At 39.7% G+C, this 57,671-nt stretch carries 57 protein-coding genes and 2 other annotated features (2 of these 59 only partly in view); of the genes, 53 read left to right on the top strand and 4 right to left on the bottom strand.

The genetic code is table 11. The features are described 5' to 3' along the window. From lon to NON16_RS01410, 5 genes are all read left to right on the top strand, one after another. Positions 1-413: the end of an endopeptidase La gene (gene lon, locus NON16_RS01430; RefSeq protein WP_257346381.1), read on the top strand. It extends 1,912 nt beyond the left edge of the window; only the last 413 of its 2,325 coding nucleotides appear in the window; the start codon falls outside the window, past its left edge; it ends in the stop codon at positions 411-413. Then, a complete protein-coding gene (gene yihA / locus NON16_RS01425) occupies positions 410-991 on the top strand; it encodes a ribosome biogenesis GTP-binding protein YihA/YsxC (protein WP_257346378.1) in 582 nt (193 codons plus the stop codon). Before lon ends, yihA begins: the two co-directional genes overlap by 4 nt. 146 nt (positions 992-1,137) lie before the next feature. Continuing rightward, positions 1,138-1,944, top strand: coding sequence for a transporter substrate-binding domain-containing protein (locus NON16_RS01420; protein WP_257346375.1), 807 nt, complete (start codon positions 1,138-1,140; stop codon positions 1,942-1,944). A gap of 157 nt (positions 1,945-2,101) precedes the next feature. Next, positions 2,102-2,764, top strand: coding sequence for an amino acid ABC transporter permease (locus NON16_RS01415; protein ID WP_257346373.1), 663 nt, complete (start codon positions 2,102-2,104; stop codon positions 2,762-2,764). Positions 2,765-2,779: 15 nt separating this feature from the next. Beyond that, on the top strand, positions 2,780-3,520 hold the full coding sequence (locus tag NON16_RS01410) for an amino acid ABC transporter ATP-binding protein (RefSeq protein ID WP_308216564.1): 741 nt from the start codon (positions 2,780-2,782) through the stop codon (positions 3,518-3,520). A 309-nt stretch (positions 3,521-3,829) separates the two neighbouring features. Here the strand turns inward: NON16_RS01410 and NON16_RS01405 are convergent, their stop codons facing one another. Next, on the bottom strand, positions 3,830-4,294 hold the full coding sequence (locus NON16_RS01405; protein ID WP_257346370.1) for a LiaI-LiaF-like domain-containing protein: 465 nt from the start codon (positions 4,292-4,294) through the stop codon (positions 3,830-3,832). Positions 4,295-4,559: 265 nt separating this feature from the next. Here NON16_RS01405 and hemA point away from each other — a divergent pair, with 265 nt between their 5' ends. From hemA to NON16_RS01255, 30 genes are all read left to right on the top strand, one after another. Next, on the top strand, positions 4,560-5,930 hold the full coding sequence (gene hemA, locus NON16_RS01400) for a glutamyl-tRNA reductase (RefSeq protein ID WP_257346367.1): 1,371 nt from the start codon (positions 4,560-4,562) through the stop codon (positions 5,928-5,930). A gap of 27 nt (positions 5,931-5,957) precedes the next feature. Beyond that, complete coding sequence (locus tag NON16_RS01395; RefSeq protein WP_257346365.1) at positions 5,958-6,788, top strand: cytochrome C assembly family protein; 831 nt, start codon at positions 5,958-5,960, stop codon at positions 6,786-6,788. 59 nt (positions 6,789-6,847) lie between these two features. Beyond that, complete coding sequence (gene hemC, locus NON16_RS01390; protein ID WP_257346362.1) at positions 6,848-7,786, top strand: hydroxymethylbilane synthase; 939 nt, start codon at positions 6,848-6,850, stop codon at positions 7,784-7,786. After that, positions 7,783-8,577: a uroporphyrinogen-III synthase gene (locus NON16_RS01385; RefSeq protein ID WP_257346360.1), complete on the top strand. Its 795-nt coding sequence runs from the start codon at positions 7,783-7,785 to the stop codon at positions 8,575-8,577. The genes hemC and NON16_RS01385 overlap by 4 nt, the downstream gene beginning before the upstream one ends. Continuing rightward, complete coding sequence (hemB, locus tag NON16_RS01380) at positions 8,574-9,557, top strand: porphobilinogen synthase (protein ID WP_257346357.1); 984 nt, start codon at positions 8,574-8,576, stop codon at positions 9,555-9,557. Before NON16_RS01385 ends, hemB begins: the two co-directional genes overlap by 4 nt. A gap of 12 nt (positions 9,558-9,569) precedes the next feature. Beyond that, the gene (hemL, locus tag NON16_RS01375) at positions 9,570-10,871 is read left to right on the top strand and encodes a glutamate-1-semialdehyde 2,1-aminomutase (protein WP_257346354.1); all 1,302 of its coding nucleotides are present in this window, start codon (positions 9,570-9,572) and stop codon (positions 10,869-10,871) included. 166 nt (positions 10,872-11,037) lie between these two features. Beyond that, entirely contained in the window at positions 11,038-12,147 is a 1,110-nt protein-coding gene (spoVID, locus tag NON16_RS01370) for a stage VI sporulation protein D (protein ID WP_257346352.1), read from the top strand. 12 nt (positions 12,148-12,159) lie between these two features. Continuing rightward, a complete protein-coding gene (locus NON16_RS01365; protein WP_257346349.1) occupies positions 12,160-13,074 on the top strand; it encodes a hypothetical protein in 915 nt (304 codons plus the stop codon). Continuing rightward, positions 13,071-14,072 (top strand): spore coat protein YsxE, encoded by a 1,002-nt coding sequence (gene ysxE / locus NON16_RS01360; protein WP_257346346.1) that lies wholly within the window; start codon positions 13,071-13,073, stop codon positions 14,070-14,072. The genes NON16_RS01365 and ysxE overlap by 4 nt, the downstream gene beginning before the upstream one ends. A 563-nt stretch (positions 14,073-14,635) precedes the next feature. Beyond that, positions 14,636-14,869 (top strand) — a binding site (T-box leader). A 124-nt stretch (positions 14,870-14,993) separates the two neighbouring features. Continuing rightward, on the top strand, positions 14,994-17,639 hold the full coding sequence (locus NON16_RS01355) for a valine--tRNA ligase (RefSeq protein WP_257346343.1): 2,646 nt from the start codon (positions 14,994-14,996) through the stop codon (positions 17,637-17,639). A gap of 78 nt (positions 17,640-17,717) precedes the next feature. Beyond that, the gene (locus NON16_RS01350) at positions 17,718-19,010 is read left to right on the top strand and encodes a bifunctional folylpolyglutamate synthase/dihydrofolate synthase (RefSeq protein WP_257346341.1); all 1,293 of its coding nucleotides are present in this window, start codon (positions 17,718-17,720) and stop codon (positions 19,008-19,010) included. Positions 19,011-19,132: 122 nt separating this feature from the next. Further along, positions 19,133-20,827 (top strand): sensor domain-containing diguanylate cyclase, encoded by a 1,695-nt coding sequence (locus NON16_RS01345; protein ID WP_257346339.1) that lies wholly within the window; start codon positions 19,133-19,135, stop codon positions 20,825-20,827. A gap of 62 nt (positions 20,828-20,889) precedes the next feature. Then, positions 20,890-21,621: a prepilin peptidase gene (locus NON16_RS01340; protein WP_257346337.1), complete on the top strand. Its 732-nt coding sequence runs from the start codon at positions 20,890-20,892 to the stop codon at positions 21,619-21,621. 268 nt (positions 21,622-21,889) lie between these two features. Next, entirely contained in the window at positions 21,890-22,948 is a 1,059-nt protein-coding gene (locus NON16_RS01335; protein ID WP_257346334.1) for an SPOR domain-containing protein, read from the top strand. 360 nt (positions 22,949-23,308) lie between these two features. Then, entirely contained in the window at positions 23,309-23,896 is a 588-nt protein-coding gene (locus tag NON16_RS01330; protein ID WP_257346331.1) for a Maf family protein, read from the top strand. A 25-nt stretch (positions 23,897-23,921) separates the two neighbouring features. After that, complete coding sequence (gene radC / locus NON16_RS01325) at positions 23,922-24,605, top strand: RadC family protein (RefSeq protein WP_257346639.1); 684 nt, start codon at positions 23,922-23,924, stop codon at positions 24,603-24,605. 74 nt (positions 24,606-24,679) lie between these two features. Next, positions 24,680-25,720, top strand: coding sequence for a rod shape-determining protein (locus tag NON16_RS01320; protein ID WP_257346328.1), 1,041 nt, complete (start codon positions 24,680-24,682; stop codon positions 25,718-25,720). Between the two features lie 12 nt (positions 25,721-25,732). Continuing rightward, on the top strand, positions 25,733-26,623 hold the full coding sequence (mreC, locus tag NON16_RS01315; protein WP_257346325.1) for a rod shape-determining protein MreC: 891 nt from the start codon (positions 25,733-25,735) through the stop codon (positions 26,621-26,623). Continuing rightward, a complete protein-coding gene (gene mreD, locus NON16_RS01310) occupies positions 26,620-27,138 on the top strand; it encodes a rod shape-determining protein MreD (RefSeq protein WP_257346323.1) in 519 nt (172 codons plus the stop codon). The genes mreC and mreD overlap by 4 nt, the downstream gene beginning before the upstream one ends. A gap of 222 nt (positions 27,139-27,360) precedes the next feature. After that, positions 27,361-28,053: a septum site-determining protein MinC gene (gene minC, locus NON16_RS01305; RefSeq protein WP_257346320.1), complete on the top strand. Its 693-nt coding sequence runs from the start codon at positions 27,361-27,363 to the stop codon at positions 28,051-28,053. Between the two features lie 17 nt (positions 28,054-28,070). Then, complete coding sequence (gene minD, locus NON16_RS01300) at positions 28,071-28,865, top strand: septum site-determining protein MinD (RefSeq protein ID WP_257346317.1); 795 nt, start codon at positions 28,071-28,073, stop codon at positions 28,863-28,865. A gap of 333 nt (positions 28,866-29,198) precedes the next feature. Continuing rightward, on the top strand, positions 29,199-29,942 hold the full coding sequence (locus NON16_RS01295; RefSeq protein WP_257346315.1) for a peptidoglycan DD-metalloendopeptidase family protein: 744 nt from the start codon (positions 29,199-29,201) through the stop codon (positions 29,940-29,942). Further along, positions 29,939-30,793, top strand: a complete 855-nt coding sequence (locus NON16_RS01290; protein WP_257346312.1) for a M50 family metallopeptidase — start codon at positions 29,939-29,941, stop codon at positions 30,791-30,793. Before NON16_RS01295 ends, NON16_RS01290 begins: the two co-directional genes overlap by 4 nt. Positions 30,794-30,833: 40 nt before the next feature. Beyond that, positions 30,834-32,312, top strand: coding sequence for an Rne/Rng family ribonuclease (locus NON16_RS01285; RefSeq protein WP_257346309.1), 1,479 nt, complete (start codon positions 30,834-30,836; stop codon positions 32,310-32,312). Between the two features lie 48 nt (positions 32,313-32,360). Further along, positions 32,361-32,474, top strand: a sequence feature (ribosomal protein L21 leader region). A 12-nt stretch (positions 32,475-32,486) separates the two neighbouring features. After that, the gene (gene rplU / locus NON16_RS01280) at positions 32,487-32,795 is read left to right on the top strand and encodes a 50S ribosomal protein L21 (RefSeq protein ID WP_257346306.1); all 309 of its coding nucleotides are present in this window, start codon (positions 32,487-32,489) and stop codon (positions 32,793-32,795) included. Positions 32,796-32,797: 2 nt separating this feature from the next. Next, on the top strand, positions 32,798-33,127 hold the full coding sequence (locus NON16_RS01275; RefSeq protein WP_257346304.1) for a ribosomal-processing cysteine protease Prp: 330 nt from the start codon (positions 32,798-32,800) through the stop codon (positions 33,125-33,127). Positions 33,128-33,140: 13 nt separating this feature from the next. Continuing rightward, positions 33,141-33,431 (top strand): 50S ribosomal protein L27, encoded by a 291-nt coding sequence (rpmA, locus tag NON16_RS01270; RefSeq protein ID WP_257346301.1) that lies wholly within the window; start codon positions 33,141-33,143, stop codon positions 33,429-33,431. Between the two features lie 182 nt (positions 33,432-33,613). After that, positions 33,614-34,153 (top strand): sporulation initiation phosphotransferase B, encoded by a 540-nt coding sequence (locus NON16_RS01265; RefSeq protein WP_257346298.1) that lies wholly within the window; start codon positions 33,614-33,616, stop codon positions 34,151-34,153. 18 nt (positions 34,154-34,171) lie between these two features. Beyond that, a complete protein-coding gene (obgE, locus tag NON16_RS01260; protein WP_257346295.1) occupies positions 34,172-35,458 on the top strand; it encodes a GTPase ObgE in 1,287 nt (428 codons plus the stop codon). Between the two features lie 43 nt (positions 35,459-35,501). Next, on the top strand, positions 35,502-35,954 hold the full coding sequence (locus NON16_RS01255) for an ACT domain-containing protein (protein ID WP_257346292.1): 453 nt from the start codon (positions 35,502-35,504) through the stop codon (positions 35,952-35,954). Positions 35,955-36,002: 48 nt separating this feature from the next. Here the strand turns inward: NON16_RS01255 and NON16_RS01250 are convergent, their stop codons facing one another. Next, the gene (locus NON16_RS01250; protein WP_257346289.1) at positions 36,003-36,542 is read right to left on the bottom strand and encodes a transcription repressor NadR; all 540 of its coding nucleotides are present in this window, start codon (positions 36,540-36,542) and stop codon (positions 36,003-36,005) included. Between the two features lie 253 nt (positions 36,543-36,795). Between NON16_RS01250 and safA the strand changes: the two genes are divergently transcribed. The 10 genes from safA to yajC all read left to right on the top strand — a co-directional run bounded on the left by safA (position 36,796) and on the right by yajC (position 45,513). Further along, complete coding sequence (gene safA, locus NON16_RS01245; protein WP_257346286.1) at positions 36,796-38,580, top strand: SafA/ExsA family spore coat assembly protein; 1,785 nt, start codon at positions 36,796-36,798, stop codon at positions 38,578-38,580. A gap of 77 nt (positions 38,581-38,657) precedes the next feature. Then, on the top strand, positions 38,658-39,275 hold the full coding sequence (locus NON16_RS01240) for a YhcN/YlaJ family sporulation lipoprotein (RefSeq protein ID WP_257346284.1): 618 nt from the start codon (positions 38,658-38,660) through the stop codon (positions 39,273-39,275). Positions 39,276-39,574: 299 nt separating this feature from the next. After that, entirely contained in the window at positions 39,575-40,330 is a 756-nt protein-coding gene (locus tag NON16_RS01235; RefSeq protein ID WP_257346282.1) for a YebC/PmpR family DNA-binding transcriptional regulator, read from the top strand. Between the two features lie 85 nt (positions 40,331-40,415). Continuing rightward, the gene (locus tag NON16_RS01230) at positions 40,416-40,976 is read left to right on the top strand and encodes an intercompartmental signaling factor BofC (RefSeq protein ID WP_257346280.1); all 561 of its coding nucleotides are present in this window, start codon (positions 40,416-40,418) and stop codon (positions 40,974-40,976) included. A gap of 163 nt (positions 40,977-41,139) precedes the next feature. After that, the gene (gene ruvA / locus NON16_RS01225; protein ID WP_257346278.1) at positions 41,140-41,745 is read left to right on the top strand and encodes a Holliday junction branch migration protein RuvA; all 606 of its coding nucleotides are present in this window, start codon (positions 41,140-41,142) and stop codon (positions 41,743-41,745) included. Positions 41,746-41,761: 16 nt separating this feature from the next. Next, the gene (ruvB, locus tag NON16_RS01220) at positions 41,762-42,763 is read left to right on the top strand and encodes a Holliday junction branch migration DNA helicase RuvB (RefSeq protein WP_257346276.1); all 1,002 of its coding nucleotides are present in this window, start codon (positions 41,762-41,764) and stop codon (positions 42,761-42,763) included. A gap of 5 nt (positions 42,764-42,768) precedes the next feature. After that, complete coding sequence (locus NON16_RS01215; protein ID WP_257346637.1) at positions 42,769-42,960, top strand: DUF2905 domain-containing protein; 192 nt, start codon at positions 42,769-42,771, stop codon at positions 42,958-42,960. A gap of 37 nt (positions 42,961-42,997) precedes the next feature. After that, positions 42,998-44,047 (top strand): tRNA preQ1(34) S-adenosylmethionine ribosyltransferase-isomerase QueA, encoded by a 1,050-nt coding sequence (gene queA, locus NON16_RS01210; RefSeq protein WP_257346274.1) that lies wholly within the window; start codon positions 42,998-43,000, stop codon positions 44,045-44,047. Further along, the gene (gene tgt / locus NON16_RS01205) at positions 44,044-45,183 is read left to right on the top strand and encodes a tRNA guanosine(34) transglycosylase Tgt (RefSeq protein WP_257346272.1); all 1,140 of its coding nucleotides are present in this window, start codon (positions 44,044-44,046) and stop codon (positions 45,181-45,183) included. The genes queA and tgt overlap by 4 nt, the downstream gene beginning before the upstream one ends. Before the next feature lie 60 nt (positions 45,184-45,243). After that, positions 45,244-45,513, top strand: a complete 270-nt coding sequence (yajC, locus tag NON16_RS01200) for a preprotein translocase subunit YajC (protein ID WP_257346270.1) — start codon at positions 45,244-45,246, stop codon at positions 45,511-45,513. Between the two features lie 61 nt (positions 45,514-45,574). On the opposite strand, the gene NON16_RS01195 is transcribed toward yajC, so the two are convergent. Next, on the bottom strand, positions 45,575-45,952 hold the full coding sequence (locus tag NON16_RS01195; RefSeq protein WP_257346268.1) for a TIGR04086 family membrane protein: 378 nt from the start codon (positions 45,950-45,952) through the stop codon (positions 45,575-45,577). Between the two features lie 131 nt (positions 45,953-46,083). Here NON16_RS01195 and NON16_RS01190 point away from each other — a divergent pair, with 131 nt between their 5' ends. Both NON16_RS01190 and NON16_RS01185 read left to right on the top strand, forming a co-directional pair. Further along, positions 46,084-47,373 (top strand): ArsB/NhaD family transporter, encoded by a 1,290-nt coding sequence (locus NON16_RS01190; RefSeq protein WP_257346266.1) that lies wholly within the window; start codon positions 46,084-46,086, stop codon positions 47,371-47,373. Positions 47,374-47,446: 73 nt separating this feature from the next. Next, positions 47,447-48,115, top strand: a complete 669-nt coding sequence (locus NON16_RS01185) for a DUF421 domain-containing protein (RefSeq protein WP_257346263.1) — start codon at positions 47,447-47,449, stop codon at positions 48,113-48,115. A gap of 40 nt (positions 48,116-48,155) precedes the next feature. Here NON16_RS01185 and spoVB read toward each other — a convergent pair whose 3' ends face one another. Beyond that, positions 48,156-49,703 (bottom strand): stage V sporulation protein B, encoded by a 1,548-nt coding sequence (gene spoVB, locus NON16_RS01180; RefSeq protein ID WP_257346260.1) that lies wholly within the window; start codon positions 49,701-49,703, stop codon positions 48,156-48,158. Positions 49,704-49,854: 151 nt separating this feature from the next. Between spoVB and NON16_RS01175 the strand changes: the two genes are divergently transcribed. The 6 genes from NON16_RS01175 to NON16_RS01150 form a co-directional block, all read left to right on the top strand. Next, a complete protein-coding gene (locus tag NON16_RS01175; protein ID WP_257346258.1) occupies positions 49,855-50,142 on the top strand; it encodes a post-transcriptional regulator in 288 nt (95 codons plus the stop codon). 77 nt (positions 50,143-50,219) lie between these two features. Further along, a complete protein-coding gene (gene secDF / locus NON16_RS01170) occupies positions 50,220-52,475 on the top strand; it encodes a protein translocase subunit SecDF (protein WP_257346257.1) in 2,256 nt (751 codons plus the stop codon). 222 nt (positions 52,476-52,697) lie between these two features. After that, the gene (locus NON16_RS01165; RefSeq protein ID WP_257346256.1) at positions 52,698-53,063 is read left to right on the top strand and encodes a LapA family protein; all 366 of its coding nucleotides are present in this window, start codon (positions 52,698-52,700) and stop codon (positions 53,061-53,063) included. Between the two features lie 61 nt (positions 53,064-53,124). Further along, complete coding sequence (gene recJ / locus NON16_RS01160; RefSeq protein ID WP_257346254.1) at positions 53,125-55,491, top strand: single-stranded-DNA-specific exonuclease RecJ; 2,367 nt, start codon at positions 53,125-53,127, stop codon at positions 55,489-55,491. 1 nt (position 55,492) lies between these two features. After that, the gene (locus NON16_RS01155; RefSeq protein ID WP_257346253.1) at positions 55,493-56,005 is read left to right on the top strand and encodes an adenine phosphoribosyltransferase; all 513 of its coding nucleotides are present in this window, start codon (positions 55,493-55,495) and stop codon (positions 56,003-56,005) included. A 494-nt stretch (positions 56,006-56,499) separates the two neighbouring features. Beyond that, positions 56,500-57,671 carry the 5' portion of a RelA/SpoT family protein gene (locus NON16_RS01150; RefSeq protein ID WP_372508714.1) on the top strand. Its footprint extends 1,003 nt past the window's final position, so 1,172 of the gene's 2,175 nt are visible here — the first part of the coding sequence; it begins with the start codon at positions 56,500-56,502; its stop codon lies beyond the right edge, outside the window.

The following is a 57,671-nucleotide window of genomic DNA, read 5'->3' as shown; positions in this document are numbered from 1 at the left end:
CTGCATTTAGTTATATCCGGTCCAGGGCGGAAGAATTAAACATTGACCCAGAATTTTTGGAGAAAAATGATATTCATATCCATGTACCTGAAGGTGCTACACCAAAAGATGGACCATCAGCTGGTATTACGATGGCAACAGCATTAATCTCTGCCTTAACGCACCGCCCTGTGAGGAAAGAAGTAGGGATGACCGGTGAAATCACTCTTCGAGGGCGTGTATTGCCAATAGGTGGACTTAAGGAAAAAACATTAAGTGCGCACCGTGCAGGCCTTAAGAAGATTATTATTCCTAAAGAAAACGTATCCGATCTAGATGATATCCCAGAAAGTGTAAAGAGTGATTTAACCTTTATCCCAGTCTCACATCTGGATGAAGTATTAAAGGAAGCATTGATAGGTGAAGATGTATGAAAATCCAAACAGCAGAACTTATCATTAGTGCGGTAAAGCCAGAACAATATCCGGGAGACATTAAGCCTGAAGTTGCACTGGCAGGTCGTTCAAACGTCGGAAAATCCTCTTTTATTAACAAAATGATAAATAGAAAGAGCCTTGCTCGCACATCATCAAAACCGGGGAAAACACAGACGCTTAACTTCTATCTTTTAAATGAACAGATGTTCTTTGTGGATGTGCCTGGATACGGCTTTGCTAAAGTGTCTAAAAAGGAAAGAGATGCCTGGGGACGTATGATCGAAACGTATATAATGGAACGGGACCAGCTAAAAGCTGTCATTTTGCTCATTGATGTACGCCATGCACCAACAAAAGAGGATCAGTTAATGTATGATTGGCTGACTCATTTTGAAATCCCAGTTATCGTCGTTGCAACGAAAGCTGATAAAGTGCCAAGAGGAAAACATCAGAAACATGTAAAGATAATCAGGGAAACCCTTAACATTGACAAAGAAAGCCCCATACTTCTTTTTTCTGCGGAAACCTCCTTTGGAAAAGAGAAAGTATGGTCAACAATTGAGAGCTTAACTTAAAACCTATTCCGGACTATTTTCCTAATTATCGAATTACGAACCTCCTTGTTTTAAATAACAGGGAGGTTTTTTGTTGTTGATATCGAAACTAATAAGTAGGAGCATTATCCTAAACAATATCAAACATAAGGAGAGGGTCAAAAGAGATGAAGAAACTTAGCTTATGGATGACAATGCTGTTGGCATTCTCACTATTGCTTGCAGCTTGTGGAGGGTCAGAGGACGATGAGAACGCTGGTGGTGACAGCGAAAAAGAGTACAATCTTGTTGATGATGGAAAATTCACGTTTGCTTCTTCAGGGGAATTCAAACCGTTTAGCTACCCGGATCCTGAAGATCCAACTAAAATGGTCGGTTATGACATTGCTGTAGGTAATGCAATTGCAAAAGAGCTCGGACTCGAGCCAGCACCAGAAAAATATAAGTTTGCAAGTATTGTTGCAGGTGTCAAAGGTGGTCGTTTCGACGCAGCGGTAGCAAGTCATACGATTACAGATAAACGTTTAGAGGAAGTTGACTTTACTGAACCATATTATTATTCAGGACCACAAATTTTCGTTCGTCCGGATAGTGAAATTGAAACGGCAGAGGATTTGAAAGGTAAACAGGTTGCCGTTTCTAAAGGCTCTACTTATGCAAGAATGGCAAAAGAATACACTAATAATATAAAAACGTTTGACAGTGATGTAGTTGCATTACAAGCATTAAGTGAAGGGAAAAATGATGCAGTCATCACGGATTTTGTAACAGGTGCATTAGCCATTGAGAGTGGGTTTGATCTTGTTGCTAAAGAACGACTTGGAGAAAGTGAACAAGCGATTGCAATTTCAAAAGATAATCCGGAACTACTCAAAGCGGTAAATAAAGCCTTGAAGAAGCTTAAAGAAGACGGTACATTAGCCAAACTCAGCAAGAAATGGATTGGAGAAGACATTACAACATCAGAGAAGTAAGAACATAATATGTGAGCAAACAAAAAAAGTTAGGGGCTGACTCATTCGGGTTAGGGCACATTCTGATCAATACATCATTTCGATGTTGTACTGAGATTGGATGGTCTAACACCTTGCTTTTGGGTCAGCCCAATTTATTCAAGAGGAGTTGAGACGTTTGCCTGGATTTAGCCATGTTATTAATAAATTCATTCAGTATTTTGATGTATTCATAGAGGCTATGTTTTTAACCCTAAAATTAACAGCAGCCTCCCTACTCATCGCCATTGTAATTGGACTGTTCTTTGCACTATTAAAAATATCCCGCAGTAAACCGCTATCTTTGATTGCTGATGCTTACATTGGAATTGTCCGTGGAACGCCATTAATTGTGCAGATCTTTATTTTCTATTTCGGCCTTACTGAAATTGTAAATATATCTGGATTTTGGGCGGCTACGTGGGGTCTTGCTTTTCATAATGGGGCCTACATAGCAGAGATTTTCCGTGGATCAATACAGTCGGTGGACAAAGGGCAATCAGAAGCAGGTCGTTCCCTTGGAATGACGAGAACATTAACAATGAGAAGGATCATCCTCCCTCAAGCCTTTCGTCGAGCGCTTCCCCCACTAGGGAACCAATTTATTATTGGGTTGAAGGATTCATCACTAGCAGCGTTTATTGGAATGCCAGAATTGTTTAATATAGCAACTACTCTAGGTTCTGCTAATTTTGATATTATGACTTACCTCTTGATTGTAGGGGTCTACTATTTAGTACTCGTATTGTTGTTAACAGTGCTCGTGAACATGATTGAGAAGAGAATGTCGGTGAGTGACTAAGGGGAGTGAACAGTCTTGAGTGAAAAGCGTGAAATGATTAAAACTGAAATGCTCAATAAGAGTTTTGGAGATTTACATGTATTGAAAGATATCGACATGAAGGTTTTAGAAAACGATGTAGTTGTACTGATTGGTGCCAGTGGCTCAGGAAAAAGTACATTGCTGCGTTGTTTGAACTTCCTCGAAATTAAAAGCAGTGGAAAAGTTATACTTGAGGACGAAGAAATTGACCCTAAAAAGGAAGATTTGAACAAAGTGCGTCAAAGAGTGGGAATGGTGTTCCAGCACTTTAACTTGTTTCCACACAAAACGGTATTAGGAAATGTAGTCGAAGCTCCGATGATGGTGAAGGGGGTAAAAAAAGCGCAAGCCATAAAAGAAGGTAAGGAACTCTTAGCTAAGGTGGGTCTTGCGGATAAGGCAAATGTGTATCCATCCAAGCTATCTGGAGGGCAAAAACAGCGGGTTGCGATCGCACGTGCACTTGCAATGAAGCCTGATATTATGCTTTTCGATGAACCAACATCTGCACTGGACCCCGAGCTTGTCGGAGAAGTATTATCTACGATGAAGGAATTGGCTAAGGAAGGGATGACGATGGTTGTCGTCACACATGAAATGGGGTTTGCGAGAGAGGTTGCTGATTGGGTAGTTTACATGCATGACGGCAGGATCGTTGAACGTGGACATCCACAGGACCTTTTTGATAATCCTCAAGAAAAGCGCACACAAGATTTCTTAGGCTCTATACTGTAGAAATCAAGAAATTTACAAGAGCCTGATTTTCTCCTTTAATGGAGAAAACCAGGCTCTTTTTTGTAAGTAAGAAAGTATAAAGTTTTGCTGCATAGATGCAATGTCTAGCTTCAGCGCCCAGGTGTTCGAGGTCGCTTCAATTCTTCCACAAACACAAAAAGCGTGTTATGTTGCAGAATCTCCAGCGCTTGCACTCGCAAGCATAAGCGCAACTTAGGCAATCGCCTTCGCTATGCTTGGCGCTGACCTAGTTTTCTTTATCGTACCTGAACAGGGCGCTTCCGCTTTTCTTTAAAATCTAAGAAGTAATTAATTTCGTTTCATAACCATATAAATCCCTAGTATGAATAATACGGCGGGCCAAAACTTTTCAGAGTAAATTAGTATTTCTCCCATAATTCCGATAGATCCAGTAGAAAAGAGTGCGAATATCGAGAGAAGTGTTAGAATTCCGCCTACCCATAGTCCTCTTTGTTTTGATTTCTTATATTGTGCGAGGAATGCAATACCGATGATTAGTGTATAAACGGCCCACTTTTCCGGCCAAAATGTCAGTTGGGTCCGAGCGTAAAAGTGCAAAGCCAGTCCACAGATAACAATCCCTGAAAATAATGCTTGTGGATCGCTTCCTTGAACGAGAAAGGCTACCCCTATTATTAATAATAATGCTGGTAAAAGCTCAATCTCACCAATAAATGGAACCGTCCACTGCTTAGATAAAAAATAAACCCCTAAACCGATTAGAAGTACACCCGGAAATTTCACTTGTTTCATTTGTTCCTCCTTATCGAACAATCGTGTTTAGTGTTGAAGTTTTGCGAAATTATGAGAAATTTGATACATTAAGGTTGGTATTGAAATGTATTTGAATACCTATACTAAATTTTGGATATTCGGGAATGCTTAGAGTAATAGCTAATCCATATCTTATCATGACTTTCATATACTGTTCACATTTTTTTGATCCTAGTTATATAATGCGTGTTATAATACTAGTGGATTTTACGATATACATACCGATTAAAGGGGGTGACGAACGATGCATATCATAAAAGTTGGACTCAACCATAAAACTGCCCCAGTAGAAATTCGAGAAAAGGTATCTTTTCAACCTGAAGAATTGGAAGCGGCTCTTATAAAGCTTCGACAAACGAAAAGTATACTTGAGTGTGTGATCGTATCAACGTGTAACCGTACAGAAATTTATGCAGTTGCTGATCAATTACACACTGGACGATATTATATAAAAGCATTTTTAGCCGAGTGGTTTTCATTAGAGAAAGATTTATTAACACCATACCTTACTATACAAGAACGAGAAGATGCTGTTGAACATTTATTTAAAGTAGCTTGTGGTCTAGATTCGATGATTTTAGGAGAAACCCAAATACTAGGGCAAGTACGCTCTAGCTTCTTCAAGGCTCAGCAAATGACGACGACTGGCACGGTGTTTAATGAACTTTTTAAAAAGGCGATCACTTTGGCCAAGCGTTCTCACTCTGAAACTGATATTGGCGAAAATGCGGTATCCGTTAGTTATGCTGCGGTTGAACTTGCCAAGAAAATCTTTGGAGGACTAAAGGGGAAACGGGTATTAATCCTTGGAGCAGGCAAGATGGGAGAGCTCACTGCTCGACACCTTCACAGTAATGGTGTCGAAAACATTACTGTATTGAATCGTACGTTCACGAAGGCTCAAGAACTTGCCGATCGTTTTGGTGGACAAGCAGGTTCTATGGACGATTTGAATCAATCTTTACAAAAAGCCGATATCGTTATTAGTTCTACCGGCTCTAACGATTATGTAATGACAAAGTCTTCCGTTGCACCCGTTTTAAGAAAAAGAAATGGTAAACCATTGTTTATGGTAGATATCGCTGTTCCGCGCGATTTATCGCCGGATTTACAGGATCTCGAGAGTGTGTTTTTATATGATATTGATGATTTAGAAGGGATTGTTGAAGCAAACTTGGCGGAGCGTGAGAAAGAAGCTGTCAAAATACGCGTCCTTATTGAAGAAGAACTTCTTGATTTCTTAAACTGGGTGAACACACTTGGCGTTGTTCCGTTAATAACAGCACTTCGCCAAAAAGCACTCTCCATACAATCTGAAACGATGACGAGCATTGAACGTAAGATGCCTGAGCTATCGGACCGAGAACGTAAGATGTTGAGTAAGCATACGAAGAGTATCGTTAATCAATTGTTACGTGACCCGATTACTCGTGTTAAAGAGCTTGCAGCGGAACCAAATGCAGAGAAGAATCTCGATCTTTTCATCCAACTATTCGGAATTAATGAAGAAGTAGAAAGAGTATTAGATGCAGAACGCCGAGTCAAATCTGCTCAAACAGATGAAATTGCTAAGGAAGAGACATATACACCGGATACATCACCGGTCACAACCTAGCTTTACTCCCGAGAGAGGAGTTGCAATGTGGGTAGTATTAGATGGATATATGATTTAACAGTAATTTTATACGCACTCAGTGTGCTTGGATATTTTATCGACTTTTTACAAAACAACCGGAAGGCAAACCGTATCGCCTTCTGGTTGCTTTCTATTGTCTGGGTTTTACAGTTGTTTGTTTTATTCATAAGAGTTTTTGAAAACAATCGTTTTCCGATCTTAACACCTACGGAGGGGTTATTTTTTTATTCATGGATTCTCGTAACCCTCTCACTGCTAATTAATTGGTTTTTTCGAGTGGACTTTTTTGTCTTTTTTACAAATATTATCGGATTCATACTCATGACGGTTAGTTGGTTTTCCCCAAATGATCAAGTTCCATCAGGTATATCAGACCAATTGATTAATGAGCTTGCCATTATCCACATCACAATGGCTTTCAGCGCATACGGTGCGTTTACGCTCTCAAGCATTCTTTCGATTATGTATCTTGTTCAATACAACATGCTTAAGCAAAAGAAAGTAGGTAAGTTGCTGTGGAGGTTCGATAGTTTAACTAAGCTAGAATCTCTGCCATTCCTTCTAAATATGATCGGGGTACCTATGATCCTATTAAGTCTTATTTTAGGGCTGATTTATGGATATAACATCGGACTTTACCCAGCGATATGGTGGGATGCAAAAGTAATCAGTTCATTTCTAGTTATAATTGTGTACAGTTGCTATTTATATTTAAAAGTAGCAAAAGGGGCGCACGGAAGACAGCTTGCATACTGGAATATTGCTGGTTTATTGGTTATTCTGATTAACTATTTTCTAGCGGCTACACTTACGGAGTTTCACCTTTGGTATCAGTAATGGGAGTATTAACGAAAAGATAAGTTTAAAACAAAGAAGGACGTTTGGAGGCATATTTTATGCGAAAAGTGATAATTGGATCCCGTAGAAGCAAGCTAGCACTGACACAAACACGCTGGGTCATTGATCAGCTTAAAAAGTCCGGTGCACCATTTGATTTTGAAATTAAGGAAATCGTTACGAAAGGAGATCGCATTCTGGATGTGACCCTTTCTAAAGTCGGTGGAAAAGGTCTATTTGTCAAAGAGATTGAACAAGCCATGCTGGATAAAGAAATTGATTTTGCGGTACATAGTATGAAGGATATGCCTTCAATACTGCCAGATGACCTTGAGCTAGCTTGTACACCGGAACGTGAAGATTATAGAGATGCGCTAATTTCAAAAGGACATCAGAATTTTGCTGAGTTACCGTCAGGGGCTATTGTTGGTACCAGTAGCCTGCGTCGTGGCGCACAGCTTCTAGCTCATCGAAAAGACATTACAATAAAGCCGATTCGCGGAAATATAGATACACGTCTCTCGAAATTGGAAAATGAGGAATTTGATGCAATTATCCTTGCAGCAGCGGGGTTAAAGCGTATGGGATGGTCAGAAAGTGTGGTTACCCAATACTTAGAACAAGATCTTTGTATACCAGCTGTCGGCCAAGGTTCATTAGCCATAGAATGCAGAGAAAATGATGAAGAGTTAAAATTGTGGCTTGATAAAATTAATTGCGAGGAAACGTTTGAAACAGTTCGTGCTGAACGAGCATTTTTACGAACCCTTGAAGGTGGCTGTCAGGTTCCGATTGGTGCACTTGCAGAACGTGATGAAACGTCTCGTGACATTAGGTTAACTGGTTTTGTAGGAATGCCGGATGGCACAACTATTCTTAAGGATACATTGCAAGGTAAAGATTCTGAACAAATGGGCATAAAGTTAGCTAACATTTTAAAGGATCGCGGAGCGAAGGAGATTCTTGACCGTGTAAAAGAGGAGTTGGATCAGTCATGAGCTTTTCGGAAAAGCCGCTTTTAGGTCAAACGGTACTTGTTACAAGATCTGAAACTCAGGCTCTTCCTTTCATACAAGCAATCGAAACTCGTGGCGGCACAGCAGTTTCAACTCCATTATTAACGTTCCGAATGCCTTCAAAAATACGAGGAATTAAGCGGGCATTGAACCAGCTAGATGAATATGAATGGATTATGTTTACGAGTCAAAATGCGGTTGAATTTTTTCTAATAATACTCGAACGGTTAAGATACCAAGTTGAGGATATCAAAAAGCACAAAATTGCCGCAATCGGAAAGAAGACGGAAAGCCTTCTGCACCAATATGGATTGCCTGTCCACTTTTCACCTACTGAATATGTAGCTGAGCGGTTTGTCGAAGAGTTTAGTGTTGTTTTACAAGAAGGGGAAAGAGTATTATTCCCTCATGGTAATCTCGCTCGTGACACCATTCGATCTGGTCTCATCGAAGATAATAAACAGATTGACTCCTTTGTTATCTATGAAACTGTGCCTGATGCAACCCATAAGAGTAAGATAATCAATTTACTTAAAAATGATCGAATTAACATTATCACATTTTCAAGCTCTTCAACCGTTCACTTTTTCTTTGAGCTTGTGGGAACCAAGCTACTAGAAAGTTCAAGTGTCCAATTTGCTTGTATCGGGCCCATTACAGCTCGTACACTCGAAACATATGGTTTTCAAGCACACATGATTGCAAATGAATACACGATTGATGGTCTGGTTGATGCAATTGTGAAGAAGAAACTGGAGGAGGAAATAAAATGAGCAGTGAATTTCAAAGACATCGCAGATTGAGAAAAACAGACAGTATGCGTGCAATGCTTAGAGAGACGTTCTTAAGAAAAGAAGATTTAATCTATCCACTTTTTATTGTAGAGGGAACAGGTGTGAAGCAAGAAGTAAGCTCTATGCCAGGAGTATTTCATTACTCTCTTGATCTTCTTAAAGCTGAAATGGATGAAATTGTTGGACTCGGTCTCCAGTCTGTAATTGTATTTGGTGTTCCTGCACATAAGGATGATAAAGGCACATCGGCATACGAGAAGGATGGTGTGGTTCAACAAGGGATCTCATTTATTAAGAAACATTATCCGCAATTAACTATCATTGCTGATACATGCCTTTGCCAATATACTGATCATGGTCATTGCGGAGTCATTCAGGATGGCAATGTATTGAATGATGAATCGTTGGAGCTACTGGCCAAAACGGCCGTTTCACAAGCGAGGGCTGGAGCAGATATCATCGCCCCTTCAAATATGATGGACGGATTTGTGGCAGCAATTCGCGGTGGACTTGACGAAGCTGGTTTTGTGGACACGCCGATTATGTCCTATGCAGTGAAGTACGCTTCCGCATTTTATGGTCCATTTCGTGATGCGGCACAAAGCACACCACAGTTCGGTGATCGAAAAACGTATCAAATGGATCCTTCGAACCGCTTAGAAGCCATTCGTGAAGCACAATCAGACTACGAGGAAGGTGCTGATTTTCTCATGGTAAAGCCAGCACTTGCCTACCTAGATATTCTGAGAGAATTAAAGGATCGTTTCCCATTGCCACTTGTCGCTTATAATGTTAGTGGTGAGTATTCAATGATTAAAGCTGCAAGTCAAAACGGCTGGATTGATGAAAAAGCGGTCGTGCTTGAAAAGTTAATTGGTATGAAACGAGCGGGTGCTGATTTGATTATCACATACTTTTCAAAGGATGCAGCAAAATGGATTGACGAAGACAAACAATAGGAAGGTGATTCGATGTCAGAGCGAATATTTAAAAAATCCAAAGAAGCGTTTAATGAAGCTATTCCGCTAATGCCTGGTGGTGTTAACAGCCCGGTTAGAGCTTTTAAATCGGTCGATATGGATCCGATATATATGAAGAGGGGAAAAGGCTCGAAAATTTATGATCTCGATGATAATGAGTATATCGACTATGTGCTTAGTTGGGGTCCACTTATCCTCGGACATGCGGATGATCAGGTTATTGAGTCGCTAAAGAAAACAGTAGAATTTGGGACAAGCTTTGGTGCACCACATGAGATGGAGACTAAGCTTGCTAAACTCGTAATCGAACGTGTTCCTTCTATTGACGTAGTTCGAATGGTCAATTCCGGGACAGAAGCAACGATGAGTGCACTTCGTTTAGCAAGGGGCTATACGGGTAGAAACAAAATTATTAAGTTCGAAGGCTGCTATCACGGACATAGTGATTCCCTTTTGATAAAAGCTGGATCAGGCGTAGCAACGCTTGGATTACCTGATAGTCCAGGAGTTCCTGAATCGGTTGCCCAAAACACAATCACGGTTCCTTATAATGACCGAGAGAGTGTTCAATATGCATTTGAACAGTATGGGGATGACATTGCTGGATTAATAGTTGAACCCGTGGCAGGAAATATGGGCGTCGTTCCTCCTCAGCCTGGTTTTCTAGAATTTTTACGTGAAATTACTGAGGACCATGGGACAATACTTATTTTTGATGAGGTTATGACAGGCTTTCGTGTCGGATACAATTGTGCACAAGGATATTTTGGAGTTACTCCAGATTTGACTTGTCTAGGAAAAGTCATTGGTGGCGGATTACCTGTCGGTGCTTACGGTGGAAAAAAAGAGATTATGAAACAAGTTGCACCAAGCGGACCGATTTATCAAGCAGGCACACTTTCTGGAAACCCATTAGCGATGGTTGCTGGGTATGAAACATTACGACAGCTAACCGAGAAATCCTATGAAGAGTTTGTAAAAAAGGCGTCTCGTCTCGAAGAAGGACTTTCTGAAGCTGCAAGGAGAAACCAAATTCCGCACCACATTAATCGTGCCGGATCGATGGTTGGATTTTTCTTTACGGATCAACAAGTACTGAATTTTGAATGTGCTAGCTCATCAAATCTAAAAGCCTTTACAACCTATTTTAAAGCCATGGTTCAACAAGGTATTTCTGTACCACCTTCCCAGTTTGAAGGATTGTTCTTATCAACAAAACACTCAGATGAAGATATTGAAAAGACGATTGAAGCAAGTGATCGAGCGTTAAAAGAAGTTGCGAAAATTTTATAGCGCCACAAATCGTTTTATTTGGGCTGACTTAAGAGGTTCGGTAATGAACTTTTTAAGTCAGCCCCTTTCTTTTAGAGGTACTACAGTTCTTTTTAGGTATAATTTTGGTGTTGAGACATACATCTGTATTGTACAGGAATAAACGCAATGAGAGGGGGACCCTGCATTGACAGAACGTGAACAGTCAAGCTTGAATTTTTCAATAGAGGAGTCTGTATGGTTAAAGAAAGGACAGGAGGTAGATGAACTCTTTTCGGTGACACTCAACCCTGATGTGTCGGTTGAGGAACGGGGTGATCAAGTTTGCATAACAGGGAACTTATACCTGACTGGTGAATTCCGTGCTGTTGCGAGTTTAAATGAAGATCAATCAGATGGACCTGATAATCAATTGACATACCGATCATTTTCAGAGCTTTCCAATGAAACAGAGGATGCCCAATTAGAACACCTTTTCCCAGTAGACATTACGATTCCTAAAGATCGCGTCCCAAATATGGATGATCTATATGTTACTGTAGACAACTTTGATTATGAACTGCCAACACCCACATGTATAGAGGTGTCAGCTTCTGTTTCGATCTCTGGAATTTATGAAAGTCAACCATCTGAAGCCAGTCCGGTCGATGATTACCAGAATATGCAGGAGGATGATTCTAGCTTTTCAGAAGAAGTGAATAATCCGTTTCCGATATTAGAATTCGAGTCGCGACGGGGGCCGGACTTTTTTGCTGATAACAACGAAAATGAAGAACCGAAAGTGGAAAACCGCCAGCCTTCAGTAGAGTTTGTAAGCCGGTCCGAACCATCTTATTCGTATGATTCATCAAAAAAATACTCTAGGAATGATTCTGAAGAACAATCAGTAAACGAATTCTATGAGCAGGAGCATGAAGAAGCTGAATATAATGGTGAGGAATACAATTACGAGATGAATAATGAAGAGGAATATGATTATTATGATTACGATGAAGATCGGGAATCAGACGTTTATGAAGAGCAGGAAGAGCAAGAAGCAATTGATTTGGTGGAAGAAGATTCCAGTCATAAGCCACCACGTGAAGAAAATGCCCTTTATTTAACAAAGATGCTTACGAGGGAAGAGGAAGCATTGACCAAATTAAAGATGTGTATCATTCAAGAAGGAGATTCCTTAGATAAGATTGCAGGGAAGTATGACGTTGCTACTAGCCAGTTAATGCGAATGAATCGGTTGGAGAGTGAAGAAATAGAAGAAGGACAAATCCTATACATCCCAGTCTCAGCTTCACGTTAGGTTGGTGGGGCTATGAGCATGGATGTTATTGAGCTCATTGGAAAGCATTATACGGTTGCACCAATAAGATGGAAACAATCCAATGAATTATTGGAATCAGATTGTGGGGTTAAGCAAGTTCGTTTTTGGACGGATGAAGGACTGATGAACTGGCATCATGCCTGGAGAAATCATATTGAAACGGACTTCGTATTGACAGATCGCATGCACCGTACAAGTGATGGTGCATGGTTTGTTCCTATTGATGATGGATTTCTTACACTTCATGATTATCATTCTGAACCTTTTCCAAAACGTAATAACGAACATATATGGGGAAGGTTTATTGGTGAACTGCTTGAATTCGGGTTGGAGCGGTCACAATTTCAAGGGGGGAAGCGTGAATCTTCTACACTAACTATTTTGGATGATGTGACTGATCTAAGACATTTGGGTTCTACCCTTTCTGTTGTCCGAAATAGCTTACCGGAAGCAAAACGTCGTCTTAAAAAGGTTACAGAAGTTTATGAGCGATTACACCATATACCAAAGCCATTATTAGAACCTTCATTGTTAACGACTCAGGGGAAGAGGGTTCACGGGTCCTTGTTTTGGCAGGGAGGAAATTCTGCTCCTGAAAGTGGATTACAGGGTGTGGGACGTTTTTTGGCAGATTGGTATAGTGCGACCGATACGAAATCAATTCATACATTACTGGATCAGATTCATGAACGGTTTAACTTAATGGGGGGCTATGATCAGCTTATAATTGCAGAGCTGATTGCTCCAAGAGAAGTACAACGGTGTGTAAAACGGCTGGAAAGTTCTGAATTGGATCAATCAGAACATATCCTTGATCGCTTTGAACAAGAATGGGAAATGAACCGGAAACTTGTAGAAGATGTTTGTACCTGGAGTGAGCATCTTGCAAAGAAGGTGGTTAGATGAATGCGGCATCTGTCGACGGAGTAATTTTATATTATTATGATCTTTTTCCTGAAAAGATAGAGTCGTATGGCCAAGTTCAAAAAATCACTACCAGCCGGGGTTCATACGCGTTAAAAGAAGCAAAAATGGATCAGGAACAAATGACTTGGTTTTTACATTGCATGGAGAGGCTTGGGGAGATTGGGTATAATCGGGTTGTGCCGATTGTACCGACCAAATATGGAGATCCTTATGTATTCAATGGATATCATTTTTACTACTTAACAAAATGGTTGGAGAATGATGCTCGAACAAGTTTTCAGTATGAGGATTTTATGATAGATGAGCTTGGTAAAATACATTCTAACACTGTAAAAGCGCAATCATTTTCAGAAGAAGTTGTCAAAGACTCGTATGGTGCTCTTGTCCGTCGTTTTGAAGAAAGGCAGCTCGAGATGGAGCGATTTACTGAAATGTCCGAGCGTCAAACCTACATCTCACCTTTCGAGCTTCGTTACCTGTCCCAATTCCACAGATTAATGAGGATGGCGGAGGATGCGAAGCAACACGTGGTTGGATGGTATCAAGGCTGTGAAGAGGAAAAGCGGTATCGAAGTGTTTTGTGTCATGGTAGGCCATTCCGTGGACACATTGTTCTCGATCAACTTGGAGAAGGAAACTTTATTAATTTCGAGAAAACGATTCTTGACACGCCTGTCCGTGACTTAGCGTATTTCTATAGGGCCGCCGCACATTATCCAGAATGGAGCGAACAGGCTGCCCTAGAGTGGCTTGGGCAATATGAACGACATCTTCCGTTACTGCCAGAAGAAAAGTTATTGCTTGCAAGCTATTTAAAGTTTCCGGAACCGGTGTTCTCTACGATCCAAACGTATCAAGGAACGCATGAACTTTCACAATTGGAACTTGTACGAAGGCTTGATCGTAAATTAAACGTGATGAGAACACTTGACAGCTTTGCCAACCAGCTCCTCCAACCAATAACCGAAATGGGCTAACTTTCACAGTTAGCCCATTTTTATAAGTGTGCCCGGAAACTACATATTGCTGAAATTGCGTACCAACTATTTTTAAGTCAGTCCCTGAAATATCAGCGTAACTTAGGTGATCGCCTATGGGTAGCCAGATTTAAATTGCGGTATTTACCACACCTCGTAGTAGATGGTTAGGTATAGGGTAAGCAAGATAAGTACAAGAGCAATATCGAATCCTGAGGGGAACAGCAGGGTTCTTATTACCTGGAATATCAGTAAAGGTAGTACAAATTGCTCGCATATACTGCGAAATTGACGTAAATGATGAAAAAAACGATATGTGTTAAAATTCCGTCTTCTTCGCATCATTATATTTTCCTCTCCATTCGAGGTTGTTTGCATATTAAGAATTTCATATGAAATACGTACTTATTTTACAATATGTGAATAGGCAGAATAGGTGCCCATTTTTGTTTAAATTAGAAAAAATGTGGTTAGCCTATTGACTATGAGACAATTCTAACTGTAAACTGATATTACTTATAGTGCGTGACAAATAGGAGGATGAACATCTTCTTATAAATTAATATGTAGCGAAGATAGGGAAGAGTAGATTGTAAAACCTAAAGAGAGAGAAATCATTAGCTGAAAGATTTCTCAGGAGGTAGCAGTTGAAGGTCACCCTTGAGCAACTTCTCTGAATGTTTAGTAAGAGTAGGAGAAGTCGGATTAGATGCCGTTATCCATAATCAAGTGTGCAGTTGCATTTTTCGTATGAAACTGTAAACAAAGGTGGTACCGCGAACTTTTTCGTCCTTTGAGGATGGGGGAGTTTTTTTTGTTCCAAAAAATAACAAGTTTTTTAGAACCTAAAAAATACACGAGTTTTTAGCGCCTAAAAAATAACAAAGTTTTTTAAGGAAAATATAAAAAGGAGGAGTATTCATGTCAAAAAAAGAGGTTTCAATGCCGACAAAGTATGACCCAAAAAAAACTGAAGAAAAATGGTATCAATATTGGTTGGATGGTAAATTTTTCGAAGCGACTGGTGATGAGAAAAAAACGCCGTATACAATCGTAATTCCCCCACCAAACGTTACAGGGAGGCTTCATCTTGGTCACGCGTGGGATACCACATTACAAGATATTCTAATTCGAACAAAACGGATGCAAGGATATGATGCATTATGGCTTCCGGGAATGGATCACGCTGGAATTGCTACCCAAACAAAGGTAGAAGGCAAGCTTCGTGAAGAAGGGACGAATCGATATGATCTTGGCCGTGAAAAGTTCCTCGAAAAGTCATGGGAATGGAAGCATGAGTATGCAGCGTTTATACGTAAACAATGGTCTAAAATAGGACTGTCACTCGATTACTCCAGAGAACGCTTTACCCTGGATGAAGGCCTTTCTGATGCAGTTAAAAAAGTTTTTGTTTCACTATACGAAAAAGATTTGGTCTATCGTGGAGAATATATTATCAACTGGGATCCGCAAACAAAAACAGCACTCTCAGACATTGAAGTTATTTATAAGGATGTACAAGGTGCCTTTTATCACATGAAATATCCGCTCGTTGATGGCAGTGGACACATCGAAATTGCAACAACCCGACCAGAAACAATGCTAGGGGATACTGCAGTTGCCGTTCATCCTAAAGATGAACGATATCAGCATTTAATTGGTAAAAAGGTTATACTACCTATCGTTAACCGGGAAATCGAAATCATTGCTGACGATTATGTTGAAATGGAATTTGGTTCCGGTGCAGTTAAAATTACTCCTGCTCATGACCCAAATGACTTTGAGGTAGGGAACCGTCATAATTTAGAACGTGTTCTAGTTATGAATGAAGACGGATCAATGAATGAGCAAGCGGGTTCTTACAATGGTATGGACCGTTTTGAATGCAGGAAGCAAATCGTTAAAGACTTACAGGATCAAGGTGTTCTTTTCAAGATTGAAGAACACATGCACTCAGTTGGACATTCTGAACGAAGCGGTGCAGTAGTAGAGCCATATTTATCTACTCAATGGTTCGTAAAAATGCAGCCACTCGCGAAAGAAGCCATTCAGTTACAACAGTCAGATGAGCGTAAAGTTGATTTTGTTCCTGATCGCTTTGAAAAAACGTATTTACGATGGATTGAAAACATTCGTGATTGGTGCATTAGCAGACAGCTCTGGTGGGGGCACCGTATTCCTGCTTGGCATCATAAAGAAACGGGTGAGTTGTACGTAGGTCTTACAGCACCAGAGGATGTAGAAAACTGGAAACAGGATGAAGATGTACTCGATACGTGGTTTAGCTCAGCTTTGTGGCCATTTTCAACGATGGGCTGGCCAGATGAATCAGCTGAGGATTTCAAGCGTTATTATTCCACAGATGTACTTATTACCGGATATGATATTATCTTTTTCTGGGTAGCACGAATGATTTTCCAAGGATTAGAGTTTACAGGAGAACGTCCGTTTAAGGATGTTTTGATTCATGGTTTAGTTAGGGATGGTGAGGGTCGCAAAATGAGTAAGTCCCTTGGTAATGGTGTTGACCCAATGGACGTAATTGATAAATATGGTGCTGACTCATTGCGATTTTTCCTCTCTACGGGAAGTTCTCCAGGAAATGATTTACGCTTTTATTGGGAAAAGGTAGAGTCGACTTGGAACTTTGGAAACAAAATTTGGAATGCATCACGCTTTGCTCTAATGAATATGGAAGAGATGTCCTACGATGAGATTGATCTTTCAGGAGAGAAGACGTTAGCAGATAAATGGATACTAACACGTCTAAACGAAACAATTGAATCGGTAACTAAGCAAATTGATATGTATGAATTCGGTGAAGTTGGTCGTACCTTATACACTTTTATCTGGGATGACTTTTGCGATTGGTATATCGAAATGGCGAAACTTCCATTGTACGGTGAGGACGAGCAACAAAAGAAAACAACCCGATCTGTTCTCGCTTATGTTCTTGATCAAACATTAAGACTGTTACATCCGTTTATGCCGTTTATCACAGAGGAAATCTGGCAACACATTCCTCATAAAGGTCAGTCAATCACAATTGCCTCTTGGCCCGAAAAAAGAGAGGATTTACACTTCGAGGAATCAGCAAAAGACATGAAACTGCTGACGGAAATCATCCGCTCTGTTCGGAATACTCGATCAGAGATGAACGTACCACCAAGCAAACCAATTGAAATTCAACTTAAACCGCATAATACCAAAACACTTGATCAGCTTGAACGGAATGGAACTTATTTAGACCGCTTCTGTAACCCAGAACCACTCAAAATCGGTATTGATATAGAAGCACCTGAGAAAGCTATGACCTCGGTATTAAGCAGAGTTGAAATCTTTCTTCCGTTAGAAGGTCTCATTGATATCGATGAGGAAATCAACCGGTTAGAAAAAGAACACTCGAAATGGGATGCAGAGGTAGAAAGAGTCCAAAAGAAGTTAAATAACGAAGGGTTTATAAAGAAGGCACCTGAAAAGGTAGTAGAAGAAGAGCGTGCAAAAGAGAAGACCTACCTTGAAAACCGTCAAAAAGTTCAAGGGCGAATCAATGAATTAAAGGACTAATAGACGTTTAAAAGGCGGATCATAGTGATTCGCCTTTTTCACGACATTATGAATAATTCGATACAAGGAGAACTAGATATGAAAACGTATGAAGAAACATTACATTGGATTCATGAACTGTTGGCATTTGGGATGAAGCCAGGTTTGCTTAGAATGGAACAAATGCTTGAGGAATTAGGACATCCAGAGAGATCATTGAAAAGTGTACATATCGCAGGAACCAATGGGAAAGGATCGACACTAACTTATATGCGATGTGCTTTACAAGAATCCGGTTATCAAGTAGGAACTTTTACTTCCCCGTATATAGAACAATTTAACGAGAGAATCTCAGTGAATGGACTTCCCATCTCAGATAACGACCTCATTAAGGTTGCGAATGAAGTAAGACCCATTACTGAAAAAATTGCTGAAACAGATCTTGGTACCCCTACTGAGTTTGAAGTTGTTACAATTATCGCGATTGTTTATTTTGCAAGCTATGTAGAGCTTGATATTGTTCTGTTCGAAACTGGACTTGGAGGGAGGCTAGATTCCACAAATGTGATCACACCTATGCTTACTGGAATAACGAATATTGGATTTGATCATACTGCTATTCTCGGTTCAACACTTAGGCAAATTGCTTACGAAAAATCTGGAATCACCAAACAAGATATACCGTTAGTGACAGGAGTCGAACAAAATGAAGCATTAGAGGTGATCAAAAAGCGAGCAGAGGGATTGAACATCCCTATTTCATTTTTAAACAAAGACTACACAATTATGGAACATCAGACGTTAATAGAAGGAGAACAATTTTCTTTGAAAACACCAACAAGAATTTATGAAAAGGTTATTGTTGGAATGCAAGGCGAGCATCAAGTAAAGAACGCTTCGATGGCTATAATGATGCTAGAGATATTAAAAGATAAGTGTGATTATCAGATCCGACCACAACATATTTACGATGGCCTTTTTAAAGCAAAATGGCCCGGCCGGTTTGAGAAAATCAGTGACCACCCTTTAATTATTCTTGATGGAGCCCACAATAAAGAGGGAATAGAAAGCCTAAAGCAGACGATGAATAGCCATTTTCCTAATCACCGCAAACGGCTCATTTTCAGTGCACTTTCCGATAAACCAGTCGATGAAATGCTTTCAGTCTTGTACGACTCCATTGATCATATAATGTTTACCTCGTTCGATTTTCCTAGAGCAAGCACCGCAAAGAATTTGTATAATAAGTGCCGATTTGATCAAAAGGACCTAGAAGAGAATTTTCAAATCGCGATTAAAAATGAAAGGAAGCAGATGGATGGAAATGATGTTCTTCTTATTACTGGATCGCTCTATTTCATCTCTTCGGTTCGAGTTTATATGAAAAAGTAAAAAAATAATTTAAATTTATAATTACAATTTTTAAAATATTTGATAAAATATCTTTAACGATTAAAATAGTACGTTAGACTCAAATAAAACTAGTTCTAAATATTCAGTAGGGAGGGGTAGGGATGACCAAAAGCGCAAAACGATGGGTCGGATTTATATGTCTATTAATGTGGTCAATGGTTCTATGGGCTTTTCTTACGTTTTCTGCCCCCTCCCTAGAAGGCTATTGGCTGGATCTTTCAGTAATGTTATTACTAATGCTCGTCGTATCTCTATTTCCGATTCAAGTTAGAGGAACGAATATATCGCTAATCCAAGGTATATCTCTAGCCATCTTTCTTCATTTTGGTCTTCTAGTTGAGTTAATAATGGTCCAATTAACAATATTGGTATCGTTATGGTATTTAAAGTATCCACTCTATCGTTATGGGACAAGTTCTCTTATGTTTATGGTTGTTTCCTCATCCTCGGCCCTTGTTTATTATTTACTAGGTGGGGAAGTGGGTGGGCTTGCGGCAAATGAATATCCCCAGATCATTCCGGTCATTGGTTATGCGATAACAGGCCTTGTAATAAACAATGTAATCCTTCATTTATTAAAACGAAACTTTTATAAAGAAGGAGGTGTGTTATTTGCTAAGGATTTTCTGTGGGAAGTACTAATGGAAGCAGCTATTCTACCAATTAGTATTACGTTCTATATTTTGTACTCTCAATTAGGTACATCTGCCATCCTCTTTGTTGGAATCCCATTTGTAATCGTCTCCCTTATTATGAATATGTATCATTCGAGCCAGAAGATTAATCACTTGCTTAAATCTACAAATAAAATTGGTCAGGAATTGACAGAAAGCCTACTCGTTGATGAAACGATGGATATATTTTTGCAACGAATTACGAAGATGCTAAAGGTAGACATTGCTTACATACTTGATGTTAAAGGTCAGTCAAAATTAAAAATCATACGTAAATTTGAATCTGACCAAATGAATCACGTAGACCAACTGTTTGTATCCAAAGGCCAAGGAATAAGTGGAAAGGTTTGGGAAAGTGGACAGAGTCTTAGATTTGAAGGGCAGCACCAATGGCGCAAATATGCGAACGGATTCCTGCCAGTAGATGCTGAATCAGTCGTTTCAGTACCGATGATTCGAAACCAAGAAGTAGTCGGTGTAATTACGCTGGCATCAAGGCGGAAAATGGCCTATGAAAAACCTCACCTTATGATTCTTGAAATCCTTTCAAATTACCTTGCTGTCGCAGTCGATAAAGCGAAAAATTATGAAATGACCAAGCAGAAAAGTGAACGATGTCACCTTACGAACCTTTACAATTACCGTTACTTTGAAGATAAACTCTATGAAATGTACAAGCATTATACAACTTCAACCAATCCTTTCTCACTTATCCTCTTAGATATTGACCATTTTAAAAATGTGAATGATAGGTATGGGCATCAATCAGGTAATGCTGTGTTGTGTCAGATAGCAGAACGCCTTATTGAAATTATTGGCGCTCAAGGTACCGTAGCGAGGTACGGCGGAGAAGAATTTGTTATTCTTTTACCGGATTGTGTGCAGTTCGAATCATTGGGATTAGCAGAGTTGGTTAGGGATGAAATATCCCGAACAGAGTTTTCTATATCGAATGACTTAGATAATTTCCATAAAGAAAAAATATCTTTGACTGTAAGCATTGGTGTTGCCACTGCACCAGTACAAGGAGAGGATCCATTATCACTTATTCGGAATGCCGATCGCGCCATGTACACAGGGGCAAAACAGCAGGGGCGAAATAAAGTCGCCATTTACCAATAGGTTGCTATTCCGATCGCAATATGAACGTTCCAGAAACATAATTTTTCAGGGTAGGTTGATTTATGTATATTCTTTTCTTTTTGTTTGGTTTAATTATGGGTTCTTTCTTTAATGTAGTAGGGCTAAGGGTACCTAAAAAAGAATCGTTAATTTGGCCGGGATCACATTGTACCAACTGTCAAACATCGTTAAAGGTAATCGATTTAGTGCCAGTTGTTTCATACATATTCACATATGGAAAGTGTCGGTATTGCGGCCGTGAAATTTCGTTCATTTATCCAACGATTGAAGGCCTAACTGGTATTTTGTTTGCATACAGCTATATTCAATTTGAATCTCCTTTTGCTTTATTCGGAGCCATTCTTCTAATATCCTTACTGATGATTGTATTTGTAACGGATATTAGCTATTTGATTATCCCTGACAGGGTATTGATTGTGTTTGCGATCAGTTTCATCCTATATCGTGTCTGGGTTCCAACAACTCCTTGGTGGGGTGCTTGGCTTGGTGCTTTACTTGGATTTGGTTTATTATTACTCTTCGCCATATTAAGTAGAGGTGGTATGGGTGGTGGAGATATTAAGCTATTCGCTGTTCTCGGACTCATGTTTGGATGGATAGACATATTTTTGGTGCTGTTTCTGGCGTCGTTGGTTGGGTCGATATTTGGTGTGAGTATGCTCCTTTTAAGGAAGGTTCAACGGAAGCAACATATCCCATTTGGTCCTTTTATCGTAACTGCTGCGATTATTGTACTTTTTTGGGGAGAGCAGATTTGGCGATTATATTTTTGACACGTTAGGTAGCTTTCATTTCTGGCATCACGCAGGAAAGCACGTCTAGATGAGAAATTTCCTGGAGGTAGTGTAGTTTTTTTGATAATGTCATTTTTTAACGAAACCTTTTAAGAGCGAGACGACATTTGTCTTGTTCTTTTTTAATTTCTTCGTGTTATATTCACTCTAATGGAGCATATTTAATACCTTGCTACTCTAGTAATTGTTCTAATGACTAGCATTTTATCATAGGAATTTAGAGAGTGTATAGAAGGAGTTGATGTCGGTGCAAGAAGAACAGAAACGAATAAAAGTTACAGTCAACGGCAAGGACAAGCCTGTTTTGGAAATCAAAAAAGACATGGAAATTGCAGCGTCACTCGACAAAGATTCGAAAGATGAGCCTTTTCAGTGGGTACTACCTGAAGATTATAAGTCCTCCAACGTCATCCATTTTTCAGAGCGACAGTATGCTAAGAACGATCACGGATACGTTTCTGAATACAATAGTGAAAAAACACCAGGGTTACCGATACACCGTAAGAAAAAACGAAATCCTTTTCAAAACTCAAATCGGGGTCCTAGTGTTTTTAATCATATTCCCCAAAAAATAATCATGCCTATTTTAGGGGCTGTTCTGGTAGGTGGTTTAATAGGGTTAATTGTTCTTATGATCTTCACAGGACAAGAATTTCAACCACAAAATCCAATTGCATCACCTGTAGATTCTTCTGCGATAGGAACTGGATCAGATAAAGCGGCTAGCGACGAAACCAATAAATCTAAAGAAAAGACGGTAACACTCGATTTATCTTTGCAAACTTATATCGTGCAAGGAGGCGTATTTTCGAGTGAGGCAAATGCTGAAGAAATGATGAACACTGTTCAGACAAATGGATTTGCTGCTGTCAAGGCCCTAAAAGAAAATAGAGTATTTATCGGTATTGCCCCAACGATGGATGTGGCGCGTGAACTCGCAAACGATTACAAAACATTAGTACCGGATGCATATCCTAAGAAATGGTCAATCAACGCAAATCAAGTTTCAGTTCCAGAAAATAAAGATCTAGGCTGGATAATCGAAGGAAAAGAGTTATTTGAAGACTTGATAAGTGCAAACACGTCAAATATAAACAAAACAACGGGTAAAATTAATACATGGGAGAAGAAAGCTCTTCAATCTATCGAAAAATCACCAAATAAAAACCAAGAGAAGGCAGTTGCATTCGTGAATACATTGGCGACACTTCCTGATAAAGCTGATTCATCATGGAATTATCAACAAGGTTTACTTGAGGTTTTTAACGCTTATCAACAATTGGTGTTCGAACTTAATGGAGGTTAACTTTAATAAAACCTGATTGGAGATGACTTGTACTCCACTCAGGTTTTTAGAATTCCATAATTAATTAATTTTTGACAAATCCCTGTTTTATCGACATGAATAGTCATAAAATAATTCTGATTGACGAACGATAAGAGTGGAGGGTGTAGTCTAACGTGTAAAGAAAACTTGGCAAAGCCAAGCCTTTGGCGCCGGCTGAGCTTTAGTTGCGCTTATACTATAGAAAGTATTTTTATACTTTCTTAACGTGTAAAAATAGATTGTCTAATTAGATGGGGTTTGCTATTCTGAATATAATCCCTTCATCACTGAGTGAAATGACAATCATCACCTCTACCCTATATTGTAAAGGATGATTGTATGAACGACCTCATTTTAGCCTCAGGATCACCTCGGCGAAAAGAATTACTCGAAATTGCCCACCTTCCATTTACCATTCAAAAAAGTTCCGTTCACGAAAAGATAACAGGTATAAAATCCCCAGATCAGGTCGTAGAAGAACTGGCGTTGAGAAAGGCTAGAGATATCCAATCAATCAACCAGAAGTCGGTTGTACTTGGGGCTGATACTGTTGTGGCACTGAATGGACAAATATTTGGAAAACCAAAAACGGAACAAGATGCGATCGACATGATTCATAGGTTATCTGGGAATAAGCACGCTGTATTTACCGGAGTAGCCATTGTCTATAACGATCAAGAAACGATCTTTCATGAGAAGACAGAGGTTACATTTTGGAAACTTACTGACAACGAAATCGAATCTTATGTCCGTACAGGTGAAAGCATGGATAAAGCTGGTGGCTATGGAATACAAGGTTTAGGTTCAACCCTCGTAAAAGCCATTTTCGGCGACTATTACAATGTGGTTGGTTTACCTATTGCAAGAACAGTCCGTGAGCTTAAACCTTACGGAATTACCCAAGATCTTAGTCAGTCACGGAAATGATCCGAAGGAGGATGCCAGCTTGGGAATGAAACCCCTAACAATCCGTGATTTTCCATTGAACGAGAGACCAAGAGAGCGTATGCTTAAAGAAGGTGCGCATGCCTTGTCAAATCAAGAGTTGCTTGCAATTTTGCTGCGTTCTGGAACAAAACAAGAGTCGGTCCTGCAGCTTTCTCAGAAATTGATAGGTCGATTCGAAGGATTGAACCTATTAAAAGATGCGACCATCGATGAGCTAACATCGGTTAAAGGTATCGGAAATGCGAAAGCTGTTGAAATTCTTGCTTCTTTAGAACTTGGAAAACGAGTGAATCAACTTAAAATTGAGGAACGATATGTGATCCGTTCGCCTGAAGACGGTGCAAAATATGTTATGGACGAAATGCGATTCTTATCACAAGAGCATTTTGTGTGTATTTATTTAAATACGAAGAACCAAGTTTTGCACAAAAAAACGGTGTTTATTGGGAGTTTGAATGCCTCCATCGTTCACCCAAGGGAAGTATTTAAAGAAGCGATGCGGCGATCTGCTGCATCCATTATATGTTTTCATAATCATCCGAGTGGGGACCCAAACCCTAGTCGTGAAGATATTGACGTTACTCAACGCCTTACTGAGTGCGGGAAAATTATTGGGATCGATCTCCTCGATCACATTATTATAGGGGATCAAAAATTCGTCAGTCTTAAAGAAAAAGGCTACGTTTAGACTGTTCAATCCTTACGGATTGGAGTATAATCAAATTTATGAGTTTTGCTAGTAATGAAGGGAGATTTACATAAATGTTTGGTGGATTTTCAAGAGATATGGGTATTGATTTAGGAACAGCGAACACGCTGGTTTATGTGAAAGGCAAGGGTGTTGTTGTACGAGAACCTTCTGTTGTTGCAATAAACACACAAAGTGCAAGTATAGAAGCCGTCGGGAATGCTGCAAAAAATATGATCGGTCGTACTCCAGGTAATATTGTTGCTAGACGTCCGATGAAAGACGGTGTTATTGCTGATTACGATACAACAGCGACAATGATGAAATATTATATTCAACAGGCACAGAAAAATCGTTCTGTTTTTTCTCGTAAACCATTTGTCATGGTCTGCGTTCCTTCGGGAATTACAGCTGTTGAAGAACGTGCTGTTAAGGAAGCGACAAAACAAGCAGGTGCACGTGAGGTTGAAACGATCGAGGAACCATTGGCAGCTGCGATTGGTGCGGATCTACCTGTTTGGGAACCAACTGGTAGTATGGTAGTTGATATCGGTGGGGGAACGACGGAAGTTGCAATCATTTCTCTTGGTGGTATTGTTGAAAAGCAGTCAATCCGTATCGCTGGAGATGAAATGGACGATGCGATTATTCAATATGTTAAGAAAACGTATAATGTTATTATCGGTGAGCGTACCGCTGAAACAATAAAGCTGGATATTGGTTCTGCAGACATTTCAGATGGTATGGAAGAAATGGACATTCGGGGACGTGATCTCCTAACAGGTCTCCCGAAAACGATCACGATTACAGGTGAAGAAGTTGCTGGAGCCCTTAAAGATACTGTTGATACAATCATGGACGGCGTAAAGCTCGCTCTCGAGAAAACACCACCAGAGCTTGCTGCAGATATTATGGATCGTGGTATTGTTTTAACTGGAGGAGGCGCACTTCTTCGTAATTTGGACAGGATTATCAGTGAAGAAACAAAAATGCCAGTTATCGTAGCGGAAAATGCATTAGATTGTGTTGCGATTGGTACAGGTCGAGCCATCGAAAATTATCATCAATTTAGAAACAAACCGGGATTTGGCGGCCGCTCGAAATCAAAATTGTAAGAGGTGTGAATCGTGCCGCAATTCTTCTCAAATAAACGGCTTATCATCCTGCTTGCAAGCATGATTGTTCTAGTTGCCCTAATTGGTTTTTCGATGAAGGAAAGAGAAAACATAACGTGGCCAGAACAATTTCTACATGATGCTGTCGGCTGGACACAAACGGTTTTCTATAAACCCGCACACTTTGTAGCGGGTTTCTTTGAGACTGTCATTGAAATGAAGGATATATACGAACAAAATAAGGTATTAAAGCTGCAATTGAATGATTACGATCTCCTTGCCAGCCGAGTAAAAGACTTGAAAAGAGAAAATGAAACATTAAGAAAATCTTTAGACAAAAAGGAAGCACTAACTGATTATAAGGTTTGGCAAGCTACTGTTGTTGGACGTTCTCCTGACCGTTGGTACCAAACTGTCAAAATAAATAAAGGACATCAATCAGGAATCAAACCAGATATGGCCGTAATTTCCGCGGATGGTTTAATAGGGAAGGTGGACAAGGTTTCACCATTTCATTCATCTATTGAATTGATAAGTAGTCATGATCCGTCTAATCGTATTTCTGCAGTAGTACAAGGAGAGAAAGGTCCTGTTTTTGGATTAATACAAGGGTATGATCAGAAACAAAAGGTTTTATTGATGAAGATGATACCGATTGATCAAGAGTTAAAAAAAGGTCAAACAGTTACGACCTCCGGATTAGGCGGAATTTTTCCGAAAGGTTTAGAGATTGGTAAAGTAGTTAAAGTTGAACCAGATAAGGTTGAACCAACTCAGACTGCTTACATTGAACCTGCAGCCGATTTATATGATATCCATCATTTAATGGTTGTTGACCGATCGATGCAGGAAGTAAACGTAGAGTATGAAGATAAGCCTGTGGAGGAGGAAGAAGCATCATGATTCGTTTTCTTCTTCCCTTTCTTACATATCTGCTTTTTATTATTGAAAGTACAGTGATGCAAGTATTTACTCCCCAGCACATGGACAACGATACGGTATTAATTCCACGTCTTGTCATGATTATGATCGGTTTTATTGCCATATACCTCTCCCCTACTCGCGGGGTCGTGTACGGAATGGTCTTTGGGTTGTTATATGATCTCATTTATACCGATTTGATAGGGGTTTATATGTTCTCAATGGGGTTAACAGCTTATATTACTGCATTTATCGCTCGTTTTTTTCATGGAAACATATTTGTTACTTTATTTATTATGTTAATCGGGTTATCGACCTTTGAAATTATGGTGTATGGATTGTACAGCTTAATTGGTATTGCAGAAGTTGCCTGGGAAACGTTTATATACCAACGTTATTTACCTACATTACTGCTAAACGGCGTGTTTGTTGTGATTGTTTATTATCCACTTCGAAAGTGGTTACTCGACCTTTCAGCGGGCTTACAAGAAAATTAAGAAACCACCAAGCTCTCAAAGCGGTAATTTAGTTGTACTTGTACTTGTGAGTGAAAGCGCTGGAGATTCTGCAACATAACATGCTCTATATGTTTGTGGAAGAATCGAGGCGATCTTGAGCTCCTGTGCACTGGAGCTGGACAATCGCAATTTTCTTAACTCGTGAATAAAGGATTCCCTAAAGGTTTTGTCGAATTTGTGTATGTTGAGGTGAACAGGGCAATGGCGCAGAAGCAAAAACAAAATACCCCACATTTCGTTACGATAAAAGGGACAAAAGAAGGATTGATTCTACACCTTGATGACAAGTGTTCATTTGATCAATTGTTATCGGAGCTCGAAGCAAAATTGATACGGACGCCCGCAGATGATACCACATCTGAAACCCAAAAGTTATCTGTTAACGTTAAAGTCGGGAAACGATATTTATCAGACAATCAAAAAGACATTCTAAGAAAACTTGTCTATCAAAAAAAGCATTTACTTGTAGATGAAATCGACTCTGAAGTAATCACGAAAGAAAAGGCAGATGAGCTATTACGAGAAACCGAAATTACATCTGTTAGTCGAATCATACGCTCTGGCCAAGTTCTCAAGGTTCAAGGAGATCTCTTGTTGATCGGGGATGTTAACCCAGGCGGATGTGTCATGGCTACAGGGAATATCTTTGTAATGGGAGCATTAAAAGGCATGGCACATGCAGGTCATAGTGGCAGAAAGGATGCGGTCGTCACTGCTTCCTTAATGAATCCGACCATGGTTCGTATTGCTGATAAGTATGTACAGGTCGATAAGGATAATCCGACGATTGATATTATAGGTGAATGCGCTTTTTTTGATGAGGGAAGCATGTCGGTCAAATTCGATCGAATTCATATATTACATCAAATAAGACCCAGTTTAAACCGACTGTAGGGAAAGGGGAATGTGTTGTGGGTGAAGCAATCGTTATTACATCCGGAAAAGGTGGAGTAGGTAAAACTACCACTTCTGCAAACATAGGGACATCACTTGCACTTCTCGGTAAAAGGGTTTGTATGATCGACACAGATATAGGTCTGCGAAATCTTGACGTTGTTATGGGGCTGGAAAATCGTATCATTTATGACCTTGTGGATGTTGCACATGGACGTTGCAAGTTGCATCAAGCATTAATAAAGGATAAACGATTTGAGTGTCTATATCTACTGCCAGCTGCTCAGACGAAAGACAAGCATGATGTGGAACCAGAGCAAATGAAAAAGATTGTACAAGAGCTTAAACAGGATTATGATTATGTGATTATCGATTGTCCTGCAGGAATTGAACAAGGTTATAAAAATGCTGTAGCAGGAGCAGACAAGTCTATCGTAGTCACAAATCCTGAAACCTCTTCTGTTCGGGATGCTGATCGTATTATTGGTTTACTCGAACAAGAAGATATTGAGCCACCTAAATTGATTGTCAACCGTGTTAAGGCACATATGATGGAAAATGGGGATTCCCTTGATGTCGATGAGATTGTTTCCATTCTAGCGATTGAGCTGATCGGTGTTGTAGTTGATGATGAGAATGTGATTAGAGCTTCGAACCGTGGAGAGCCAATTGCTCTGAATCCGGATACTAAAGCTTCAATTGCTTATCGAAATATTGCAAGGCGAATTTTAGGTGAATCCGTACCTTTAATGTCACTTCAACAAGATAAAGGGCTATTAAAAAAGATGAAAAGTTTTTTTGGAATGAGATAGAGTTGACTCACAGTAGTCAGCTCTCTTTTTATAGATAAGAAAGTATAAAGTTTTATTGCATAGATGTAAGGTCTAGCTCCACGCTTGCACTAAAGCCTAGTGCACGAGCTTGTAACGTCAGGAGCACTGCATCGCACGAAGAAAAAGAAGTAATTGCTTTTTCGAGGAACTAAGGTAATCGCCTGAAACTTGGCGGTTACCAATTTTTCTTTATGATACCTCAAGAATGCGCTTCCCTCTTTTCGTAACCTATTTTTCGCAGGAGCTCTTAGTGTCATAAACGGCGGGGACAAGTCATAAAATGTACAAACTAAGAGCAGAGGAAGGGTTTTAATGAAAAATCGTGCGGATGAAATAAGGAAACGTTATCAGGGAATGGTACAGAACCATAAACAGGAGTCGGTAACGAACACATTTAGTCCATATCGTGATGAATCAGAGCGAGCTCGAGGAGGCCACCCTCTATTTTCGTCACAGGGCTTATTATTCCGTTTAATGGCATCGGTTTGTATGTTCCTAGTGATCGGAATCATTTTTAAAAATCCATCAGAAAACCTACTTCCTATTAAAGAACAGGTGACCAATGTGTTCCAAGAGGAATTTAAGTTTGCTGTAGTTAGTGGATGGTATGAGGATACTTTCGGAGAACCATTAGCACTTTTCCCAGGGGATAATAAAGTTTCTAAAACAAATGGAGAAGTAAAAGAACAAACGTATGCTTTACCAGCGAATACAAAGGTGCTCCAGTCCTTTAAAGACAACGGGAAGGGAATTCTTCTTGAAACAGGGACGAATACAGAGGTTTCTACTATAAAAGAAGGATTTGTTATTTTTGTAGGGGATAAGGACAAGGTTGGAAAAACAGTTGTCGTACAACACTTTGATGGAAGTGAGTCTTGGTATGGCAAACTAGACGAAATTGATAAAGATATTAAATTATATAACTATATAGATAGCGGAACGAGCCTAGGGAAAGTGAGCTCAGAAGAAGGTTCAACTACGGGGTTATTCTATTTTGCATTTAAAAAGGACGATGGTAGCTTCGTAGATCCTTTAAAGGTACTATCTATTGAATGATGAGTACAACCCTGAACGTTCTTTCCGTTATCAAGATAAATCCGCTTCTATGGCTCGTAGGCGGATTGGCAATTGTAACCGGTCACTTTCGTGAGTTAATCATTTTGTTTAGTATCGTATTCATTCATGAACTTGGACATGCGTTTACTGCAGCACTTTTTAAATGGAGGCTTGTCAAAATTGAATTGCTTCCATTTGGTGGTGTTGCTGAAATGGATGAGTACGGTAACCGCCCCTATCATGAAGAGTTATTAGTTATTCTAGCAGGCCCCCTTCAGCATGTTTGGATGCTGGCTGCAGCCTCAATTGGATTGAATTACGGGATGGGGGACCCCTATTTATTACAGATGATTATCTCAATAAACTGGATGATTTTACTTTTTAATTTGTTACCCATTTTACCGCTGGACGGAGGTAGACTTCTCTTTCTATTAGTAACACTCTTTGTGCCGTTTCGTAAGGCTAAGAGGCGGACATTACTACTTTCATGTATGTTTCTCCTATTGTTTTTTAGTGCTTCTATTTCAATGTTCCCATTTAATTTAAACTTAGTTGTCATTCTTTTCTTTTTGATTTTTGCTCATTATATAGAATGGAAGCATCAATCATATGTTCATCTCCGATTTCTTCTGGAGAGGTTCAATTTGCCCCAATCTTTCAGAAGAAAACGTGTCATTTCTGTTCCTCCAAATCTTAGAGTGGATCATGTTCTTGCAAACTTTTATAAGGGCTATGAACATGACATTCTTGTTAAAGCTTCCCCGCCTTATATGTGTAAAGAAAAAGATCTTCTTTCTGCTTATTTCAAAAATAGTGCTGTATCGTGTGCAATTCATGATCTTTTTCGATAAAATAAGAGCAAATCTTCCACATCAAAAGTGAGGAAATAAGTTGAAGCAAATTATCTTAAACACTATAGCATCTGAAAAAAGGGCTGCGATTATAGACTCGGGACTTGTAACTGAAATATTAATTGATCGTCCAAATACAGAAGCAAAAGCAGAAAGCATTTTTTATGGAAAAGTGGAGAAGGTCTTACCTGGTATGCAGGCTGCCTTTATTAAGATTGGCACAGGACAAAATGGGTTTATTCATGCCAAAGACCTCCTCTTTGCTGAGGAAGAAAAGGATAAGCCGGAAACCCCTATTTCACAACTTGTGACAGAAGGACAGACGATCATTGTCCAGGTGAAAAAGGAAGCTTCTCATTCTAAAGGGCCTCTGTTGACGAAAAATATAGCGATACCTGGAGAAAATTTAGTTTATTTACCATACGGTAACTATATTGCAGTATCGAAAAAGCTTTCTGAAAACGACCGAAGTAAGATACGGAGTGTAGGAGAAACGATAGTAGATGGAACAGAAGGCTTGATCATGAGAACATCAAGTATCGACGGTTCTATTGATACATTAAAGTTAGAGATTGAACAATTGCGAAAAGAGTGGGAGTACATTCAAAGACAAGCAAGGAACGAGAACAAACCTTCCCTTTTGAAAGAAGGTAATACCATCGTTGACCGTGCTCTCCAACATATTTCAAGTGAGCAAGAATTTGAAATTGTAGTTGATGAATCTCAGGTGTTTCAGAAGTTAAAGGCGGCGCTTCCCCATTATCAACGCCATATTCAATTATACTCAGCAACCGAGAATATTTTTGCCTATTATCAAATCAACGCAATTTTGGAGAAGGTAAATGAACCATATGTTTGGCTGAAAAACGGTGGCCATATTGTTATTGATATAACGGAAGCTATGACAGTTGTTGATGTAAATACAGGAAAGTTTACTGGGAAACACGATCGAGAAAAAGCCATCTTGGAGACAAATCTTTTTGCTGCAAAAGAAGTTGCTCACCAAATACGACTCCGAAATATAAGTGGGATGATTCTTGTAGACTTTATCCGCATGAAAAATCAATCACACCAACATGAGGTCTATCGGTGTTTGCGTGATGAACTTAGTAAAGATCCGGTAACTTCAAAAGCTCATGGATATACGACACTTGGCCTAATGGAAATTACTCGGAAGAAAGTACGAGAAAGCCTTCGTGCGACGCTTACAGATGCTTGCCCATGCTGTAATGAAACTGGAAGGCAAACATCATTGATTGCGGCCTATCATTCTTTAGAGAGGGAATTGCATGAACACAAATATATTGATGCAGACGGAATTTGGGTTGTAGTCTCTCAGTCAATGTTGCATTTTATTGAAGAAAAAAGTGATCATAAGAGGTTAGAAAAATTAGCTGATATTACGAATGCTAAGCTATTTGTGACTGTTGAAAGCGAGTTGCATACGACGTCCTATTTAATTCGTCACATTGGAACAATCTTGGATATTGAAGAAAGAATCTCTAAATTACAAGATTGACAATACTGAATTAAATATGGTATGATTCTTTCGTTAGTTTTTGGAGCCTTCACGCTCCAACCGCACAGATCAGGTCAGGAAATTTTTGATAAGAAAGGGCAGAGAAGAGTGAGTTTAAATCTTTCTAAGCCCACACCTGTAATGGCGAGTCTGAGTAAACAGGAGGTGCACAAGATGTACGCAATTATTGAAGCTGGTGGAAAGCAATATCGCGTTGAAGAAGGACAAAAGCTTTACATTGAAAAAGTCAATGCTGAAGCAGGTGAAACTGTCACATTCGACCGAGTATTGATGGTAGGCGGAGACAATGTTAAGGTAGGAAGCCCGATTGTTGACGGCGCTACTGTAACGGCTAAAGTTGAACAGAATGGCCGAAGTAAGAAGATCGTTGTTTATAAATTTAAGCCAAAGAAAAACTATCGCCGTAAGCAAGGACACCGTCAACCATATACTCAAGTTGTTATCGATAAGATCAACGGATAATTATGATTACGGTTAACATTAAGCGCAAGCAACAAAAGGTGATGTCGTTCACACTTACTGGACACGCTGAATCCGGACCTTATGGGCATGATTTGGTTTGTGCCGCAGTTACTGCAGTATCTTTTGGAACTGTAAATGCGATTGAAGCCTTATGTAATGTTGAACCAGATGTTGAGCTTCGAGAGAACGGTGGATTTTTAAAGTTTATAACCCCTTCTGCAGAAAAAGAAAAGACCGACGAGAAGATACAGCTTTTGCTTGAGGGAATGATTGTATCATTACAAACAATAGAACGTGAATATCATGAATACATTCGAATGAATACGGTTTAAGGAGGTGCATCGCATGCTTAAGTTAAACCTGCAGTACTTCGCATCTAAAAAAGGTGTTGGTAGTACAAAGAACGGTCGTGACTCCATTTCCAAGCGTCTTGGAGCCAAGCGTGCTGATGGTCAAATGGTATCAGGTGGTTCGATTCTTTTCCGTCAACGCGGAACAAAAATCTACCCTGGTACTAACGTTGGCCGCGGTGGAGATGACACATTATTTGCTAAGGTTGATGGCGTTGTTCGTTTCGAACGTTTAGGTCGCAACCGTAAGCAAGTTAGTGTTTACCCAGTAGCTAAAGAAGCGTAAGTTAAAAGGGGCTGACTCACAAGTGTTTGACACTTTGACTTGAGTCAGTCTTTTTTTACACGTTAAGAAAGTATAAATACTTTCTATAGTATAAGTTCAACTACGGCTCTGACTTCGCCTAAAGGCTCGGCAATCGCCGAGTTTTCTTTACGTTTTAATTTGATGATTTTGGGAGTGCTAATATGAAATATAAATGGAATACGATTGATCTCCTGCGACATGCTCGACACGATTGGTTAAATCAGCTACAACTTATCAAAGGGAATTTATCATTAGACAAAACGGATCGGGCAAAGGAAATTATTGATGAGGTTGTCCAGCATGCAAAAAATGAAGCGAAAATTTCTAACTTGAGGATGCCGCTGATGGCGGAGTTATTCATGACATATAATTGGCAACAAAATACGTATCGTATTGATTATGAAGTGATCGGTGAAGAGCGGGATTTGTCGAATTACGATCGGCCTCTTTACGAATGGACCTCTCATTTTTTAATACAGCTGGAGAAGTGTATTGTCTTAGATGGCGAACCACATTTAATGGTAACGATACAGCTTTTAAACAGTCAAGTTAGAGTCAGTTTTGATTTTGCAGGGAAACTGGGCGGTGTGAGTTCGATCGATGGCTGGGACAAGTCGCTTATCCCTGTACATAATTCCATTTCAATCATAGAAAGCTACTATAAGGAAGAGGAACTTTTATACATCCTTTGTTTAGGGTGAAGGAAGAGGTGAAACACCATGTTTGTAGATCAGGTGCAAGTTTTTATTAAATCAGGTGATGGCGGCAATGGAATGGTTGCCTTTCGAAGAGAGAAATACGTACCCGATGGCGGACCAGCAGGAGGAGACGGTGGCAAGGGAGGAAACGTAATCTTCGAAGTAGAAGAAGGATTAAGAACGTTAATGGATTTCCGTTACAACCGACATTTTAAAGCAAAACGCGGTGAAAATGGTATGTCCAAAAATATGCATGGTCGTAATGCGGAAAATCTCGTTGTGAAAGTTCCACCCGGAACAGTTATAACGGACGCGAATACGGGTGAGCAAATTGCAGATCTTGTAGAGCATCGCCAACAGGCCGTTATTGCAAAAGGCGGTCGTGGAGGTAGAGGGAATACCCGATTTGCTTCACCATCGAATCCGGCACCAGAGCTCGCGGAAAATGGCGAACCTGGAGAAGAGAGAGAAATAACACTTGAATTGAAGGTGTTAGCAGATGTTGGTCTTGTTGGATTCCCAAGTGTTGGTAAATCAACCCTTCTTTCTGTTGTATCGGCTGCTAGACCTAAAATTGCAGAATATCATTTTACAACACTAAGTCCTAATCTGGGTGTAGTTGAAACGGAAGACAATCGGAGCTTTGTAATGGCGGACCTACCTGGACTAATTGAAGGTGCTCATGAAGGTATTGGTCTAGGTCACCAGTTTCTTCGACATATTGAGCGGACAAGGGTTATTGTACATGTAATTGATATGTCTGGAATGGAAGGTCGAGAACCCTATGATGATTTTCTAAAGATCAACGAGGAACTCAGACAATATAACTTGCGTTTAACGGAACGTCCACAGCTCATTGTTGCTAATAAAATGGATATTCCAGAAGCTGCTGACCAGTTAGAGCGCTTTAAAGAGAAAATAAATGGAGACTATTTGATTTTTCCGATATCTGCGATTACGAAGGAAGGGGTTCGTGACTTGCTTTATACAATTGCGGATAAAATTGAATCAACACCGGAATTTCCATTGAATGAACCAGAAGAAGAGGAAGAAAAACGGATTTTGTATAAACATCAGACAGAAGAGGAAACTTTTGTCGTTACTCGTGAAGATGATGGCACATATGTTGTAACGGGTGCGAAAATTGAGCGTCTCTTTAAAATGACAGACTTCTCAAGGGATGAATCCGTCCGTAGGTTCTCTAGACAGATGAGAACAATGGGCATTGATAATGCTCTGCGTGAACGGGGTGCCGAAGATGGCGATATTGTACGTATACTTGAGTATGAATTTGAATTTATTGAATAGGATTGACTCATTATGGGTTAATCCTTCTTAGGAGGAGGCTGCGATGTATCGAGGAGCAGAAAATAGGTTTTATCTGGTGAGAGAAGATGTTCTTTCAGAAGCAATGACAAAAACACTGGAAGCTAAAAGGCTTCTTGAATCGGGAACAGCAAAAACCGTTAATGAAGCAGTCCATTCTGTTGACCTGAGCCGAAGTGCTTTTTATAAATATCGTGATGGAATCTATCCTTTTCAAACCATGGTAAAGGAGAAAATCATTTCGATATCAATACATCTCGATGATCGATCAGGCGCACTCTCAGAGCTATTGACCTTACTAGCAGAGGTAGGTTGCAACATTTTAACCATTCATCAAACGATTCCTCTACAAGGTAAGGCGAACGTTACTATGTCAATTGAAACAGCATCTGCTAACAGGGAAATCGATGGGATAATCAAGGCTTTAAATAAACTGGATTATGTGCGCCAAGTTAACATAATCGGGTCTGGTGCGTGAACTGAGGGGGAATTGGCTGTTTAAAGACACTCCCCTCAGATTGGTGAATTATCGTTCAGACGATAAAAGGTATCCCTTTTCGAAAAGTGCCTGACATGTTTGTTCTAATTGTTGATCAGTCTCTGCTTCTAACGTATGTAAATGAACACCTTCTGTCAGTTCTAATAAATAAGACGCACTCTTTTCTTGAATATTCTTAATGAATTGGGCTACATCATGGCGATTATTTATCATGAGTGAACCGGTTAAATCACCGTATAGAGGATGCTCAATTGTTACATCTTTAATTGATACTCCGAAATTCACAATGGTATTCAACTCATCCTCAGTCTCACTCCCCAAATGTTGACACGCAATGACTCGGCTACATCTCTGGGCATTTTTATTTGCTTGAAAATATACATAACCTTGTGCGGTTGCTATGATTGGTTCATTCCGAGCTTTAAGAAGTGAAATATCTTGAACGATGACCTGACGGCTAACATTCGTCTTTTTTGCTAACCGACTTCCTGTAAGCGGTTCTTTGCTTTCTTTTAACCAATTAAGCAAAAGCGACCTTCTATCTTCTCCGAGTATCTTCTCTTTCATTACGGATCAACTCCTCCAATGCAATAAATAGTTCCTATAGCATACCACAATACCGTAATTTTTTTCTGAAAGGATGCACTTCTTAATGAATAGGACTTGTTTAAATCTCATAAAGTGTTGTGATGGACAATGAAAGGACATTCAATAAAGTCACTGAATGATAGACGGTGAATTTTTGAAAACTTATATTTTGTAGCAAGATGCCCAATTTTTCATATACTGTTTATTGACCTAGGCAAGGAGGAGATCGAACTTGAAAATTCATATTGTTAAAAAAGGAGATACTCTTTGGAAAATCGCCAAAAAGTATGGTGTTGATTTTCAAAAATTAATAAAAGCGAATCCACAAATAAAGATGCCAGATACGATTTACCCAGGGGCAAAGGTAAAAGTACCAACAAACAGTGCACCGGGAAAGGGAAATCCTAAAGAAATGCCGAAAAAACCTTACATGCCGAAAAAAGAGAAGCCGATTAAAGAAATGCCAAAACCACCTAAAAAAGAACAACCAATTATGAAAGAGCAACCAATTATTAAAGAAAAGCCAATCGTAAAAGAAATGCCCAAACCAAAGCCAAAACCAATTCCAAAACAGCCTTATACACCAATGGAAGAAGAAGAGTTTAATATTACGCTCGGTATATCACAACAAGAAACAACGAAAACGTATGAAATACCTAAGCCGATACCTAAACAGAAGCCAATACCTAAACAGAAGCCAATTCCACAGCAGAAACCTGTTGTACAACAACCGATGCAAGAATGTGTTCCGTATCCGGAGCACTATGAATGTCCGCCTGATTACTGTTGTGAGCCTGAACCTTACTGTGGCCCGTGGGGTGGACATCATCCGATGATGGACCCATATCATTGTGGCCCTAGTCCGATGATGTATGCACCAGCACAGATGTACGGTCACTCGATGGAAATGCCAGGATCTCCATATTCAATGGGAACGTCCCCATATGGCCAAATGCAGGGCAGTGGATATATGGGTGGAATGGGCGGAATGATGCCTACTAATCAAGGGTACGGTCAAATGGGTTATGATGATGAATACGAGTCCGACGATTACATGATGTATGAAAACGGCTATGATGCTGAAGACTATGGTCAGATGCAAGGTGGCATGTATCCAGGCCAAGGTGGGATGGGTCAGTATCCCACGATGGGGCAAGGCCAAATGCCAGGTGGGATGGGTCAATATCCCATGATGGGCCAGGGCCAACCACAGGAAGGAATGGGTCATTTCTCGATGATGGGTCAAGGCCAACAACAAGAAGGAATGGGTCAATTCCCGATGATGGGTCAAGGCCAAATGCAAGAAGGAATGGGTCAATTCCCGATGATGGGTCAAGGCCAAATGCAAGAAGGAATGGGTCAATTCCCGATGATGGGTCAAGGCCAAATGCAAGAAGGAATGGGTCAGTTCCCGATGATGGGTCAAGGCCAACAACAAGAAGGAATGGGTCAATTCCCGATGATGGGTCAAGGCCAAATGCAAGAAGGAATGGGTCAATTCCCGATGATGGGTCAAGGCCAAATGCAAGAAGGAATGGGTCAATTCCCAATGATGGGTCAAGGCCAAATGCAAGAAGGAATGGGTCAGTTCCCGATGATGGGCCAAGGCCAAATGCAAGAAGGAATGGGTCAGTTCCCGATGATGGGTCAAGGCCAACAACAAGAAGGAATGGGTCAATTCCCGATGATGGGTCAAGGCCAAATGCAAGAAGGAATGGGTCAGTTCCCGATGATGGGCCAAGGCCAAATGCAAGAAGGAATGGGTCAGTTCCCGATGATGGGCCAAGGCCAACAACAAGGTCAAATGCCAGGTGGAATGGGTCAAAATCCAATGATGGGTCAAGGCCAACAACAAGAAGGAATGGGCCAGTTCCCGATGATGGGTCAAGGTCAAATGCCAGGTGGAATGGGTCAAAATCCAATGATGGGTCAGACGACTGGAAGAGACCCGTATTGGGATATTGATATTGAGATGCAGCCGCGTAAGGCAAAGAAACAGCCTTCAAAAGAGGAGTAAAGGATATTATTCCCACTTAAAACCCGATTAATTTATACCTCCAATTGCCATCATAAAGGGTGAAAGGAGGTTTTTAAATGAAAAAAATTATGGTTATTGCTTCAGCAGTTTTCTTAACGGGGGCACTTACAGCCTGTAATGCCGATGATAATGAGGCATTAGATACTCGGTATGATAATGATACTCGTCCTATCGGTTATTATACGAATGAGGGCACAAATCAAGGCGATCGAGGGGAAGGTCCTATCACCCAAATAGCTGATCAGGATGGAGATCGGAATGAAATAGGGGAAAACGATCAAAACAATAGGACTCAAAACAATCAAGACAACAATAACATCAACTATGCAGATGGTTACGAAGGTGAGCTTGCACAAAAGATTGCAAATAAAGTAAAGAAAATGGAAAATGTAGATGATGCTCGTGTTGTAATAAGTGAAGAGAATGTCCTTGTAGGTGTCGATACTAATGATCGAAATGACCAGGACGTTAAAGAAAAAGTTCAAAATGAAGTTCAAAAATCAACTAAGAAAAATGTTCAAGTTTCAACTGATGAAAACATGTTCACTCGTATACGTGACGTTGATAACAATTTACGTAACGGAGACGGGTTTAACGAGGTCGAATCAGATGTTACTGGGATTATGAATGACCTCGGAGATGCCGTTCAACGTCCTTTCGAGAACAATCGTTAGAATAAATTAATTTAATACTATTAAAGGCGGGTAGTCCTCTTTAGGCTTACAACACTTTTCAATAAAAGTCTGTTGTAATGAGGAACCCGTCTCTTGTTTGTGTAAGGGTTTTGTCCTTTGCATGTTAAGAAAGTATAAAAATACTTTCTATAGTATAAGTTCAACTACGGCTCTGACTTCGCCTAAAGGCTCGGCAATCACCGAGTTTTCTTTATTCATCAATAAAATATATAATTTTTATTGTTTATAAGATTTTGTGCTATATTGAAGGAAAATGGGAATGGAGGGGAGCAGCAGATATGGCTGGACATTCTAAATGGAAAAATATACAACGTCGTAAGAATGCACAGGATTCTAAACGAGGCAAAATTTTTATGAGACTTGCAAAGGAAATCTTTGTAGCGGCAAAAGAAGGTGGTGGGGACCCTGAAACCAATCGATCACTCCGACTGATGATTGATAAAGCAAAAGCGGCAAATATGCCAAATGAAAATATTGAGCGTGCGATCAAGAAAGCTACCGGAACCTTAGAAGGAGTCAGTTATGAAGAAATTACTTATGAAGGCTATGGTCCAGGAGGTGTTGCTGTAATGGTAGAGGTCGTTACAGACAATAAGAACCGCTCAGCCGCTGAAATTCGTCATGCGTTTTCGAAACAAGGTGGAAATCTTGGAGAGTCGGGTTGTGTATCGTTTATGTTTGATCGTAAAGGGTTATTCGTAATTGATAAGGATACGATCGAGATAGATGAAGAAGAATTGATGCTCGACGTTATTGAAGCTGGAGCAGAGGAACTAGAATCAAATGAGGAAACTTTTGAAATTTACACGGAACCAGATCAGTTTTCTGAGGTGAAGAAAGTACTCCTTGAAAAAGACTTTAACCTTTCAACTGCTGGAATAACAAGACTACCGCAGACTACCGCAGAACCGCAAAAAAATGATGCATTAAAAATGTTATACCTAATCGATGTACTTGAGGAAAATGATGATGTACAAGATGTTTACCACAACCTTGAAGTGGATGAAAAGGTGTATGATGAATACCTTTCATGATGGATAATTCTTCATAAACCGGAAACACTATCACTGAATGTATTAAAGGATCCACACTTTGTGGATAAAATGAGGTGGTAGTTAGGTGAGACTCTTATTTGTGAAATCTAGATGGCTCTTTCCCTTACTTGTGATTATACTTGGAGCAAGCTATGTTTTTCTCTTCCATTCTTATGAGGATAAAGTAAAGGCAAACCTTACATCTCAAGTACAAAAATCTGAAGAAGCTTATCCGGTTTCAGGTCCCTTAACCGTTGAAGTACATCTACAACGAAACTTCCTTGATGGAGAGCGTAATGTAGATGTTGTCTATGAAACGATTTGGTCAATGGAAGACTTTTGGGCGATGTATGAAGATTGGCAGTTGGTAGATCAAAATTTAGAACGAGTAATTTTTGAACAGCAGATAAATGATATTTCTCCACTGTCTAAAGGAAAAGGATATTTTGGGCTTACTGAGAATGGTATTTTGACCATTTTCAACGGCAGACCTGCACAAGAAAATGTAATTCAATCCTTTTATCAAATCGATATGTCAAAGCTTGAAAGTAATCTAATCGAACAGCTTGAACTTGGGATACCGGTTCAATCCAAACAAAATTATAAAGCAGTGCTTAATGAATACAAGCAATACTCGATTAATTAATTAATCAATCCTCTCTTATCTTCCAAGAAAGGATTATACACACCTGAGTAGAGATTTTAATTCTCCTCTCAGGTTTTTTCGACTTTCCAAACGTGAATATGCTACAATTATAGGATAGGAAGAAATGTTCGTATTTGAGTTGTTTTAAGGGGAGAATGTAGCATTGATTGATTATATTACGGGGATTATGAAATATATTAATACGGATCATATCGTGGTTGAATGCGGTGGGATCGGTTATAAAATAAACTGCCCGAATCCATTTGTGTATCAAAATAAAATAGGTCAACCTGATACAATTTTTACGTACCAGCATGTCAGAGAAGATATTTTAGCTCTTTACGGCTTCGAGAATCCGGACGAACGTGATTTATTTATGAAACTAATACAAGTATCAGGAATTGGTCCAAAAGGGGCTCTAGCAATTCTTGCTTCGGGTAAACCAGCTCAAGTTGTACATGCAGTCGAAAGTGAAGATGAAAAGTTTCTCACTCGGTTCCCTGGTGTTGGTAAGAAAACGGCTAGGCAGATGATCTTAGATCTTAAAGGGAAGCTGACCAACTGGACATCTGAAGAAAAAGAGAGACCTGAAAATAATCAAACGGAAGTACAAGGTGCACAAGAAGGTCTTGGTGACGCTGTAGAGGCACTAGAAGCGCTTGGGTATGGACAAAAGGAAATAAAAAAGGTCTTGCCAAAACTTGAGGCAGAACAGCAGTTATCTACCGATCAATACATAAAAAGAGCCCTTCAATTATTATTAAATTGAGAGCGGGGTGGATGATATGGAGGATCGAATTATATCAAACGAACTGAACCAAGAGGATGAAAGTCTCGAATTTAGCTTGCGGCCTCAGTTTCTTCAACAATATATCGGTCAGGATCAAGTGAAGCAAAATTTAATGGTTTTTATACAAGCAGCAAAGCTAAGAAGCGAACCACTTGACCATGTTTTGTTATACGGTCCACCTGGACTTGGAAAAACAACGTTATCATGTATTATTGCGAATGAAATGGGTGTCAAAATACGTACAACCAGTGGCCCTGCCATAGAACGACCGGGCGATTTGGCAGCAATCTTAACAGCTCTTGAACCAGGCGATGTCCTATTTATTGATGAAATCCATCGCTTACATCGTTCGGTTGAGGAAGTGCTTTACCCGGCAATGGAGGATTTCTGCTTAGATATTGTAATCGGAAAAGGAGAAACAGCCCGATCAGTACGTCTTGATCTCCCTCCATTCACGTTAGTTGGTGCCACTACGAGAGCAGGACTATTATCAGCACCTTTACGGGATCGCTTTGGTGTCCACAGTCGTCTTGACTATTATGAACTAATTGATTTGACTGAAATTGTGATTCGTACGGGAGAGTTTTTTGAAATTGAGGTAACACCTGATGCGGCAGAGGAGCTTGCTCGTCGTGCGAGGGGCACACCGCGAATTGTCAATAGATTGTTAAAGCGCGTTCGTGATTTTGCCCAAGTGCAGGGTGATGGAATAATTACAAAGGAAATTGCAGTTGAAGCATTAGAAAGACTTCAAGTTGACCGTTTAGGATTAGATAATATTGACTATAAATTATTAAAAGGAATCATTGAAATTTACAATGGGGGGCCAGTCGGACTCCATACAATAGCTGCCACAGTAGGTGAGGAACCTCAGACACTTGAAGATGTATATGAACCCTATTTATTACAAATTGGTTTTGTGCAACGAACGCCAAGAGGGCGGATGGTAACTGATCTCGTCTATCGGCATTTTAATGTGGAGGTACCGAAGCGCTGATGGGCATGTCAAAGATATTCATTATCATTGGAATTGTTTTTATTATTTTTGGATTGATTGGCACATTAGTCGGAAAATTACCCGGTGATATTTTGATTAAGAAAGGGAATACGACATTTTACTTTCCAATCGTTACATCGATCATTGTGAGTGTTCTATTATCACTTATCTTTTTTATTCTCGGTCGATTTCGATAACGGACAAACATCAATAGATAAAAGGTGAATAAAACAAATGAAAGTCAGTGATTTTAATTTTAACCTACCAGAACATTTAATTGCTCAATCACCGTTAAAGGATCGCACAAAGTCGAGATTGATGATCGTGGATTCTGAGGTGAATGATATTGTGCATTCTACATTTGAACAGATTGTTAATTGTTTTAAGCCAGGCGACTGCCTTGTATTGAACGATACGCGTGTCCTTCCAGCGAGGCTTTATGGCATTAAAGAGGATACAGGTGCGAAAATTGAGGTTCTTCTTTTAAAAGAAGAAGGTAACGATCGTTGGAAAACCCTTGTTAAGCCTGCAAAACGAATTAAAACGGGGACGGTTATTACATTTGGAAATGACCAATTAAAGGGAACATGCGTTAATGAAGGTAACCAAGGAGAAAGGGAGATTGAATTTTCTTATTCAGGTACTTTTTATGAGATTTTAGATCAATTAGGTGAAATGCCCTTGCCGCCTTATATTCGCGAACAATTACACGATCGTGAACGCTACCAAACCGTATTTTCAAAGAATATAGGGTCTGTTGCTGCTCCAACCGCTGGACTTCATTTTACAGAAGAGTTAATGAAGAAAATCGAAGAGAAAGGTGTACACATCGCTTATATTACACTTCATGTAGGACTTGGAACATTCCGTCCAGTTTCAGCGGAGACTATTGAAGAACACAAAATGCACGATGAGTATTACCAACTATCAAAAGGAACTGCTAATTTGTTGAATCAAGTTCGACAAGAGGGCGGACGTATAATTGGTGTTGGGACAACATCTACGAGGACGATTGAATCCGTAGCCCAAAAACACCCTGATGGATTTGTAGAAAGCTCAGGTTGGACTGATATTTTTATATATCCTGGCTATGAATTTAAAGGCATAGACGGACTTGTAACGAATTTCCATCTTCCTCAATCAACTCTTATCATGCTTGTCAGTGCTATGGCTGGTAAAGAATTAATTTTAAAAGCCTATGATGAGGCAGTGAGGTCAGAATATCGTTTTTTTAGCTTCGGTGATGCAATGTTGATCCTTGAAGGGAGCTCCCAACAACAATGAGTGCAATCCAATATGAATTAATCAAAACATGTAAACAATCAGGTGCAAGACTTGGAAAGGTCCATACACCTCACGGGTCTTTTGACACACCTGTATTTATGCCGGTTGGAACATTAGCAACAGTGAAGACGATGAGCCCGGAAGACCTGACGGAAATGGGTGCTGGTATTATTCTTAGTAATACGTATCACCTCTGGCTTAGACCTGGTCATGACATTGTAAAAGAAGCGGGTGGACTTCATTCTTTTATGAATTGGGATGGGGCAATATTAACGGATTCAGGTGGGTTTCAAGTATTTAGCTTAAGTGACCTACGAAAGATTACAGAAGAAGGGGTACACTTTCGAAATCACTTAAACGGTGAAAAACTGTTTCTTACACCTGAAGGGGCGATGGAAATCCAGAACGCACTTGGTTCTGATATAATGATGGCGTTTGATGAATGTCCTCCATATCCTGCCGAACACTCCTATATGAAACCATCTGTAGAAAGGACAAGCCGGTGGGCTGAAAGATGTTTAGAAGCTCATAAACGACCAAAAGATCAAGGGTTGTTTGGAATTGTACAAGGCGGGGAATACGAGGACTTACGTAAACAGAGCGCTGAAGATCTTGTTTCACTCGATTTCCCAGGGTATGCAATAGGTGGTCTATCAGTAGGTGAGCCTAAAGATGTCATGAACCGGGTACTTGAATTTACGACCCCATGGCTCCCTACCAAGAAGCCACGTTATCTGATGGGGGTAGGGTCGCCTGATTCATTGATAGATGGTGCAGTACGAGGGATCGATATGTTTGATTGTGTATTGCCAACAAGGATTGCTCGCAATGGCACCTGCATGACAAGTGAAGGAAGACTAGTTGTGCGTAACGCAAAGTATAGCCGGGATTTTCGTCCACTTGATGAAAATTGTGATTGTTATACATGTCGAAATTATTCACGTGCCTACATTCGCCATTTAGTGAAAAGCAGTGAAACATTTGGCTTCAGGCTTACGACTTACCATAACCTATATTTTCTGTTAAAATTAATGGAGCGGGTAAGAGAAGCGATTCGGGAAGATCGATTGCTCGACTTCCGCAATGAGTTTTTTGAACAATATGGGTTTAATAAGCCAAATGCAAAAAACTTTTAAGCGGCTGATTGGATTTTTGAAAAAAATTATATTTTATGACCTGAAAGGGGTGAATGAGAGATGGATCAATTAGTAGGATTACTGCCGATTATTTTGATGTTTGTTATCTTCTACTTTATTTTGATCCGACCGCAGCAAAAGCGTCAAAAAAAGACAGCTAACATGCAGTCGAATCTAGAAAGAGGGAACCGCGTTATAACAATCGGAGGTTTACACGCTACAATCGAAGCGTTAGATGATACGAAAAATATCGTTGTTCTGCGAGCTGGAGATGGATCGAAGCTTACATATGATCGTGCAGCTATTCGTGAAGTCGTTGAAAACGACTAATACGGAAAAGAAGGGACTGACTTAGGTCAGCCCTTCTTTTTTACTCGCTTTTCTAATAGTCTTATGATCGGTAACCTGACAAATTAACCCCCGTCATACCACCAAGAGCACAAACCGCGAGGTAACCTAAATGAAATAAATATTGCTCTGTATTAAATTGGACTTGATACCCGAGGTACTGGATAAGGAAGACGAGTACAGAAAAAAGCAAACCGGTTCCGGACCCAAGCAACCATCCCTTTTCCTCCCCTTTCTTACCAGAAACAACCCCACCGATAAACAATGCAATGACGGATATTCCGAGAATGACCCAAGTAATTGATTGTTGATCCAGACTTGTAAATCGTAATATTAGAGAAAGGATAAAGCTGCTAAGCAAGATTAACGCAAGTACAACAACGAGACCAAACCCCATAGCAGAAAACATGCGTTTGGACATACCTACTACACCCCTTTAGACAAGTTTCATTAGTACAACTTATTCATAATAAGGACAGAATAGAAGTCAAACATGTTTAATCCATTCCTTACATACTATGTATTAAAACGGACAAGTAGAGGATGGAAAATGTGGATGTAGCGATTGCATTTATAATATTTATAATTAGTTATATAGGTATCATGACGGAGAGGATCAACCGAGCACTTGTGGCGTGCTGTGGTGGTGTCCTGATGTTGATATTAGGAATATTAAAAGTAGAACAAGCTTTTTTTGAGCATGTTGATTGGAACACGATTGCATTGCTTTTTTCGATGATGATCCTTGTTTCCATTACAAGTCAAAATGGCGTGTTTGAATATATAGCTGTTAAGCTTGCACAGAGGGTAAAAGGAAGACCGATTCCTTTGCTTATTGTTTTATCTACAATAACTGCAGTAGGATCTGCTCTATTGGATAATGTAACAACCGTCTTGTTACTCGTACCAATCATTTTAACATTAACGAGCTTGTTACAAGTGACGAGCATTCCATTTTTAATTTGTGCGATTCTATTTGCAAATATTGGAGGAACGGCAACATTAATTGGTGATCCCCCTAATATTATGATTGGTCAAGCAGTTGATCACTTGGATTTTATTGATTTTCTATTCCACCTGGGGCCTGTCGTATTAATCATATTTATTGTTGTCATTAGTGGTATCTCAATATATTATCGAAAGTCTTTATACATTTCTCAGCAAAGAAGAAACGAGCTATTGAATTTGAACCCAAGTTCTTTTCTCAAGAAAGGACCATTATTGTATAAATCCGTTTCAGTCTTAACGCTTACAATAGTAGGCTTTTTATTACATACGATCCTCCATCTGGATCTAACAACGGTTGCGATGTCAGGTGCGTTGCTCTTACTTCTTATCACGACTAAAGAACAAGAAATTGAAGAGGTATTTCGTTCAATTGAATGGATTACGCTATTTTTCTTTATTGGGTTGTTTATACTGGTCGGTGGCTTAATTGAGGTTGGGTTAATTGATGAGATGGCGAGATCGATTTTATCATTCACAGAAGGGGATCTTCCGAAAACAGCCATTGTTATTTTATGGGGATCGGGATTGCTTTCAGGATTTATTGATAATATCCCGTTTGTAGCAGCAATGATTCCAGTTATTATGGAATTTGAAGAGTATGGAATGCAAAATCTTGATCCATTATGGTGGTCACTTGCACTTGGTGCATGCCTCGGTGGAAACGCGACATTAATTGGAGCTTCTGCGAATGTTATTGTTGCAGGCTTAGCAATAAAGTCCAAGCAATCATTTAGTTTCTTGCAATTTTTGTTAATTGGGTTTCCAGTAGTCATCGTCTCACTATCCGTTTCAACCATCTATGTGATCTTGCGTTACTTACTTCCCTACTTCTAAAAAAATTACCAAATCAGTTAAGTCATATCTTCTCCACAGTCGGTCAGACTATGTATGAAAGGAGAAGACATCCATGGAATACGGGATTGTATTGTTTCGGACCATTTTTATATATTTTCTGATCATCGTAGTGTTCCGACTGATGGGGAAACGTGAAATTGGTCAATTATCGATTATTGATTTTGTCGTATCAATCATGATCGCGGAACTGGCTGTTATCTCCATTGAAAGTCCGGAAGAACCAATGCTCCAATCACTATTAGGAATCGGTGTTTTGTTAGTCGTGCAAATTATTTTTGCCTATATCTCTTTAAAAAGCGATAAGGTAAGGGAAATTATTGATGGGAAGCCTGCAGTCATTATTGACCGGGGGAAAATAGATGAAAATGAGATGAAAAAGCAGCGCTATAATTTTGATGACCTACTTGTCCAACTACGGGAGGATGGAGTTAGTAAAGTGTCTGATGTTGAATTCGCAATTCTTGAGCCGTCTGGAAAGCTGTCGGTTATGAAAAAAGATGAAGATGAAGGTGAAGATGAAGAAGGTCAAAAGCATTTTCCTTTGCCACTTATCCTCGATGGGAAATTACAGTATGATCATTTAAAACGCCTTAATAAAACAGAATTGTGGTTACGGCAAGAACTAAAAAAGCTTGGATACCGTGATTTGAAGAAGATATCACTTTGTTCATTGGAATCAGGGGGCATCTTTTTTATCGATACGATAGATGAATCCGATTAAATTAAAAAAACTGACTACATAGACCGTAGCCAGTTTTTTCTTACTTAATCAATTTGTTTAAAATTGGTATAAAGTGAACATCCTCTTTCTTCAATAATTTTAGTGTAATGATTAAGATGAAGTAGATGAGTACAGCAAATATAATGGAGTATAGTGTATTCATCAGTTGCGTTCCATGGAGACTTGAATAGAACCAAGCAACAGCAAACCCGGAAATTGTCACTGCCAAGATTCCCTTTATATAATCCTTGACGACGACAGTGTAACTTATCGCTTTTACAATCGTTGCAAAATGGAGCATCGTTACTAGAATTACATTGATAATGATCGCAATTGCAGCACCCATTATGCCAAGATCTGGTTGGGTTGCGAGTGCAAATATGGCAAGGATTTTCACAACAGCACCGACAATACTGTTAATCATTGCAGCCTTGGCAAGATCCAACGCCTGTAGCACAGCTTGCAATGGGCTCTGAAAATAGAGGAAGAAAAAGAATGGAGCCATTAGTTTTACATAGCGTGCTACTTCCGGTGTCCCATACATCAAATCCATTAATGGGACAGCAAGGACATAGGTTATAACAACGGAGATTCCACCTGATAACATAGCAATCCTTAGTGCCTGGTTTAAACGGCGTTCGATTAAGTGATGTTTATTTTGGGCGGCTGCTTCACTAATGGCAGGGACAAGGGAGACGGATAAAGAGTATGTAATGAACATAGGCAGTGTCAGAAAAGGGATGGCAAAGCCTGCTAATTCACCATACTGTTTTGTCGCAACTACGGTTGTGACGCCTGCGATCAAAAGACTGTTGGCTACGACAATCGGCTCAAAGAAATAGGAAATAGATCCGACTAATTGACTTGCGGTCGTTGGCAAAGAGATTCGTAACAATTGGTTGCATGTATCTCTACCTTTTGAAAGATAGGCGAAAAATCCTTTTCTAACTCTAATTCGTTTTTGCATTTTAAAGACTGAAAACATGTAGAGTAACGATGCTAATTCACCGATCACAACAGATATCATAGCGCCAGCGGCTGCAAATTCAATCCCATAAGGTAACAAGGCTCCTGTTAAGATAGCGACTAGTGTAATTCGGACAATTTGCTCAATGACTTGGGAATAAGCAGAGGGTTTCATATTTTGACGACCTTGAAAATAGCCTCGAATTACCGATGATAACGCAATGATCGGTACAACAGGAGCAATTGCCACAAGCGGATAATAAGTTCTTGAGTCAGTTAAGAGATTTTGTGATAAAATGGGAGCAAGTGCGATCATGGCTCCAGTAAAAATGATGCTGAGCACACCTGTGATTGTTAATGAAACAATAAGAATCTGCTTAACCTTCTGCGGGTTCCGCTCCGCTTCGGCTTCAGCGACCATTTTTGAGATTGCAACAGGTAGGCCAAGACGTGTCAGGGTGATTGCTAGCAAAAGGGTTGGGACGGCCATCATGTATAAGCCTACGCCTTCTTGCCCCATTATACGCGCCACGACAATCCTGTTTATGAAACCGAGAACTTTCGTAATCAAACCAGCAATAATTAAAATCATTGTGCCTTGTATAAAGGTTTGTTTTGACATTTTAGTCCCTGCCTTCTCGATCGTACAAGACCTGTTTTACAGTATGTATATGCGTACGAGTGGGCCAAGCATGACAAGTATCTGTTGATATGGGGATATATCAGAAAATTATGGTTAATATATTATTTTACAAAAAAGGGGGACACTATAAATGTCTGAAGAGAAGCCTTTAATCGAATGGAAGGGCGAAATTGGACCAGCCTTAAAAAGTAAAAAGGAAGAGCTTCATTTTATGGGTTATGAAAGTGTAACCATAGATGAGATATGGAATTGTATCGTATCTAGAGCTAAGAAGAAAAGAGATGAGGATTGGATGATCCATCAAGTGGTTAATACTGTATTAACGTTATCTACCCAAGACTTTATGAATTGGCTGACCGTTCAAGCAGTCACAAATGACAGTTGGTTTCCATTGGAATCGTTATCGAAGGAAAATTGACACTCTTACATAGAGGTGGATATAATAGGATGGATTATCAGTACATAGTACATAGCTTTTAGGGGGAAAGAATACATATGGTAAAAAGAGGAAGGATTGTAGGCTTTTTCTTGCTAGTGATTATGTTCGCTGGTTTGATGGGGGTCACAACAAAGGGTATTGCTGACAAAATAAAGCTTGGTCTTGATTTGCAGGGTGGATTTGAAGTTCTATATGAGGTTGAACCTGCTGAAGATGGCCAAGAAGTAACCGATGACTTATTAAAGAGTACAGTAAGTGCTTTAAATGAAAGGGTAAATGTCCTAGGAGTATCTGAACCAAATATTCAGATTGAAGGGGATAGTCGGATTCGAGTTCAGCTTGCAGGTGTTGAGGATCAAAACCAGGCTAGGGAGCTGTTATCAACTCAAGCCGAGTTAACGTTTCGTGATGTGAATGATAAGGTTCGCTTAAAGGGTTCTGACCTTGTAGAAGGTGGAGCTAAGGTTGAATTCAGACAACAAACGAATGAACCTATCGTAACATTGAAGCTGAAGGACGGAGATCAATTCGGCAAGATTACAAGCGAAATCAGTCAAATGCCACGACCTACGAATCGCTTAGTCATTTGGTTGGATTATGAAAAAGGCGACTCCTTTAAGGAAGAGGCTAAAAAAGAAGGGGATGCACCAGGGGAACCCAAATACATTTCAGCACCTTTTGTGGATGAAACAATTAATTCTGAAACAGCAACCATTAATGGAATGGACTCAATTGAAGAAGCACAACAACTTGTAGATTTACTTAATGCGGGATCACTTCCGGTAAAATTAAAAGAAGTCTATTCGACTTCGGTTGGAGCCAAATTTGGGCAACAATCACTAGAAACGACCATGTTCGCTGGAGCAATCGGTATCGCGTTAATTTTCCTTTATATGATTTTCTTTTACCGGATTCCAGGTGCCGTAGCAGTTGTCACGTTATCGATTTATATATACTTAATTCTCGTGATTTTCGATTGGATGAATGGAGTATTAACGCTACCGGGTATAGCGGCTCTCATTCTCGGGGTCGGTATGGCAGTCGATGCGAATATTATCACCTATGAACGAATACAAGAAGAGCTGAAGTCAGGTAAATCAGTCATGTCTGCGTTCAAAGCAGGAAATAAACATTCATTTTCAACGATTTTTGATGCGAATATTACAACGATTCTGGCCGCCGCAGTTCTATTCATATTCGGGACAAGCTCTGTTAAAGGATTCGCACTCGTACTGATTATCAGTATTCTCTCCAGCTTTATTACAGCAGTATTCGGGTCGCGTCTCTTCTTAGGCCTTCTTGTAAAGAGTAGAGCTCTGGACAAGAAACCAAAGCTTTTTGGAGTGAAACCGAGTCAAATTACCAAATTAGACGATTTTGATCGACTCGACATTAGCAACTCTCGGTTCAAAAAAGTAAATTTTGTTAAACACCGAAAGAAATTGTTTGCGTTTTCCTCAATTCTTATTGGGTTAGGAATCATTTCAATCTTAGTCTTTAATTTGAATCTTGGTATCGATTTTGCGAGTGGTTCAAGGGTGCAAATCACCGCTGATCAAGCGTTAGATGAGGACACGATAAAAGCGCAGTTGAATTCACTTGGTTTTGAAACCGAAGAGGTTGTGATCTCAGGTGAAAAGGAAAACATAGCTGTGGCAAGGTATGTTGGTGTATTTAAACAAGATGAAATCAGTGAATTGAAATCCTTTTTTGAGAAGGAATATGGTAGTGAACCAGGAGTAAGTACGGTTAATCCGACGGTTGGACGAGAGCTTGCGCAAAATGCGATGTATGCTGTCGCAATCGCAGCAATCGGAATCATCATATACGTCGCAATCCGCTTCGAGTGGTTAATGGGTCTTGCAGCCGTTGTTGCTTTGTTACATGATGCATTCTTTATTATCGCCGTGTTTAGTTTACTACAGATTGAGGTGGATCTAACCTTTATCGCAGCCATTCTCACGATTGTCGGTTATTCGATTAATGACACGATTGTTACATTTGATCGGATACGTGAAAATATGAAACATGCTAAAGTGAAGACATTCGCAGATTTGGCGAATATCGTTAATGTGAGTCTTGTACAGACATTTGCACGTTCTGTTAATACCGTGTTAACTGTTGTATTCGCAGCAGCGGCATTAATGATTTTCGGTAGTGAAGCAATCCGTAACTTCTCTTTTGCTTTACTTATAGGACTTGTAGCTGGAACGTATTCTTCTTTGTTTATTGCTTCCCAGCTTTGGATGGTATGGAAAGGGAAACAAATGAAGAAACAACCTGTTAAATCCAGTAAACCATCAGAATCATAAGATGTTTTAATGAGGACTGACTGAAAATAAGATTTTTGGGCGTTAGAATTAGAAGCGTTCCGGAACTTATTGTCAGTCCTTTTTAACATTTATCATGTTTCAATACTAGTCTTGTTCGGGAAAATAACAAGACTAGTGATGTAATTATTCAGGACGTTTTGTTTCTTGTTAAGAAGGTACAATAATTTTAGAGAGTGAAGAGTTAGAGAGGAGAAAAAGATTATGAAAAGAGAATGGAGTTTCATTATTGTTCTACTGTTCGCAATGATTGTTGCCGTGTTTGCAGTAGTTAATGTTGAACCTGTAGGGGTAAATTATGTTTTTGGAACAGCTCAATGGCCTCTTGTATTAGTCATTCTTGGATCTGCAATTTTGGGCGCACTTACAATTGGAGTCGCTGGGTCTGTTCGTTTACTATCAATGAAACGAGAATTACGCTTACTAAAACGAGAAAATGAACAATTGAAAATGGAACTTAAATTGGATGCTGAACCTACACCTCAGAAAGAAAATCCTAAAGATAATAAGCAGGGGAGTACAAGCGCAGCGAGTGAAGATTCAGAGAAAAACTCGTCATCAAATGTATAAAGTTTCATTTGCCACCTCTCTGCCCACTCTAGTATAATGAGTGGGTCAAGAGGTGGTTTTAATGTTAAAAGCAAAAACACGATGGAAGCTGATGAAATCAGATGAAGCGAAATCAGAAGAGTTAGTACAGAAATACGGTATTTCACCATTACTCGCACGTCTACTTATCAGTCGAAATATACATAGTGAGACCGATATCAAACAATTTTTACATATGGATGACTCCCAATTTTATGATCCTTATTTGCTTGACGGTATGAAAGAAGCTGTTGAGCGGATCCAACTCGCAATTGAAAAGGATGAACAAATTTTAATCTTTGGAGATTATGATGCAGATGGTGTAAGCAGTACGTCTGTCATGATCTATACACTTCGTGAACTTGGAGCACGATTTGATTTCTACATTCCAAATCGATTTACAGAAGGATACGGTCCAAATGAAGCCGCATTCCAATGGGCAGAGAAACAAGGATATACACTAATTGTTACTGTTGATACCGGTATTTCAGCGGTGCATGAGGCTGAGGTAGCATTGAAATTGGGCATTGATTTAATCATTACAGATCATCATGAGCCCCCACCTAAGCTACCGAATGCGTTTGCTACGATTAATCCAAAAAAACCGGGTTGCTCTTATCCGTTCAAAGGTCTTGCTGGAGTTGGAGTAGCATTTAAAGTAGCTCATGCGTTATTAAATAAACTGCCTGTTCAATTACTTGATATCGCGTGTATCGGTACGATCGCTGATTTAGTACCGCTCGTTGACGAAAATAGACTGATTGCTAAGCTTGGAATCGAAAAGCTGCAATCGACACCAAAGGTGGGTCTACAAGCGTTATTAAAAGTTTGTAAGCTTTCAGATCAAGAGCTGAATTCAGAGCATGTCGGATTTGCTATTGGACCGCGCATTAATGCTGCTGGTCGTTTAGATTCTGCTGATCCGGCTGTTGAATTGTTTACGACAGAGGATGAAGAACAGGCGAAATGGATTGCTGAAGAAATAGACCATATAAACAAAGAACGACAAGCCATCGTTACAGAAATGTCAAAAGAAGTAATTTCGCTAATTGAAGAACAATTTCCCCCAAAAGATAATTCCGTTCTTGTAATTGCGAAGGAAGGTTGGAATCCGGGTGTTATTGGGATTGTGGCTTCCCGAGTAGTGGAACGGTATTATAGACCAACGATTATCCTTAGTATCGATAAAGATAAAGGCGAAGCTAAAGGGTCTGCCAGAAGCATAGCTGGTTTTGATATGTTTGAAAACTTATCAACATGCAGGGATATCCTTCCCCATTTTGGCGGACATCCGATGGCAGCAGGGATGACTTTGAAGACGGAACACTTGGACGAGCTCCGTAAACGTTTAAATGAGATTGCTTCAAGTAGTCTTTCTGAAGAAGATTTTACTCCTATAACAGCAGTCGATGTTCATTGTTCAGTGGATGACATATCCTTAGAGGTAATCGAAGAACTCCAAACACTAGAACCGTTTGGGGTCGATAATCCGAAACCAAAATTCATGATTGATCGCTGCGAGATCAATGAAATGCGTCGTATTGGTAGTGATTCCAATCATCTGAAACTAGCTTTACGTGGTACAACGTCTAATATTGATGTGATTGGCTTTCATTTTGGAGAAGTGTTTGAAGAAATCACACCGAATGCTCCGATTTCCGTAGTTGGCGAGCTATCAATTAACGAGTGGAATGGTTTTCGAAAACCACAGGTAATGCTTAAAGATGTTGCGGTTCATGAGAAACAGCTGTTTGATTACAGAGGTATCAAAAATCTCTCGAAACGTTTAGACCTTTTACCGCGAGAGAAAGTTCTTCTCCTTCATTTTAAAGATAAAACTATTGAAAAATTGGGCTTGAATGATTGGAAAGATCGTATTGAAAAAGTAAACAGTCCAAAAGCGTTTGATTCGACCATACTAACTGATCGGTATATATTTGTTCTTGATTTACCAGAAACTCAAGAGCATTTAGAACAATTAATTTCAGCAGGTACTTCTGCAGAGCGTGTATACACGGTTTTTTATCATGAAGAGGACCATTACTTTAATCCTGTTCCAACAAGGGACCAATTTAAATGGTACTACGGATTTATTAGGAAAAAACAGCCCTTTGAATATCAGAAACGCGCAAAAGAACTGGCCTCATATAAAGGATGGGCAGCAGAGTCTGTCATTTTTATGACAAAGGTGTTTTTTGAACTTGGTTTTGTTACAATAGAGAATGGATTTGTGTGTGTAACAGATCATCCACATAAGCGACCGTTAACTGATTCACAAACGTATAGGAGAAAGAAAGAGAAAGCAAGTATGGAGAATGACCTTTGTTACTCCTCCTATCGTGACTTAAAAAAATGGTTTTTTGATGATAAGGAAGAGGAATGCAATCGATTTGAGGAGGCTTACCAGTAAGATGGATTATAAAAAATACATTGAGGTAGTGGAGAATTTTCCCCAGGAGGGAATACGATTTAAGGACATTACGACTTTAATGCAGGAAGGCGATGTTTATAAGGAAGCAATGAATGACATCGTTTCTTATGCGAAAAATAAAAATATTGATGTAGTGGTTGGACCAGAGGCAAGGGGCTTTATCGTAGGATGTCCGGTTGCCTATGCGCTGAATGTTGGCTTTGTACCAGTTCGAAAAGACGGAAAGTTACCAAGAGAAGTTGTCAAAGTGGATTATGGTAAAGAGTATGGTAAGGATGTTCTAACAATGCATCAGGATGCCATCAAACCAGGGCAACGGGTATTGATTACAGACGACCTACTCGCAACGGGTGGAACTATAGATGCAACGATTCAGCTTGTAGAAAAAAGTGGTGGTGTTGTAGCAGGTATCGCCTTTATGATTGAACTGACCTATCTTAATGGACGAGATAAACTAACAGGTCATGATATCTTTACGTTAATGCAATATTAAAAATACGAGGATGACCCAAACGTTAATGGGTCATCTCTTTTACAAATTTAGATCTGCACACCTTAGGCGATTGCCTTAGGTGTGCTAAAACTTGGCATTGCATTAGCCAAGTTTTCTTTATAAGTAAGAATAAAAAATTGTTGCATAGATGCGGTGTCTAGCTCCAGCGCCCAGGTGTTCGAGGTCGCTTCGATTCTTCCACAAACACAAAAAGCGTGTTGTGCTGCAGAATCTCCAGCGCTTGTCACACCTGAACAGGGCGCTTCCGCTTTTCTTACACATTAAGAAAGTATAAAAATACTTTCTATAGTATAAGCGCAACTAAGGCTCAGCCGGCGCCTAAGGCTTGGCTTTGCCCAGTTTTCTTTATATTCCCCAATCCCAATGCTTTCCAGGCTGATTCATTCGACATTTTTCGCTTTTCCCTTTACAGGAAGTTGAATTTTGACGATAATAGAATCTATATACCAATCAATCTAATGATAGGTGATCGCATGACCATTAATAATGTAATGACAAAAGCGGCAACGTATTTGCCGAAAGATAATATAGATCTTCTATATAAGGCTTATGAATTTGCGAAGGACTCTCACGAGGGCCAGTTCCGCAAATCAGGTGATCCTTATATCGACCATCCTGTTGAGGTGGCATTGATTCTCGTTAACTTAGAGATGGATGCACAAACGATTTCAGCAGGGTTTCTTCATGATGTGGTTGAAGATACAGATGTATCGTTACAGGACTTGACCGAATTATTTGGAGAAGAAGTCTCTATGCTCGTAGATGGGGTAACGAAGCTTAAGAAGATCAAATTCAAGTCAAAAGAAGAGCAACAAGCGGAGAACCATCGTAAAATGTTTGTGGCAATGGCTCAAGATATCCGTTGTATATTAATCAAGTTAGCTGACAGACTTCATAATATGAGAACCCTTAAGCATATGCCTAAAGAAAAGCAGATACAAAAGGCGAATGAAACACTTGAAATATTTGCTCCACTTGCTCACAGACTTGGAATTTCTACGATAAAATGGGAACTTGAAGACGTATCTCTTCGGTATTTAAACCCACAGCAGTATTATCGAATTGTTAATTTAATGAAGCAAAAGCGCACTGAGCGTGAGCAGTATGTCCAAGAGGTCATCCAGGATATTGATGAACGTTTACAAGAAGTAAATATTCATGCGGATATGTGGGGAAGACCCAAACATATTTATAGTATTTATCGCAAAATGACAAAACAGAATAAGCAGTTCAATGAAATTTATGATTTGCTTGCTGTGCGTGTTGTTGTTGATAGTATTCGAGATTGTTATGCCGTCCTCGGTATTATTCATACATGCTGGAAACCAATGCCTGGCAGGTTTAAAGATTACATTGCGATGCCGAAAGCGAATATGTACCAGTCCCTTCATACAACGGTAATTGGTCCTAAGGGCGATCCGTTAGAAGTCCAAATCCGTACCGAAGATATGCACCGGGTTGCCGAATACGGTATCGCTGCACACTGGGCTTATAAAGAGGGAGCTAACAACAACGGTAATAACACGTTTGAAGAGAAGCTCACTTGGTTCCGTGAAATACTCGAATGGCAGAATGATGCCACAGATGCAGAGGAATTCATGGAGTCTTTGAAGGTGGATTTGTTTTCCGATATGGTCTTTGTGTT

Source organism: Pseudalkalibacillus decolorationis, assembly GCF_024609785.1.
Classification (GTDB): Bacteria; Bacillota; Bacilli; order Bacillales; family Fictibacillaceae; genus Pseudalkalibacillus; species Pseudalkalibacillus decolorationis.
The sequence above is the reverse complement of the archived record's forward strand: the minus strand, read 5'-3'. Positions and strand labels throughout refer to the sequence as shown.

What these genes read in the sequence shown, in the direction of transcription:
- NON16_RS01405 (WP_257346370.1), bottom strand. Translation starts at nt 4,294, where the DNA reads ATGAAACAAGTGAAATTTCCGGGTGTACTTCTAATCGGTTTAGGGGTT.
- ysxE (WP_257346346.1), top strand. Translation starts at nt 13,071, where the DNA reads ATGAATGCGGCATCTGTCGACGGAGTAATTTTATATTATTATGATCTT.
- NON16_RS01250 (WP_257346289.1), bottom strand. Translation starts at nt 36,542, where the DNA reads ATGAAAGAGAAGATACTCGGAGAAGATAGAAGGTCGCTTTTGCTTAAT.
- hemL (WP_257346354.1), top strand. Translation starts at nt 9,570, where the DNA reads ATGTCAGAGCGAATATTTAAAAAATCCAAAGAAGCGTTTAATGAAGCT.
- NON16_RS01195 (WP_257346268.1), bottom strand. Translation starts at nt 45,952, where the DNA reads ATGTCCAAACGCATGTTTTCTGCTATGGGGTTTGGTCTCGTTGTTGTA.
- ruvB (WP_257346276.1), top strand. Translation starts at nt 41,762, where the DNA reads ATGGAGGATCGAATTATATCAAACGAACTGAACCAAGAGGATGAAAGT.
- NON16_RS01295 (WP_257346315.1), top strand. Translation starts at nt 29,199, where the DNA reads ATGAAAAATCGTGCGGATGAAATAAGGAAACGTTATCAGGGAATGGTA.
- mreD (WP_257346323.1), top strand. Translation starts at nt 26,620, where the DNA reads ATGATTCGTTTTCTTCTTCCCTTTCTTACATATCTGCTTTTTATTATT.
- NON16_RS01175 (WP_257346258.1), top strand. Translation starts at nt 49,855, where the DNA reads ATGTCTGAAGAGAAGCCTTTAATCGAATGGAAGGGCGAAATTGGACCA.
- queA (WP_257346274.1), top strand. Translation starts at nt 42,998, where the DNA reads ATGAAAGTCAGTGATTTTAATTTTAACCTACCAGAACATTTAATTGCT.
- NON16_RS01350 (WP_257346341.1), top strand. Translation starts at nt 17,718, where the DNA reads ATGAAAACGTATGAAGAAACATTACATTGGATTCATGAACTGTTGGCA.
- rpmA (WP_257346301.1), top strand. Translation starts at nt 33,141, where the DNA reads ATGCTTAAGTTAAACCTGCAGTACTTCGCATCTAAAAAAGGTGTTGGT.
- NON16_RS01330 (WP_257346331.1), top strand. Translation starts at nt 23,309, where the DNA reads ATGAACGACCTCATTTTAGCCTCAGGATCACCTCGGCGAAAAGAATTA.
- spoVB (WP_257346260.1), bottom strand. Translation starts at nt 49,703, where the DNA reads ATGTCAAAACAAACCTTTATACAAGGCACAATGATTTTAATTATTGCT.
- tgt (WP_257346272.1), top strand. Translation starts at nt 44,044, where the DNA reads ATGAGTGCAATCCAATATGAATTAATCAAAACATGTAAACAATCAGGT.
- NON16_RS01215 (WP_257346637.1), top strand. Translation starts at nt 42,769, where the DNA reads ATGTCAAAGATATTCATTATCATTGGAATTGTTTTTATTATTTTTGGA.
- obgE (WP_257346295.1), top strand. Translation starts at nt 34,172, where the DNA reads ATGTTTGTAGATCAGGTGCAAGTTTTTATTAAATCAGGTGATGGCGGC.
- NON16_RS01365 (WP_257346349.1), top strand. Translation starts at nt 12,160, where the DNA reads ATGAGCATGGATGTTATTGAGCTCATTGGAAAGCATTATACGGTTGCA.
- NON16_RS01240 (WP_257346284.1), top strand. Translation starts at nt 38,658, where the DNA reads ATGAAAAAAATTATGGTTATTGCTTCAGCAGTTTTCTTAACGGGGGCA.
- NON16_RS01320 (WP_257346328.1), top strand. Translation starts at nt 24,680, where the DNA reads ATGTTTGGTGGATTTTCAAGAGATATGGGTATTGATTTAGGAACAGCG.
- NON16_RS01165 (WP_257346256.1), top strand. Translation starts at nt 52,698, where the DNA reads ATGAAAAGAGAATGGAGTTTCATTATTGTTCTACTGTTCGCAATGATT.
- NON16_RS01235 (WP_257346282.1), top strand. Translation starts at nt 39,575, where the DNA reads ATGGCTGGACATTCTAAATGGAAAAATATACAACGTCGTAAGAATGCA.
- NON16_RS01265 (WP_257346298.1), top strand. Translation starts at nt 33,614, where the DNA reads ATGAAATATAAATGGAATACGATTGATCTCCTGCGACATGCTCGACAC.
- hemA (WP_257346367.1), top strand. Translation starts at nt 4,560, where the DNA reads ATGCATATCATAAAAGTTGGACTCAACCATAAAACTGCCCCAGTAGAA.
- NON16_RS01340 (WP_257346337.1), top strand. Translation starts at nt 20,890, where the DNA reads ATGTATATTCTTTTCTTTTTGTTTGGTTTAATTATGGGTTCTTTCTTT.
- yihA (WP_257346378.1), top strand. Translation starts at nt 410, where the DNA reads ATGAAAATCCAAACAGCAGAACTTATCATTAGTGCGGTAAAGCCAGAA.
- NON16_RS01155 (WP_257346253.1), top strand. Translation starts at nt 55,493, where the DNA reads ATGGATTATAAAAAATACATTGAGGTAGTGGAGAATTTTCCCCAGGAG.
- NON16_RS01345 (WP_257346339.1), top strand. Translation starts at nt 19,133, where the DNA reads ATGACCAAAAGCGCAAAACGATGGGTCGGATTTATATGTCTATTAATG.
- rplU (WP_257346306.1), top strand. Translation starts at nt 32,487, where the DNA reads ATGTACGCAATTATTGAAGCTGGTGGAAAGCAATATCGCGTTGAAGAA.
- recJ (WP_257346254.1), top strand. Translation starts at nt 53,125, where the DNA reads ATGTTAAAAGCAAAAACACGATGGAAGCTGATGAAATCAGATGAAGCG.
- NON16_RS01275 (WP_257346304.1), top strand. Translation starts at nt 32,798, where the DNA reads ATGATTACGGTTAACATTAAGCGCAAGCAACAAAAGGTGATGTCGTTC.
- hemB (WP_257346357.1), top strand. Translation starts at nt 8,574, where the DNA reads ATGAGCAGTGAATTTCAAAGACATCGCAGATTGAGAAAAACAGACAGT.
- NON16_RS01290 (WP_257346312.1), top strand. Translation starts at nt 29,939, where the DNA reads ATGATGAGTACAACCCTGAACGTTCTTTCCGTTATCAAGATAAATCCG.
- NON16_RS01255 (WP_257346292.1), top strand. Translation starts at nt 35,502, where the DNA reads ATGTATCGAGGAGCAGAAAATAGGTTTTATCTGGTGAGAGAAGATGTT.
- NON16_RS01355 (WP_257346343.1), top strand. Translation starts at nt 14,994, where the DNA reads ATGTCAAAAAAAGAGGTTTCAATGCCGACAAAGTATGACCCAAAAAAA.
- minC (WP_257346320.1), top strand. Translation starts at nt 27,361, where the DNA reads ATGGCGCAGAAGCAAAAACAAAATACCCCACATTTCGTTACGATAAAA.
- yajC (WP_257346270.1), top strand. Translation starts at nt 45,244, where the DNA reads ATGGATCAATTAGTAGGATTACTGCCGATTATTTTGATGTTTGTTATC.
- radC (WP_257346639.1), top strand. Translation starts at nt 23,922, where the DNA reads ATGAAACCCCTAACAATCCGTGATTTTCCATTGAACGAGAGACCAAGA.
- hemC (WP_257346362.1), top strand. Translation starts at nt 6,848, where the DNA reads ATGCGAAAAGTGATAATTGGATCCCGTAGAAGCAAGCTAGCACTGACA.
- NON16_RS01420 (WP_257346375.1), top strand. Translation starts at nt 1,138, where the DNA reads ATGAAGAAACTTAGCTTATGGATGACAATGCTGTTGGCATTCTCACTA.
- NON16_RS01185 (WP_257346263.1), top strand. Translation starts at nt 47,447, where the DNA reads ATGGAATACGGGATTGTATTGTTTCGGACCATTTTTATATATTTTCTG.
- secDF (WP_257346257.1), top strand. Translation starts at nt 50,220, where the DNA reads ATGGTAAAAAGAGGAAGGATTGTAGGCTTTTTCTTGCTAGTGATTATG.
- NON16_RS01385 (WP_257346360.1), top strand. Translation starts at nt 7,783, where the DNA reads ATGAGCTTTTCGGAAAAGCCGCTTTTAGGTCAAACGGTACTTGTTACA.